Consider the following 55,990-nt stretch of genomic DNA (forward strand, 5'->3'; position numbering starts at 1 on the left):
CAAGGATACCTCTGGCCAGCTGGACATCATCCAGACGGCCGGCAGCGACATCATTCAGGATGCAGCCTCCACGACCCGCGAAGTGACCTACAAAACCACAAACGGTGTCGTCACCGTCGGGCAACTGACAGTCTATTACGACGATATCGGTCTTCTGACCTCTCTCAGCCGCACCGAACTAGCGTTCATCACAATTTTCATTCTCGCCATTCTCACCACCGTTCTTGCGGCCATCGCCGGCAACCGCTTCATGGTCATCCGCCCGCTGATGCGGCTGGCGGCAGCGATAGAAGCGACACGCCGCGTCGGCTCCCGCCACCATGTCGACTGGCGCTCGAAGGACGAGATCGGCAGGCTGGCAAAAAGCTTCAACGAAATGCAGACCCAGCTTGAAAAGGAAGAGCTGGAAATCAAGCATGCCCATGAGCGGAAGACGGAAATCTACAATCGCACACCCGCCATGCTGTTCTCGCTTGACAGATACGACAGGATTGCCGCGGTCAGCGACTATTGGGTGCAGGCGACCGGTTATGATCGGGCCAGAATACTCGGCCTGAATTTCGCCGACCTCATCCACCCGGATGACCGGTCCCTTTTCCTGCAGCGCAAGGCGGCGCAACATTCGCCCGACGCCGCACATGCGGGTATCACGGTGCGTTTTCATTGCATGGATGGCAGCGTTATGGACGCCCTCATCCTTGAAAAAGCCCTTGATTCCGGCAACGCACATCAGGGCACATATCTCTGCGTCATGACTGACGTGACGGAGTTGCGCCAGTCGGAAAAGCGCAACCGCCAGCAGGCTATTTCCGACCATTTGACCGGCCTCTTCAATCGCCAGGGTTTCGAGGCCATTCTCGACGTGCAGATCCGTGACGCCGACAGGAACGGCAGCGAACTGGCATGCCTTTTCATAGACCTCGACCGGTTCAAGGCCATCAACGACAATCTCGGCCATGCGGCGGGCGATGCGGTTCTGCGGGAATTCACGCTGAAAATCGAACCACTGCTGACACCGCTGGACAGCGCATCGCGTCTGGGCGGCGACGAATTCGCCATTCTGCTTGCCGGCGACAAGGTGGAGGAGCGCGCCCAGCTGTTCTGCGAGCGGATCTGCACCATGCTGGACACGCCCTTCGAGATCGAAGGCAACAGCATCCGTCTCAGCGCCAGCATCGGCATGGCGATCTACCCGTTGCATGCCGCAAGCGCATCCGAACTTTTGCAGAATGCCGACATGGCCATGTATACCCGCAAGAGAACGGGCAAGAATGGCTCGCAGATCTTCGACAGCTCGATCATGGACCGGGCGCGCGAACATGCGGAACTGGAACGGGATATCGCGCAAGCGCTTTCGGACAATTGGTTCGAGGCTTATTTCCAGCCGATTCAAGATCTTGCAACGGGCCAGACGGCGGGTTTCGAGGCACTGTTGCGTCTCAACCATCCGGAAAAGGGATTGCTTTCTCCCGCCACGATCATCAGCCTTGCCGAAGAAAACGGCACCATCCATCGCATCGGCAATGTCATCCTCGACCAGTCAATCGCCAATCTGGCCAGACTGTCGCACCTGCCCGGCATGGAGCAATCCTATGTGGCGGTGAATTTTTCGCCGCTGCAGTTCGAACCGGGATTGCCGACCCGTATCGCCGGCGTCCTTCACCGCTACGGCATTCTTCCCAAGCGGCTGATTATCGAGATAACCGAGGCGGTCATCATGAAGGACGATCCGCAAATCCGGGCGATCCTCAATGCCATTCACCAGCTGGGTTGCCGCATCGCGCTGGACGATTTCGGCACGGGTTATTCGTCGCTAAGCTATCTCAGCCGCTTTCCGGTCGACATCGTCAAGATCGATCAGTCCTTCACGCGCTCGATCTGCGACGACACGGTGGAGATAAGGCAGCGCAGCCGCATGCTGGTCGAGGGTATCGCCGCAATCTCACACAAGATGAATTGCTCCGTCATCGCCGAAGGCGTCGAGACGGAAGAGCAGAAGGAGCTTCTGACAGTGATAGGCGCGGATTACGGACAGGGCTATTATTTTGCGCGACCGCAGCCCATCGAACGGCTGATCGCTGCATTGAATGCGGATAACGGCGCAGACCGCGCCGCGGCGCGACAGGCGTAAACGGGTGGGAGCAGCCATGGGATTGATCCGCTTTTGTCTGATCTTTCTTGCTCTTGCCGGCCCGGCCAGCGCAGCCAAGCTTTTCCTGACCACCGAGGTTTACCCGCCTTATAATCTGCAAAACGACGACGGCAGCGTGGCGGGCGTTTATATCGACCAGCTCAGGATCGTACTTGAGGATACCGGCACCGATTACGAGGTTGCCGTCATGCCCTGGGCGCGGGCAATCGCATTGGCCACAACGAAGGCCATGCATTGCGTCTTTGCCACGGCGAGAACGCCCGAACGGGAAAAGCTTTTCAAATGGGTCTCACCGATCCATAGCGACCGCAACATCCTCGTGGCGCGCCAGAATGCGGATATCAACGTCTCCAGTCTGGAAGACGCGAGGAAATACCGGGTCGGCACCCAGCGTGGCGACTACACCGAGGTCCTTCTTGGCAACCTCGGTTTCGAGCATGTGGATGTCGGCGCTGATTTCCAAATCACGCTTCACAAGCTGAACGCAGGCCGCATCGACCTGATGCCCATGTCGGAAAGCACTTTCAAAAGCCAACCCCCAGGCAAATTCAGGGAAGTGATAACGCTGGCGCGGCAACAGCTGGGTCTTGCATGCAACAAAAGCGTTCCAGACGAGGTCATTGCAAAATTGCAGGCGCGCCTGGACAGACTGATCGCCGATGGAACGCAACAGAGCATATTCGACCGCTACAAACTCGTCAGCCCTTGAGCGCCCGCTCGCCACATCCAAAAAATCCATAAAAAGATTGACAGCCGGAACATTTCGGGGTGGTGACAACAGCATCGTCAGGCAAAAAAGCGGACATGCCCCATGAAGATCATCGCAGGCCTTGGTAACCCCGGCGCCCAATATGCGGGAAACCGTCACAACATCGGCTTTATGGCCGTGGATGCGCTGCAGCGCCTGCCTTCCTTCTCGCCCTGGGCGCGGAAATTCAAGGCGGAGATTTCCGAAGGCGAAATCGGCGGTGAGAAGGTTCTGCTGATGAAGCCCCTTACCTACATGAACCTGTCGGGTGAATCCGTCGGCGAGGCCATGCGTTTCTTCAAGCTTGCACCGGCAGACATTATCGTCATCCATGATGAACTCGATTTGCTTGCAGGCCGCGCGCGCATCAAGACCGGCGGCGGCCATGGCGGCCATAATGGCCTGAAATCGATCGACGCCCATTGCGGCAAGGAATACCGCCGCCTGCGCCTCGGCATCGGCCATCCCGGCGACAAGGAGCGGGTGCATGGCCACGTTCTCGGTGATTTCGCCAAGACCGACCGGGTCTGGCTCGATCCGCTGCTGGACGCCATTGCCGACAATGCCGCGATGCTGGTGAAATCAGAGGATTCGCAGCTGATGAACAAGCTGGCGCTTGCCACTGGCAGCAAGCCGGAAACGGAAAAACCGGCCAAGGCGGCCAAGCCCGCCGCGCAATCCCACATCCATCAGGCGCGCAACAACGCCCAACCGAAAAAACTGCCGGAAACCGGGCCGATGGCGGAGATGCTGAAGCGGATGTTCGGCAAGAAGGATTGAGCGCAGATGTCTTCAGAGACCATGAGCCTTCGCAAAGCTGGCCCGGACGATCTGCCGAAACTGCTCGAACTTTACCAGGCGCTGAACCCTTCGGACCCGCAACTGACGACGCAAGAGGCAAGCACGGTTTTCGCCGCCATGCTCGGCCAACCCGGCCTCACCGTGTTCTTTGCCATGGAAGACCAGGAACCCGTTGCAACCGCCACGCTTCTCGTCATCCCGAACCTGACGCGCGCTGCCCGTCCCTATGCCTTCATCGAAAATGTGGTGACGCTTGAAACCCGTCGCGGCCGGGGATATGGCCGCGCAGTCGTGCGCCACGCCATCGAGACCGCCTTTGCCGCAAATTGCTACAAGGTGATGCTGCTGACCGGCCGGCAGCGTCCTGAGGTGCATGCCTTCTACGAAAGCTGCGGTTTCATTCAGAACAAGACGGGTTTTCAGATCCGGCGGGATTGAGCATAAAGCCGTCACTCCTCCGGCTCGGTGGTGAACATCAGCGGAAACCCGGCCTCCTTGCCAAGATCGTTCGCCTCCTTGGCCTTGGTCTCGGCAATGTCGCGCTCGCAGACAACGACGACCGCGCTTCCGAAGCGATGCGCCGTCATCATCACCCGGTGGCCGGTGTCCTCGCCCATGTGGAAGACGACCTTCAACACCAGGGTGACGAAGTCGCGCGGCGTATAGTCGTCATTCAGCAGAATGACCTTGTAGAGCTTAGGCCGCTCCAGCTTCGGTTTGACTTTCGGTTTCGGTTTGAGATCAACAGGACTGTCACTCATCATTGTCGCCCGTGATTGTCACTCAATTGTAGCCCATGGGGAAAATCCCCGTTGATGACGAAAGATCGGTTGCTCGACCGGCGCATATTGCGCCGCAACCGCAGCATCGACAACCCCGGCCCCGCACTCGCGCAAAATTCCGCGCCATTCGCGGGGCTTTGCCCGCCCAAATCGGCCCCCGGGCTTGACCTTGCCCTGCCCTTTCCGCAAAAGGCTCCTCAACGAATTCTTTCAAACGGACAGGTTTCAAGCCATGGGCTTCAAATGCGGTATCGTCGGGCTGCCGAATGTCGGCAAGTCCACCCTCTTCAACGCGCTGACGAAAACGGCGGCCGCGCAGGCCGCCAACTATCCCTTCTGCACCATCGAGCCCAACACCGGCGAAGTTGCCGTGCCGGACCCCCGCATGCAGCAGCTCGCGGCCATTGCCGGATCGAAGGAAATCATTCCGACCCGCATTTCCTTCGTGGACATTGCCGGCCTGGTGCGCGGCGCATCGAAGGGTGAAGGTCTCGGCAACAAGTTCCTCGCCAATATCCGCGAAGTCGATGCCGTCGTGCATGTGCTGCGCTGCTTCGAGGACGACGACATCACCCATGTGGAAGGCCGCATCAATCCGGTTGGCGATGCCGACACGATCGAGACGGAACTGATGCTCGCCGACCTCGAAAGCCTGGAACGCCGTGTCGAGCAGACGCGCAAGCGCGCCACCAGCAAGGACAAGGAATCCTTGGCCCAACTGCCGGTGATGGAAGCCGTAATTGCCCTGCTCAACGACGGAAAACCGGCACGTCTGCTTTTGAAGACACTGGCGGACGAGGAAATCGAAATCCTCAAGGGCCTCAATCTCCTGACGTCGCACCCGGTGCTTTATGTCTGCAACGTGTCGGAAGCCGACGCATCCACCGGCAACGAGCACACCGCGGCTGTCGCGGAGATGGCAAAGCAACAGGGCGCCGAATGCGTGATCATCTCGGCGGCGATCGAGGCCGAAGTCGCGCAGCTTCCGGCCGATGAAGCCGAAGAATTCCTCTCGGCCCTCGGGCTCACCGAAGCCGGTCTCGACCGGTTGATCCGCGCCGGCTACCACCTGCTCGACCTCATCACCTATTTCACCGTCGGCCCGAAGGAAACGCGCGCCTGGACGATCGTGCGCGGCACCAAAGCGCCCGCTGCCGCCGGCGTCATCCATACCGATTTCGAACGCGGCTTCATCCGCGCCTTTACCATCGCCTATGACGACTACATCGCCTACAAGGGCGAAGTTGGTGCCAAGGAAGCCGGCAAGGGACGCGACGAAGGCAAGGAATATGTCGTCCAGGACGGCGACGTCATCCACTTCCGCTTTAATACCTGATCTGGTCTTGAGCGCGGCGGCGGTCACATCGCGTCTTTTGACTCGCTGACCGAAGTGACACAGACCTGTGGCTTGTTTCTTCTCCCCGGCGGGGGAAGATAGCCCGGAGGATCGGATGAGGAGGCAAGGCTGGCGAATTACACGACCCTTGCCTCATTCCGCTATCGCGACCTTCTCCCCCTCTGGGAGAAGGCAGCATGCCGCACTCGCTCTCTCAACAGCATCTCCCTATGCCGCAAACGCACTCTCGATTTGACCTTTACGTAAAGGGAAAAATCATTTTAGATGCCGGTGACATCGACTAGGCAAGGGAGGAAGCCATGGCGCCGGTCGCGACATATGCCTATGAGGATTTTTCCGTCGGACGGGAATTTCCCCTGGGACCGCAATCGATTTCTGCAGCACAAATCATCGAATTCGCCAGCGAGTTCGACCCTCAGCCCATGCATCTATCCGAAGAGGCTGGCCGCCAGAGCATTCTCGGCGGGCTGGCGGCATCCGGCTGGCACACCTGCGCCCTGCTGATGCGAATGATGGCGGAGAGCTATATCAGCGATTCGACATCGCAAGGCAGCCCCGGCATCGATTATGTCGACTGGAAAAAGCCGGTTCTGGCTGGCGATACGCTTTCGGGAAAATCCATTGTTCTGGAACAGCGCACCTCCAGCTCACGCCCCGGCATCGGCCTCGTGAAGTTTCGCCACGAGCTTTATAACCAGCGCGGCATTCTGGTATCGCACGGCGAAAACACCGTGATGTTCCTGATGCGTGCGGACGGAGGCCTTGCGGCATGAGACTGTCAGAACTTTCCCCGATCGGCGAACGGGTCACCCTCGACACATTGCATTTTTCCGCCGAAGATATTGTCCGTTTCGCCCGCGATTTCGATCCGCAGCCCTTTCATCTCGATGCCGAAGCGGCGAAAAACAGCGTCTTCGGAGCGCTCTGCGCTTCCGGTTGGCACACCGGCGCTGGCTGGATGAAATGTTTCCTTTCCCATTGGGGCAAGGAAGTGAAGAGGCTGAAACAACTTGGCCTTGAGCCGCCGAAACTCGGCCCCTCACCCGGCTTTCGTGAACTCAAATGGAAAAAGCCGGTTTTCGCCGGAGACGACGTGACCTATTTCGTCACCTTGCTCGATGCCCGACCGCTGGAATCAAGAGCCGGGGTTTGGCTGAACACCACCTTCAACGAGGGCGTGAACCAGTCCGGAGAAACCGTAATGACCTTCCAGAGCGGGGTTCTGGAGTTCGAATAGCGGCTGGCCGAGATAGCCCGCGCGCGATACCCTCGGAATCGGCGTCGCGGCGGGAAGGCAAGAATGAACGATATCCTACAGGGTTATGCTGAAGCGGCAACGCCGGACCTGATTGCCAGGTTCGATGGACTGGATTGCCGGGAAATCTACGCACCGGTCATCGATCTGTTGCCGGTCACACCGGCCCGCGTCGCGGATATTGGCAGCGGCACCGGTCGCGATGCCGCCTGGTTTGCCGAATGCGGCCATGATGTTCTGGCGATAGAGCCGGTCAAGGAACTGCGTGAACCCGGAAAGAGATTGCACCTCTCGCACAAGATAACCTGGCTTGACGACTGTTTGCCCGATCTGATGAAAGCGCGCCGCCACGGCCCGTTCGATCTGGTTACGCTGTGCGGCGTCTGGCACCATATCGATGACGAGGCACGGCAGACCGCCATGGAAAGCCTCTCGGAGATGACGGCAGAGGGCGGATTGCTGATCATGTCCCTGCGTCACGGCCCTGCACCCGAAGGCCGCCGTGCTTTTTCCATTTCACCAGCGGAAACGACGGGCAATGCAGCCCGTCTGGGGTTCGCGTTGATACGACAGGTAGAAGTTGCTTCCATTCAGGCGGGTAATCGCGCCATGGGCGTCCACTGGACATGGATCGCACTACGAAAGACCGGAAAAAACACCGGCCTGTCGCAACATTCCTAGCCGGAAACCGGCCTCAATGCCCCGAAAACTCCACCAGTGTCCGCACTTCCACACCGAGGTCTTCCAGCTTCCTGCGGCCGCCGAGATCGGGCAGATCGATGACGAAGCAGGCCGAAACGATTTCCGCGCCCATCTGCCGCAAGAGTTTCACCGCACCTTCGGCGGTGCCGCCAGTCGCGATCAGGTCGTCGACCAGAATGACCTTTTCGCCCGGCTGCACGGCATCCACATGCATTTCCATTTCGTCGACACCATATTCAAGGCTGTAGGCCACGCGCACGGTGGTGTGCGGCAACTTGCCTTTCTTGCGGATAGGCACGAAACCGGCGGAAAGCTGGTGCGCCACCGCTCCACCCAGAATGAAGCCACGCGCTTCCATGCCGGCGATCTTGTCGATCTTCGTCCCCGCATAGGGCTGCACAAGCTCGTCCACGGCACGGCGGAAAGCGCGCGGATTGCCAAGCAGAGTCGTGATGTCCCTGAAGATGATGCCCGGCTTCGGATAGTCGGGAATGGAGCGGATGGCAGCGGAAAGCTCCGAAGCGATAACGGTCATGGTATTTCCAGTTAGATTGGGAAATGGATCAGAATGTTCGGGCCACCCTATCAACTTGGTGGCTGCGGACCAACTAAAAAGGACCGCCGCTCATTCCTGCCCCGACATTCCCTCGATCCGCGCCCAGACCGGGCAGACATCCGCGAAGGAATGCGACAGAGGCCGTAGCGCCTCGTCATTTCTGTCGTCAAAAGAGCCGGAAACGAGGGCGACAGTCGGTACATCGTCGATGGCGCCAAGCGTGCTGCCGCAGACTGCGCAAAACGCACGGCTGGAATAATCGGAAGACCGGAAAACCATGGGCGCACCGCGCTCTCCCGTCCAGACCACTGCATCGCTCGCAAACTCCACCCAGGCAAGGCTGGAAGCGCCGGAGTGCCGCTGGCAGATATCGCAGGAGCAGCTGTGCGGATTGCCGGGTTCACCCGTGGCCTCGAAACGGACGGAACCGCACAGGCAGCCACCGCTCCGGACTTTCGCCATTTCTCATCCTCCTTCGACACATGAAAAGGCCCCCAGGGCAAGACCATGGGGGCCAATGATTGCAGGCATTTGAAGCCGCTCAATGTTCCTTGTTGGCGTAGACCGATTTCTTGGTGAGATAGATCAGCGCCGTGAAGATGAACAGGAACACCATGACCATGAAGCCGGTGCGCTTGCGTGCTTCCAGATGCGGTTCTGCGGCCCACATCAGGAAAGCGGACACGTCCTTGGAATATTGATCCACCGTCTGCGGCGCACCGTCGTCGTAAGTCACCTGATCGGCGCTGATCGGCGGCGCCATCTTCAGCGCCACGGCACTGGCGAAATACGGGTTGAAATGCGTGCCTTCCGACACTTCAACGCCGGCAGGCGCGTCCTGGTATCCGGTCAGCAGCGCATGGATGTAGTCCGGGCCGCCTTCCTGATAACCGCCGATGATCGGAATCATGTCGATGACGAACTGCGGAAAGCCACGCTCCACGCCGCGCGCCTTGGCAAGCAGCGACATGTCCGGTGGTGCAGCTCCGCCATTGGCAGCAGCAGCCGCTTCGTGGTTCGGGAATGGCGAGGGGAAATGGTCGGAAGGCACAGCCTTGCGATTATACATTTCGCCGTCGGCGTTCGGCCCGTCCTGCACTTCATATTCCGCAGCAAAGGCCTTCACCTGCTCTTCCGAATAACCGAGATCGCCCAGCGTGCGGAAGGAAACGAGGCTCATCGAATGGCAGGCAGAGCAGACTTCCTTGTAGACCTTCAGGCCGCGCTGCAGCTGGCCCTTGTCGTATTTGCCGAAGGGTCCAGCAAAAGACCAGCTCTGCTCCTCGGGCTTGATGACCGGGAAGTGACCGCCGGCGATCGCATGCTCGGTCTTGGTGGCGAGATCGTGGCTCTCCTCCGCCGCAAAAGCGGCGGCGGAACAGCCGATGGCAGCGATAAGCGCGATGCTCGTTACAAGCTTCTTCATTGTCGTCATCCTTCCTTCGCGCTCAGACTTGGGCGGCCGCTGGCGCGGCAGTCTTCTTGGCGGCGTTCTTTTCCAGAACGGCCTCGGTAATCGAATTCGGAATACGCCGCGGCGTTTCGACCAGACCGAGGATCGGCATGATGACGAGGAAGAAACCGAAGTAGTAAAGCGTGCCGATCTGCGACATGATGACATAAAGGCCTTCCGCCGGACGCGAACCCAGCCAGCCGAGCAGGATGGCGTTGACCACGAACAGCCAGAAGAACAGCTTGTACCAGGGACGATAGACGGCGGAGCGAACCTTCGAGGTATCGAGCCAGGGCAGGAAGAACAGCACGATGATTGCGCCGAACATGACGAGAACGCCACCGAGCTTGGAATCGATCGGCCCGATATTGAAAGTGATGGCGCGCAGCATCGCGTAGAACGGCAGATAATACCATTCGGGCACGATATGCGCCGGTGTCTTCAACGGATCCGCCATGATGTAGTTATCAGGGTGGCCGAGGAAGTTCGGCATGTAGAAGACGAACCACGCGTAAGCGATGAGGAACACCGAAACGCCGAGTGCATCCTTCAACGTCGCATAGGGCGTGAAGGGTACCGTATCGGTCTTGCTCTTCACTTCCACACCGGTCGGATTGGTCTGGCCGGTCACATGCAGCGCCCAGATATGCAGGATGACGACACCCGCAATCATGAACGGCAGCAGGTAGTGGAGCGCGAAGAAGCGGTTGAGCGTCGGATTGTCCACCGCAAAGCCGCCGAGCAGGAACTGCTGAATCCACTCACCTATGCCCGGGAACGCCGAGAAGAAGCCGGTGATGACCGTGGCGCCCCAGAAGGACATCTGGCCCCAGGGAAGCACGTAGCCCATGAAACCTGTCGCCATCATCAGGAGGTAGATCACGCAGCCGAGAATCCAGAGGATTTCGCGTGGCGCCTTATAGGAGCCGTAATAAAGTCCACGGGCGATGTGCAGGTAAACCGCGATGAAGAAGAACGACGCACCGTTGGCGTGCATGTAGCGCAACAGCCAGCCGTGGTTGACGTCGCGCATGATCTTTTCGACGGAATTGAAGGCAACCGTCGTTTCAGCGGCGTAATGCATGGCAAGCACGACGCCGGTGAGGATCTGCACGATCAGCATGACAGCCAGCATCGCGCCGAATGTGTAGGCGTAGTTCAGATTACGCGGGACAGGATAGGCAACGAAGCTGTCATAGATCATGCGCGGCAAGGGAAGCCGCGAATCGATCCACCTCTCGATGCCGGTGGACGGCTGATAACTGGAATGACCACTCATAAATATCTGTCCCCTTATCCGATCTTGATCACGGTATCGGATGTGAATGCAAATGTCGGGATGGCGAGGTTCTGCGGCGCCGGACCCTTACGTATGCGACCCGCCGTATCGTAATGCGAGCCATGGCAGGGACAGAACCAACCGCCGAAATCGCCGGCCTGGCCGAGCGGAACGCAACCGAGATGGGTGCAGGAACCGATCATGACGATCCAGTTTTCCTTGCCCTGACCGGCGGAACGGTCAATGTCCGTCGCCTGCGCGTCGGGGGCAATGTTGGCGTTGCGCGCCACCGGATCCTTGAGATCGGCAAGAGCGACCGCATTGGCTTCGCCGATTTCCTTTTCCGTGCGGTTACGGATGAAAATCGGCTTGCCGCGCCACTTCACGGTCAGCGACATGCCCGGCTCGACCGCCGCGACATTCACCTCGATGGAGGCAAGCGCCAGCGTCGATGCGTCTGGACGCATCTGGTCGATAAAGGGCCATGCCACTGCGGCGGCACCAACGGCGCCCGTCATTCCGGTTACTAGATAAAGAAAATCGCGACGGGTCGGTTCACCCGAGGCGTCGTGATTGGTTACGTGCTCGCTCACCGCTACACCATCCTCTGCGCTGTTTTTGCCGTAAATCGCATGAGTCCTCCCGCTATGATTTGATCCAAGACAATCTCCGTCCCACCGTCTCGGTCATCCTCGCGGCGTTTGAGAAACCGCGTCATTCTGTTTGATCGCAAAATATTGACTGACTTGGCAAGAGCAAAGCACACAAAGCTGCCGTAATTCTGCCAGAAGGGGCGGATTTGTTTCTCATTTTTTCCTAAGCCCCGGCAAGCGGGCAACATTGTGCCCACCCTTGCGGCATGTTACGAGACATCAAGGGAGAGCTTGGAAAGCAGGGATTCGGATGACGGCGAAGCTCTCGTGCATGGTCTCCACGGTCGTGGCTGCCGTACTTTTCATCGCCAGCCTGCGTTATGTGACGGATTTCTGGCTTTTAGCCTTCGTCACAAGTTTCCAGCTTCACATCGCCTTCGTCTGTATCCTGCTGTCATGCTTGGTATTTTGGCTGACGCGTGACGCGATTTCCGCTTTCCTCATCATCTGGTCGCTTGCACTCGCCATCCACGCCGTCGCCATGCTCATGGAATTCTCGACAAGCGCCAATGCGGCACCTGGCGCCAGACCCTTCCGGCTATTGTCCTTCAACGTATTGATGGATAACGCCGCCAATGCGGATGCGATTGCCGAAAGGATTCTCGAATCAGACGCGGATGCTGTCTATCTGTTCGAGGCGGCTGCGCTGGAATCGGTTCTGCCGCGTCTGCAGCAAACCTACCCCCACAGGCTCGGTTGTTATGCCGGAACACCGACCTGTGATCTTTTGATCCTGTCGAAGCGGCCGCTGCTGGAGGGCCGTTTCCATAGCCTCAGCGATCTACGCCGCGACCGTTTCGCCATCGCCAGCATCGAGTTCGACGGCACGAAGCTGACGCTCGCCGCAGGTCACATCACCAAACCCTATTTCGACGACTATCACCGGGACGAGCTGGACGAAGTCAGCGAAATTCTCTTTCGTGTCACCGGCCCGCTCATTCTGGCCGGAGATTTCAATTCGGCCAGCATCGCTCCCGACATGCGCGACTTCCTCGCCGCCAACGACCTGAAGAAAGCGCCATGGGAACCCGCCACATGGCCGACGAAGGCAGGTCGCTTCGGTATCGCCATCGACCATATCTTCGCCCGCGAACCGGCCACGCTCTTGAAAACCACCCGTCTGCCCGACAGCCTCGGTTCCAATCATTTCGGCCTGATGGCGGATTTCATGATCGGGAAATAGCTGCCGAAAGACCCTATTGGGCCGCCTCTTCCACAGCAAGGAAGCCGCCCGACTGTCGCGCCCAGAGTTCCGAATAAAGTTTGCCCTGCGAGACGAGATCTGAATGGCTGCCCTGCTCGACGATACGGCCCTGATCCATGACGATCAGCCGGTCAAGAGCAGCAATCGTTGAAAGACGGTGGGCGATGGCCAGCACTGTCTTGCCCTGCATCAACTCATCCAGATTGCTCTGGATCGCCGCTTCTACTTCCGAATCAAGCGCAGACGTCGCCTCGTCGAGGACGAGGATCGGCGCATCCTTCAGCATCACGCGGGCAATGGCGATGCGCTGGCGCTGGCCGCCCGACAATTTCACGCCGCGTTCGCCGACATGCGCTTCGAAACCCGTGCGGCCGCGCTGGTCTTCCAGCCGTGCAATGAACTCATCCGCCTTGGCCCGGCGCGTCGCCTCCAGCAATTGCGCTTCGGTGGCATCCGTGCGCCCGAACATGATGTTGTCTCTGATAGAACGGTGCAGCAGCGACGTATCCTGCGTGACCATGCCGATATGGGTGCGCAGTGATTCCTGGGTGACCTTGGCGATATCCTGCCCATCAATGAGGATGCGGCCTTTCTCGACATCGTAAAACCGCAACAGCAGATTGACGAGCGTGGATTTGCCCGCGCCGGAGCGTCCGACGATGCCGACCTTCTCCCCCGCCTTGATATCGAGATTAAGATTGTCGATGACCCCGTTCGCCCGCCCATAATGGAAGCTGACGTTTTCGAAGCGGATACTTGGACTTTTCACGTCCAGCACTGTCGCATCCGGCGCGTCCACGAGGCCGATCGGCTGCGAAATCAGCTCCGCCGCATTCTGCACCGTGCCGAAATTGCGCATGATGCCGTTGAACTGCGTCATCAATCGCCCGAGCAGGAAGTTGAGGCGCAGAACCAGTGCCAGCGTGAAGGCGACAGCGCCGGAACTGATCTTGCCGGACAGCCAAAGGTCGATACACAGCGCTGCCATCGACGTGATCATCACACCCGACAGCAGCGCCATTGAGGCGCGCACACCGGTGATGAACCGCGTGAACGTCATCGTGGCGTTCTGGAAGATATCGAAGCCCTGCCGCATGTAGCGGTCATTGGCATCGTCGCGCCCGAACAGCCTGAGCGTCTGGATATTGCTGTATGCATCCACCATCCGGCCGGAAAGCATGGAGGCTGCCTCCGCCGTTTCTTTCGAATGGGAGCGGATGCGCGGCACGAAATAACGCGCCAGCAGCGAGAAAATCAGCACCCAGACGAGGACGACGACGGCAAGCCGCCAGTCCAGCCCGCCGATCAGCAGCAGCATCGAGACGGAGTAGATGCCGACGAACCAGACGCTTTCCATCAGCGACGTGACAAGATCGCCTGCCGCCTGCCCGCCCGACCAGACCTTGGTGACGATGCGGCCGGAAAAATCATTCTGGAAAAAGGTCAGCGATTGCCGCGCCACATGCATATAGGATTGCCAGCGCACCAGATTGTAAAAGCCGGGCGTGATGATCTGTTGGTCCACCAGCGCGGTCACCATGGTGACGATAAAACGCACGATGCCGATCAACACCAGCATGCCGACGAGTTCGCCGCCATGGGCTGCCAGCAGTCCAGCCCAGCCCTCTTCCGGCTTGACGGTCGAGAGAATGTCGACCAGCCGCCCGACGAACCAGAAAAGCGCAGCCTCAATGGCAGCCGTCAACCCGCCCAGCACCAGCATGGCAAGAAACGGCGCCTTGGCCTGCGAGATATAGAACCAGATGAAACCGGACGTCTTTTCCGGCGGCCGCAAATCGTCCTTGCGGGCGAAGGGCTTTATCCAGTTCTCGAAAAACTCGAAGATGCGGGTAATGACCATGATCCGGATATAGGCGGATTCCCGGAGCGGGAACAGCCGCAGAGCGTTAGGGAAGAGATTATATTTCGGTAACGTTCGGGAAATGAAAAAGGGCGAAGAATGTTCCACCGGGCTCTGGATAGATCCACCTGGATTTTGCGCACTCGCAGCATCCTCACTCCGTCACCAAGGACTAGATCCGGGGTCAAGCGCGATTCCAGTCTTTGATCGCGGGAGACTCCATTCACGGCGCAGACGCGCCGTGAATGGAAACCGGCTCAAGGCCGGCATGACGGAGGAGAGGTTTAACTCGCCTACATAGATAAACGCGAACCGCAAACGAAAGGGCGGGAAACCATGCTTCCCGCCCTTCGAGCTCTCCTTACTCGGCAGCCACTTCCGCCTCGTGGTCGGCGATGAAGCCGCCGGACTGGCGCCGCCATAGATCGGCATAGATACCGCCCATCGCCGCCAGTTCCGCATGGCTGCCCGATTCCACGATCTGGCCCTTGTCGAGGATGATGAGCCGGTCCATTTCGGTCAGCGTCGACAGACGGTGGGCGATCGCGATAACCGTCTTGCCTTCCATCAGCGAGAACAGGTTTTCCTGAATCGCCGCCTCGACTTCCGAGTCGAGCGCCGAGGTCGCTTCATCAAGCACCAGGATCGGCGCGTTCTTGAGGAACACGCGAGCAATGGCGATACGCTGACGCTGGCCACCGGACAGCTTTACACCGCGTTCGCCCACCTGGGCATCAAGGCCCTGGCGGCCATGCATATCGACAAGCGTTTCCACAAAGTCCCAGGCATTCGCCCGCTTTGCCGCCGCGATCACCTGCTCGTCGGTGGCCTCGGGATGGCCATAGGCGATGTTGTCGCGGATCGAACGGTGCAGCAGCGAAGTATCCTGCGTCACCACACCAATCAACTCGCGCAGGCTGTCCTGCGACACCTTGGAGATGTCCTGCCCGTCGATGGTGATCTTGCCCGCTTCCAGATCGTAGAAACGCAGAAGCAGGTTCATCAGCGTCGTCTTGCCCGCACCGGAACGCCCGACCAAACCGACCTTCTCGCCCGACTTGATATCCAGCGTCAGCCCGTCGATCACGCCCTTGTTCTTGCCGTAGTGGAAGCGGACGTTATCATAACGGATCGCGCCCTGCGGTGCCGCAAGCTGCGGCGCCTTCGGAGCATCGACGATATCGTGCGGCTTCGTCATCATCGACATGCCGTCATAGACGGTGCCGATGTTTTCAAACAGCGAGGTGACTTCCCACATGATCCATTGCGACATGCCGTTGACGCGCATGGCAAGGCTTATGGCAATGGCAACCGAGCCGGCCGTGACCGAACCCTGCATCCAGAAATAAAGACCGAGCGAGGCCGTGGAAAACAGCACGACCGCATTGTTGAGGTCGATCAGGATGTTGAAGCCGGAAATCTTGCGCATCTGGCGGTGAACGGTTCCGAGAAACACGTTCATGCCCTCACGCGCATATCTTTCCTCGCGGCCCGCATGCGAAAACAGCTTGATCGTCGAGATGTTTGTATAGCTGTCGACAATACGCCCCGTCATCATCGAGCGCGCATCTGCCTGCTCCTGCGCGAGCCGGCCGAGTTTCGGCACAAAATAGGTGAGGATACCCATATAGATGCCGAGCCACACCAGCAGCGGAATGACCAGCCGCCAGTCTGCGGCCGCAACCATGAACAGCATCGAGACGACGAAGCTGATAGCGTAGACGAACACGTCGATCACCTTCAGCGCCACTTCGCGGATCGCCAGTGCCGTCTGCATCACCTTGGTCGAAACCCGGCCTGCAAATTCGTTGGCGAAAAAGTTCATGGAGTGGCGCAGCAGGAAACGATGCATCTTCCAGCGCGCGATCATGCCGAAATTGCCGGCAAGCGTCTGGTGCATCGTCATGGTGTGGATCGCGCCCATCAGTGGCAGCAGGAAGAGCACCAGCCCAGCCATGACCATCAGATGCCAGCCCTCATCGGCAAAAAACGTCTCGCGATTGGCCGTGGAAAGCCAGTCAACGATGCTGCCGAGGAATTTGTAGAGCATGGCCTCCGCAACGGCGATGCCCATGGACATCAGGCCGAGCAGCAGGAGCCACGGCCATGCGGGCTGCACATAATGCCACACGAACGGCAAAAGCTTCTTCGGCGGCACAGACGGCGCCGAAGAGGGAAAAGGATCAAGGCGTTTTTCAAACCAGCCAAACATAGGCCAAGCTCCGGCAAGCAATCGCCCCATCGTGAAACGTGAGCAAACGCAAATATGGCTCACGACGGAACAGAAAAGTATTGGATATGGCCGCAACAGCCACATGACGAATCAGACTATGGGAAACGCGGTCGAACCGCGGGGGTAACACCTAGGCCAGCAGCAGCACTACTGGGGCCGGGAGGCGAATACGAATGTCATTTTGCATCAGAACCTCCCTAGCTGGTGTTGAAGATGTCGCCTTGTAGCGCAAAAATTAATCGTTGACCAGCCGCAAAGATGCCGAACGCGTCAGAAAAGCTCTCGATTGCGACCAATTCTGCCGAACGGGCGGAGATGACCCGCGAAGGTCTCCGCCCGTCGTGATGCCTGGATGCACAGCTTACTCGGTGGCGTCCTGCGCCTGCCCGAGCGCCTTGATCTGCGCCAGAGTATCGGCCAGCGTGGCCGAGGTGTCGGAATAAAGATCATCGTCCTGCACCTGCGGATTGCCCACATGCAGATCGGTCAAATGGACGAAATTCGCCCGTTCGGACATGATATCTTCCTGTTTTTGCTGCGCGGAATCCGGATCGAAACAACGGCGATCCGACGCAACCGGATGTGCCGGATCGGCCTGACGACACGTTGGTTAATGGTTAGCCCGACTGTGTGTCACGCGAATGAATACGGCACGCTTCGAAACGGTCTTCTCGGGCTGCATCTGTCACAAGCCCGCCGCCCGTGATAAGCGGTCCGGCATTCCAAACGCGGTGAGAAGACCATGAGCGATATCAGACCCGAAATCAGGATTGCCCTCTACCAGCCGGATATTCCTGGCAATACCGGCACGATCCTGCGGCTGGCGGCCTGTCTCGGCCTCGGCGTCGATATCATCGAGCCGGCCGGTTTCGATATTTCCGACCGCAACCTTAAAAGGGCAGGCATGGATTATATCGCAGCGGCGGCGCTGACGCGCCACGTCAGCTGGGACCGGTTTGAGGAGTGGCGCGCAACCACCGGACGCCGCCTCGTTCTCGCCTCCACCAAGGCCGCCCTACCCTATACGAAAATCGCCTATCACCAAGACGATATCCTGCTTTTCGGCCGTGAAAGTGCTGGTGTGCCGGACCACGTTCATGAAAAGGCGCAGGAGCGAATCATCATCCCGATGGTCGAGGGGCAGCGCTCCATCAACGTCGCAATGTCCGCCGCGATGATCACCGGCGAGGCTTTGCGCCAGACCGCATGGTCGTAAGCGCCTTTTTTAGCGCCATTTTTTCGTGCAAATACAAAAATTGACCGTTTTTGCTTCAAAACTGTCGCAACCCGGCCTGTACCGAAGGCGTTCAGGCTCCTATACTTATTAGCCGGACAACAAAAATCGCCCTCGCCGCAGCCATCCGCCGGCGGGTGTGAGGAGACGTCGCATGCAATCCACCATTGTCATCGTCAACCTTCTCGGCGCAGTCGCGCTGCTGCTCTTTGGTCTTGCCCAGGTCAAGGATGGGGTTACCCGAGCCTTCGGCATGAAATTGCGAAGTGTATTGGCGACGGGCACCCAGAGCGGCCCGCGTTCCTTCTTTTCCGGCTTTTTCGCCACTGTCGCGCTGCAAAGCTCGACGGCAACCGCGCTTACCGTCGCCTCCTTCGCAGAACGCGATCTCATCAAGCCGCGCATGGCGCAGGTCGTGCTGCTCGGCGCCAATGTCGGCACCGCCGTCACCGCCTGGATTGTCGCGGCCGGTGTGGAGTGGCTGTCGCCACTGCTGATCCTCTCCGGTATCGTGCTCAAAAAGGGTAGCTCAAACGCCCGACAAGGTGGCGGAACCGCGGTCATCGGCATCGGCCTGATGCTTCTGTCATTGCATCTGTTGAGCGGCGCGACCGAACCGATGCGTGCCTCGCCAGCCCTTGGCGTCTTCATCGGTCTGCTTGATGGCGCGTGGCCCGTCGCGTTGATCTTCTCCGCCGTGCTGGCCTTCGTCTCCTCCTCCAGCCTCGCTGTCGTGGTGCTTATCCTGTCGCTTGCTGCTACCGGCACGCTGTCCGCCGGTCTCATCATCGTTCTCATTCTCGGCGCTAATCTCGGCGGCGCCATTCCGCCGGTCATCGCCACGCTCTCCGGCCCGGCCTCGGCGCGGCGCATCACCATCGGCAACCTTGTGGTGCGCACCATCGGCTGCCTCATCGCCATGCCACTCGCATCCTATGGCGCAACGCTTTTGCAGCAATTGCCGCTTTCGCCCGCCAAATTGCCTGTTGATGCGCATCTCATCTTCAATGTCATTCTGGCAGCGGTTGCCTGGCCGTTCTCAGCCCTCATATCCGACCTGATGGCAAAGCTGGTGCCGGGCGATTCGAAAGCCGAAGATGGCCCGAATTTCCTCGATCAGCAGGCGCTGGATACGCCTGTTGTGGCGCTCGCCAATGCCACACGTGAGGTCTTGAGCGTCGGCGATGCTATCGAGCGCATGCTGATCCGCGCCGAAAACGCCTTCAAGCATAATGATCTGGCACCCCTTCAGGAAGTGTCCCTGCTCGAAAAGAAGGTCGATCGCCGTCAGCAGGAGGTGAAGGTCTATCTTTCCCAACTGGGGCGCAAAGGGCTTGCAGACGACGAAGCGCGCCGTTCGATCGCCATCATCGATTACGCGATCAATCTCGAACATATCGGCGACATCATCGAAAAAGGCATTTGCGAGCAGATCCGCAAGAAGGTGCTGAACAGCTTCAAATTTTCCGACGACGGTTATGAGGAGCTGAAGACGCTGTTCGACATGACAATCGAAAATCTGCGGGCTGCCCAGAGCATCCTGGTGACCGGCGATTTCGAACTCGCCCGCCGGCTGATGGAAAGCAAGGTGGATATACGCCGCCTCGAAAAACAGTCGTCCAACCGCCATCTGGAGCGGCTGCGCGATGGGCTGACGGAAAGCATGCAGACGAGTTCACTGCATCTCGACATGCTGCGCGACCTGAAGCGCATAAACGCCCATATCGTGTCTGTGGCGCATCCCATTCTGGATGAAAGCGGCGTTTTGATCGAAAGCCGCCTGCGTTACGCCGAACCGCGTGCTTAAAGCTTAGTCTGCCGAAGGAAGCCGCCGCATCGTGAATTCGATGCGGTCGCCTTCCAGCTGTCGCCAGCTTTCCACTTCGGTCCAATAGGCGGCCTTCGGAAAACTGTCGAACCACTCGCGCGCCTTGGCACGGGCTTCTTCACGGTCGAGACAAAAGGTCTGCCGCACGAACATACCGTTGCGCATCGGATCGCCGCCGTCACTTTCACGCGCCTTGCGGTGATTGGCGATCCTGCGCTTCAGCCCGTCCAGGGGCGGCGGTCCGGCAAATTTCGTCATGATATTCACCTCTGGCACCTACATCGCTAAAGATAGTGCCCGCATGTGAACTTGGCGAGTCGAATTTGTGCGCAAGGCCAGCACCTGCTAGATGCGACAGGGAATCGACTTCACCAAAGGAGAACATGCATGGAACGGCCATCTTTGCCGAAGGGCTTGCCCGAGGACATAGAAGACAAGAAGGCCGCCGCCCAGGCCTGGTTCCAGCATCTGCGCGACACCATCGTTACCTCCTTCGAAACCCTTGAAGACGAGCTGAGCGGCCCGCTCGCCGATCAGGAACCGGGACGCTTCGTGCAGAAGGACTGGCTGCGCGACAATGGCGCGGGCGGCGGCGGCAAGATGTCGATGATGGAGGGCCGCGTCTTCGAAAAGGTCGGCGTCCACACCTCCACCGTCTATGGTGAGTTCTCGCCGGAATTCCGCCAGCAGATACCGGGCGCGGAAGAAGACCCCAGCTTCTGGGCCTCGGGCATTTCGCTGATCGCCCATCCGGTCAATCCCAATGTGCCGGCTGTTCATATGAATACCCGCATGGTCGTCACCACCAGCCACTGGTTCGGCGGCGGCGCGGACCTGACGCCCGTGCTTGGACGCCGGCGGACGGAACAGGACCCGGACACCCAGCTTTTCCACCGCGGCTTCGAGATCACCTGTAACCGCCATCCCGTGGCCGACTATCCGCGCTACAAGTCGTGGTGCGACGAGTACTTCTTCCTCAAGCACCGCAACGAGCCGCGCGGCACCGGCGGCATCTTTTTCGACTGGCTGCACCCGGAAGAGGAAAAGGGCGGCTGGGGCGCCAATTTCGCCTTCGTGCAGGATGTTGGCCGCGCCTTCAACCTGGTCTACCCAAAAATCGTGCGATCCAATTTCAACCAGCCCTGGACGGAAGAGGACCGCGACGAGCAGCTCATTCGCCGTGGCCGCTATGTGGAATTCAACCTGCTTTACGACCGCGGCACGATCTTCGGCCTCAAGACCGGCGGCAATGTCGAATCGATTCTGTCTTCCCTGCCGCCCGTGGTCCGCTGGCCCTGAAATACTCACGTAAATTTGACGCCCGTCAGGAATTTGGGCGCAAATCGCGCAAATTAGGACTTATGGAAAAATAAAGGCAATGATAATCTCCTGCGTGCAGACGTACTGGAGGAGCTATCGTCATGATTACTTCGAACAGCATGCCTATATCTGCTTCCGCTGAGGGAGCCTCGCATTCCATCGATACCCCTGATTTGATCGACCGCATGGCAGCGGAAATGCGTGCCACCGGCGATCGCGAACTGCCGCATTCCTTTTATGTCGAACAGGTAAAACGCACGCTTGCCGGAAAAGCGGTGACGCGGGCCGACAATGACGAAATGCCTCGTACAAAAATCCCGGCAGCCGGCACATCCTCTGTTTTCCAGTGCTGGGCGATGCCCGAATAGGGCCTGAACAGGGTCAGCGGACGCCGCTCTGGAACATTAGCGGCGACCGTTCGTTTCTTGTCAGAGGGACAGCAGGCATTTGCAGGCTGTCCCTCTGTCTAAAACAGGGAGGCAAGACCATGAGACTGTTTGAATGTGGAACGCTCGTGCCCGGCTGTGCCTGGCACACCCGCGCGGACGACGACGCGGAAGTCGTGCGCCGCACCGTGGAACATATGCGATCGGCCCACGGCGAAACCATCATCCGCGAAAACATGATCGAAAACATCAAATCCCGCATCCGCGACGAGGCAAATGCGGCCTGAGCCGCAACGCCTTCGGCACTGCGATCTCAATTCTCCAGCATATCCTTCAGCCGGGCGGTCAGCGCTGCCCGGTCTAGCGAGAAATTGACTTCGATCCACTTTTCTTCGAGGCTTTTCAGCACCTCGCCTACCTTCGGACCGGACTCCACGCCCGCGGCCATCACATCAGCGCCGCTCAGCGGAAAGCCGGGTTTGTGGAACTTGTTCGCTCTCGTCAGCAGCATCGAAAGTCGCGCGACTTTCTGCATCGCCGCCTCACCGCCCGAAAGGTCGGCGCGGGCCGAGGCAAGCGCCAGTTTCAGCCGCGTCTTCACTCCGTCAACGCCCTGCCGGTAAAGCAGTCGGTCGAGCGCCGTCTCCTTCATCTCCGGATCGATCACCGGCGCGGAAGCCCAGTGGGCGAGATATGCAGCTTCAGCCTTCGACAGCCGCAGCCGCGCAGCAAGCGCCGTTAGCCTCTCCCTGTCGGACGGCACTATCGCAGCAAGCCGCAGCATCGGGTCAACTGTCCAGCCAAGCGCCTGTTCGGTTGCCACCAGCCCGTGAATGGCGTCGATACCCCATTTTTCCGTTTCGGGAAGAATTTCCGCCAACACGCCGGATTGCCGCATCCACAGCAAGGCGCGGGAGGGATCGCGCGCGGAAAGCAGCTTTTTCAGCTCGCTCCACACCCGCTCGGCCGAGAGCGTCCCAAGCTTGTCCTTGGCCCGCGCACTGGCGCGCAAGCCATCGGCATCAGGACGACCGGAACCATAATGGGCAAAAAAGCGGAAGAACCGAAGAATCCGCAGATAATCTTCCGAAATCCGCATTGCCGCATCGCCGATGAAACGCACCGTGCCGGTTTCAATGTCGGGAAGGCCATCGATGAGGTCGATGATCTCGCCCTTCTCGTCGGCGTAAAGTGCGTTGATGGTGAGATCGCGCCGCTCGGCATCGATCTGCCAGTCTGTGCCAAAAGCGACCTGCGCATGGCGGCCATTGGTCTCGACATCGCGGCGCAGCGTCGTCACCTCGAAACCTTCGCCGTCGATCACCAGCGTCACCGTACCGTGTTCTATGCCGGTCGGTACCGCCTTGATGCCCGCCGCCTTGGCGCGCTCAACCACCACATCGGGGGTAAGCGTCGTCGCCATATCGACATCGACGACCGGTTGTTCCATCAGCGCATTGCGCACGGCGCCGCCGACGATCCGCACCTCGCCGCCATCGGCGTTCAACAGCGCGAAGATGCGCTTCAGCGCCGGCTTTTCAAACCAATCCCGCCCGGCAAGGCTGCTCATGAATAAAACCTCTCGTAAATCGTTCGCACGATGCCCGCCGTAATGCCCCAAATGTAGCGCTCGCCATAGGGCATTTCGTAGAAAAACCGCTCCTTCCCCTGAAAGATGCGGCTGCCGCGCCCGTGATTGGCTGGGTCCATCAGGAAAGACAGCGGCACCTCGAAAACCTCATCCACTTCCGTGGGATTGAGCGTCAGGTCAAAGCCGGGACGAACGACCGACAGCACCGGCTTGATGCGAAAACCGGTACCGGAAATATAATCCGGCAGACGCCCGACTGTTTCCACGAAAGATCGCGAGAGGCCGATCTCCTCTTCCGTCTCGCGCAGGGCCGCCTCTTCCGGTGTGCGGTCCCCGGCATCGATGCCACCGCCCGGAAAGGAAATCTGGCCGGAATGTTTGCGCAGGGTTGCGGTGCGCTGGGTGAAGATCACCCGCGCTTCGTTGCCGTCGTCGATGACAGGCACCAGCACGGCGGCGTCCTTTAGCCTTATGCCGTTTCCCGAAAGCACCACGCCCGGATTGAGCAGATGATCGCCATTCTCGCGTTCCGCCACGCCCTCGCCTTCCTCCAGCACCCGGCGGCGGAAATCGGCGGCGGTAAAAGTTTCAAGGCGGGTTGTCGTCATCGTCATTGTGAAAGCCGTTCCAGTTCATTGGCGGGCATCACGGGAAAGACAACCCCGCCCGAGCGCACGGCAAACATCTCGACGCCGTCCACGTCGATCACCTCGCCGAGCGCCACGAGATCATACATCACCGCCCGCGAGACGAGCGCCTCCAGCCTGCCGCGCACCAGAATGTAGGGTTTCAATTCGCGGTTTTCTCCGAAAATCGTAAAGCGTAGCGGATGCTCCGGCCCGGCCTCCACCACATCGCCGACATTGGTGCGGAAGGTCAGCAGCGGCCCGCCATCCTTCTCGCCCGCCGTCACCTTCATCTCGACGGCCACGAAAGGTGCATCCACTACGCGGATGCCGACTTTTTCCACAGGAGTTACAAGATAGGTCTTGCCGTCGTCATCCTTGCGCAGGACCGTGGAAAACAGCCGCACTAGCGGTGCCCGGCCAATGGGCGTACCCATATAGAACCAGGTGCCGTCTGCGCGGATTTCCATGTCGAGATCGCCGCAAAAGGGGGGATTCCAGCGCTCCACCGGGGCAGGTCCACGTTTGGCGTCGCCGGTCTGCTCGGCGGCGCGGGAAATCATCGCCGCCAGCCCTGCTGCATCGCTTGCCGAATTTATCGTCTCCGCTGCCATATTCGAGTCTCGCTTTGCCGATAAGGAAATACTAAGTCACGACATAGTCATTCGAATGGCGCTTGTCAGCGGCCAAGAGAGCAATAAGCTAGTTGCAGCGCGAAATCCGCTCCGGCCAATGGCCATCAAGATCGGGGCAGGAATGGGTCGGCGGCAAAGGTATGAGGAGAGCGACATGGGCGTGATGAATACCGGCGAAACCCTCGACGAAAAAGCCATCGTCGCCTCGGCCGAAAAGGCGCTTTCGGATATTGCCGCGATCCGCGCGGAGGTATCCAAGGTCATCTTCGGCCAGGAAAAAGTGGTGCAGAACACGCTTCTCGCAATACTCTCGGGCGGCCACGCGTTGCTCGTCGGCGTTCCCGGGCTTGCCAAGACCAAGCTCGTCACCACGCTCGGAACGGTTCTCGGGCTTGATGCCAACCGCATCCAGTTCACACCGGACCTCATGCCGTCGGATATTCTCGGCTCCGAAGTCATGGATCAGGATGAAAACGGGCGGCGCTCCTTCCGCTTCATAAAAGGTCCGGTGTTTGCGCAATTGCTGATGGCGGATGAAATCAACCGCGCCAGCCCGCGCACGCAGTCCGCGCTGCTGCAGGCCATGCAGGAATATCACATCACCATGGCCGGCCAGCGTTACGATCTGCCGAAACCCTTCCACGTTCTCGCAACCCAGAACCCGCTGGAACAGGAAGGCACCTATCCACTGCCTGAAGCGCAGCTCGACCGCTTCCTGCTGCAGGTGGATGTCGGCTATCCCGAGCTTGCCGCCGAACGCCAGATATTGCTCGACACGACAGGCACCGCATCGGGCGAGGCACGCAAGGTTATCGACGCTGAACGCATGATGGAAATCCAGGCGCTCATCCGCCAGATGCCGGTCAGCGACAAGGTGGTGGACGCGATCCTTTCGCTTGTCCGCTCTGCCCGCCCCGGCCACGGCAACAAATTGACCGACAAACACGTTGTCTGGGGCCCAGGTCCCCGCGCCGGCCAGTCCCTGATGCTGACGGCACGCGCCCGTGCGCTTTACGAAGGCAGGCTCGCGCCGTCGCTGGACGATGTCTATGCGCTGGCCGAACCGGTGCTGGAGCACCGCATGGCGCTGACATTCGCTGCCCGCGCCGAAGGCATGTCGGTGCGCGATGTCATCGCAGCCCTTGTGGAGCAGGCGAAGAACTAAGGCATCGGACCGAAAAGTGTGACGCTGTTTTCGGAAAATCCGATGCTCGACAAAAAACTCGGAGCGGCCCGCCGCTCTGACATCTGCCTAAGCTTTCTCGAAAGGAGTGCCTGTGGCATCCATCGGCCAGATCGTAGATAAGACACCGGGTAGCGAAGTCCTGGCGCGCGCGCGCCAGCGTGCCGCACTGGTGCCGGACTGCATGGTCGAAGCCAAGCGCATCGCCAACACCGTCACCGCCGGCTGGCACGGCCGCCGCAAGCGCGGCATCGGCGAGAATTTCTGGCAGTTCCGCCCCTATTCCGAAGGCGAGAGCCTGTCGCGTATCGACTGGCGACGCTCGGCCCGCGACGACCACACCTATGTGCGCGATCGGGAATGGGAAGCTGCCCACACCATCTGGCTGTGGGCCGACATGTCGCCGTCGATGATGTTCAAATCCACACTCGGCTCTGTTTCCAAGGAAAGCCGCGCTTTGGTGCTGATGCTGGCGCTGGCGGAAATCCTTGCGCGCTCGGGCGAGCGCATAGGTTGTCCCGGTATCATGGAGCCCATCTCGGCCAGAAACGCCGCCGAACGTCTGGCTGCCGCCATCATGCACGCGCCGCTCACCACAGGCATGCCGGAAACGGGCATGATCCGCGGTGCAAGCGACATCGTCCTCATAGGCGATTTTCTCGACGATGCGAAAAACGTCATGGAGCGGATTTCGCCACTCGCGCGGCGCGGCTTGCGCGGCCATGTGGTGGAAATCGCCGATCCGGCCGAAGAAACCTTCCCCTATTCGGGCCGCACCGAATTTACCGACCCGGAAACCGGTGAAAAACTCGTCTCCGGCCGCGCGGAAACGATTCGCGAGGATTATACCCGCGCCTATCTCGCCCGCCGCGAAGCGCTGTCTTCTTCGCTGCGCCGTCTAGGCTGGAATTTCGTGTTTCACCGCACCGATCATCTAGCCTCCGAGGCGCTTGTGGCTGTTCACATGTATTTGTCCGGTGCGCCCGCGCAAGGCGGTGGCAACCGATGAGCGCATTGCCCTTCGTCTTCACCAGCCCCTATATTCTCTTCGGCCTTCTGGCGCTTCCAGCCATCTGGTGGCTGCTGCGGCTCACCCCGCCGCGCCCCAAGGCAGAGGTTTTTCCGCCGCTGAAAATTCTGGCCACCGTGCTGAAGCGCGAGGAAACGCCCTCGAAAAGCCCGTGGTGGCTGACATTGCTGCGCATCGCGCTCGCCGCCGCCGTGATTTTCGCGCTGGCCGATCCGGTGGTGAACCCCCGCAACAACAGCATTGCCGGCACTGGTCCCCTGGTGCTTGTGGTCGATAATAGCTGGGCCTCTGCAACTGATTGGCAGAGACGCGTCGAAACCTCTCAGGCCCTGATCGGCGATGCGGAAAGGGCCGATCGCCCCGTTTCCATCAGCTTCACCGCAGATGCCGAACATGACGCCGTGCCAGCCACCACGGCGGTGGCGCTGGACAAGCTCGCCGCCGCCAAGCCGAAGCCGCTTGCGCCCGACCGCGTGCGCACGGCGGAAGCCATTACCGAGGCGCTGAACGGCACCTCCCCCGGCACGCTCGCCTATATTGCCGACGGCGTTGCCACCGCGCAGGATGAAAGCGCACTCAAAACGCTGGCCAGCCTCTCAGCTGCCGAGTTCCGCATCGTCACGGGTGATGGGAAATCCATCGCCGCCATTACCGGCGCCGCCAACAATGCCGATGCGATGAGCGTCACGCTATCGCGGCTCGACACGGCCTCCCCCAGCCGGTTGACCGTCAATGCGCAGGACAGCCAGGGCCGCATCCTTGCCACTGGCATCGCCAGTTTCGCTCCCGGCGAAGCGGAAACGACGGCGACGGTGGAAGCGCCTTTCGAATTGCGCAACGACTTCGCCCGCCTCTCCATCGAGGCAGTTTCGACGGCGGGCGCGGTGCATCTTCTGGATGACGGTTTCCGCCGCCGCCGCGTGGCGCTGCTGGCCGGTGAAACCGGCAATGATTTCCAGCCGCTGCTGCAGCCGCTTTATTACATCAGCCGCGCCCTTCAGCCCTTTGTCGATCTCATCCCGCAACGACAGGCAGATCTTGCGCAGGCGATCCCGGAAATCCTGCAATCCAATCCTTCCGTCATCGTCATGGCCGATATCGGACGTCTGCCGCAGGAGACCTATGAGCCGATGCAGCGCTGGCTTGCCGCCGGCGGCACGCTGATCCGTTTTGCCGGACCGCGCCTTGCCGCAGCCCCCGCCGACGATCCGCTGGTACCGGTGACGTTGCGGCAGGGTGAACGCGCGCTTGGCGGCGCGCTCTCATGGGCCGAGCCACAGCCGCTTGCCGATTTCCCGAATTTCGGCGCCTTTGCCGGAATGCCGAAGGCCGATGGCGTGCTCGTAAAACGGCAGGTTCTTGCCGAACCGACACCGGATCTCGCCGAGCGCACCTGGGCGAGCCTTGCCGACGGCACGCCACTCGTCACCACACGCAATGTCGAAGCGGGCCGCATCGTGCTGTTCCATGTCAGCGCCGAGGCAAGCTGGTCCGACCTGCCGATATCAGGCCACTTCGTCGATATGTTGCGCCGTATCGTGCAATTGTCCAAGGCAGGCGGTGCTTCCACCTCCGCGAATGCCCCGGCCGCAGCATTACCGCCCTTCCGGCTACTGACGGCCGAAGGTGCCTTGTCAGCCGATGTCGGCTCCGCCCGGCCGTTGGAAATGCGCCCCGGTCAGGCTCCCCGCACCGGTTTCGACAATCCCCCCGGCCTTTATGGCACAGAGGATGGTTTCGTGGCTCTCAATCTTCTACCGGCTGGCGCCACGCTTCGCCCGCTCGATACCTCGCTCGCCGGTGTCAACACCACCAGCGAGGCACTGATCGGCGAAACGGCGAAATCGCTGCGCCCGGCCTTGTTCATCGCCGCCTTCCTGATGTTGATTGCCGACAGTCTCATCGTGCTCTTCATGAACGGCGCCTTCGCACGCCTGCCGAAAGCCCGCAGCGCCACAGCTGCCACCGTGCTGCTGGCCATTGGCGCCTTCGCCGCGATGTCCCCGAGCGATGTGCGCGCCGACGACCCCAAACCCGGTGACGAGCAGATTTTCGAGCGGCTGGACACGACGCATCTCGCCTATGTCCGCACCGGCGAGGACGATGTCGACCGCATTTCCGAACAGGGTTTGCAGGGATTGAGCGAATTCCTGACCTGGCGCACGACGCTGGAGCCCGGCCAGCCGGTCGGCCTCGATATATCCAAGGACGAATTATCCTTTTACCCGATCATCTACTGGCCGGTGTCGGCCTCCGCGCCCATGCCGTCGAGCGCTGCCATATCGCGCATCGATGCCTATATGCGCGCCGGTGGCACCGTTCTGTTCGACACGCGCGATCAGTTTTCGTCGCTCGACACTGGCGCGACCAGCCCCAATGGCGAACGTTTGCAGGCGATCCTCGCCAATATCGATATTCCGCCGCTTGAGCCCGTGCCGGAAGACCACGTCCTGACGCGGTCTTTCTACCTGCTCACCAATTTCCCCGGCCGCTACAACGGCTCGCCGCTCTGGGTGGAATCGCGCCAGGGAGCGGCGAAGACGACATCCGGCCTCTCTTCCTCCGGCGATGGCGTGACGCCGATCATGATAACAGGCAATGATTTTGCCGGCGCATGGGCCGTCGATGCGCAGGGCGCACCGGTGCTGCCCACTGTGCCGCCGGACGAGTTGCAGCGCGAACATGCGTTTCGCTCTGGCGTCAACATCATGATGTATATGCTGACCGGCAACTACAAGGCCGATCAGGTACACGTTCCCGCACTTCTCGAACGGTTGGGGCAGTGACATGACATTGACATTCGCCCCCTTCCTGCCGTGGATCGTGATTGCCGTTCTGGCCGTCGCCGCCCTTATTCTCTCCTTCATCGGCCTGTGGCGCGGCGTGCGCGGCGCATGGCTGCGCGGGCTGGCGCTTGTCGCCCTGCTTGCCGCCATCGCCAATCCGCTTTTGACGCAGGAGGAACGCGAGCCTCTCTCCACAATCGTCCCCGTTGTCGTCGATCGATCGCAGAGCCAGGACGTGCAGGACCGACCGCAGATGACGGATACAGCGCTTGCCGCGCTGAAAGACCGGCTGTCGCGCTTCCCGCGCATCGAACCGCGCATCGTGGAAGTGCGTGATGATGGTGAGAGCGATTCACCTTCGACGCAGCTTTTCTCGGCCCTCTCCTCCGCCGTCTCCGATGTTTCGCCCTCCCGCGTCGGCGGTGCGATTTTCCTCAGCGATGGCCAGATCCATGATATTCCGAATGCTCTGCCCAATGCCGAACAGGCGCTTGGTTTCCGCGCTCCCGTCCACGGGCTGATCACCGGCAAGGCCGATGAATTCGACCGCCGTATCGAGATCGTCCGCGCGCCGCGCTTTGGCATCGTCAACGAGGAACAGCAACTGACGCTGCGCGTCTTCGATGATGGCCGTGCAGCCGCAGGCGGTGGCTCGGCGGAAGTAACCGTGAAGATGAACGGCGAAGAAATCGCCACCTTGCAGGCCACACCCGGCCAGCCGACCCCCTTCACTTTCAAGGTTCCGCGCGGCGGCAACAATGTCATGGAATTCTCCGTCGCCGAGCTTCCCGGCGAAGTGACGGCCGCGAACAACCGTGCGGTTCACCTGATAGAAGGTATCCGGCAGAACCTGCGCGTGCTGCTGGTCTCCGGCGAGCCGCATGCCGGCGAGCGCGCCTGGCGCAACCTCCTGAAATCCGACGCCTCGGTTGATCTGGTGCATTTCACCATTCTGCGCCCGCCGGAAAAACAGGACGGTACGCCGATCAACGAACTGTCGCTGATCGCCTTCCCCACACGCGAATTGTTCGTGGAAAAGATCGAGGATTTCGACCTCATTATCTTTGACCGCTACCAGCATCGCGGCGTGCTGCCGATCCTCTATTACGACTACATCGCGCAATATGTCGAAAAGGGCGGCGCGCTCTTGATCGCCGCAGGCCCGGAACATGCCGGTCAGGATTCGATCGCCATGACGCCGCTTGCATCCGTGCTGCCGGCCCAGCCGACAGGCCAGGTGCATCAGTCCGCCTTTTATCCTCGCCTCTCGGAAGCGGGCAAGAAACACCCCGTTACCCGCGGGCTGGAAGGGTCGGGCGATGAGCCGCCGCATTGGGGCCGCTGGTTCCGCACCGTCAGCGTTGAGCCGCCGCAGGGCCAGACCGTGATGCTGGGTGACGGGCAGGACCCGCTGCTGGTGCTGAACCGCCAGGGTGAAGGCCGTGTCGCCATGCTGCTTTCCGATCAGGGCTGGCTTTGGGCGCGTGGCTACGAAGGCGGCGGCCCGCATGTGGCACTTTACCGGCGCATCGCACACTGGCTGATGAAGGAACCGGAGCTTGAGGAAGAGGCGCTGACGGCGCGCGCCAACGGCCGCACATTGCAAATTACCCGCCAGACCATCGGCGACGACCCCGGTCAGGCAAGCGTGCATTTCCCCTCGGGCAAAACCGAAAACATGGCCTTCAACAATACCGAGCCCGGTCTTTACAAGATCGAGCGTCGCATGGACGAGACCGGCCTGTTCGAAATCAAGAACGGCGATTTCACTACGCTTGTCCATGTCGGCGCGGTGGATGCGCCGGAATTCAAGGCAATGATTTCGACAACCGAAACGCTGAAGCCGCTTGCCGACGCCACCAAGGGCAGCGTGCACCGTGTCGCCGACAATTCGGGCCGCGTGGCACTGCCCGATATCCTGCCTGTCAGGGGCGATATCAGGGTTGCCGATGAGGATCGCATGCTGATACGCATGACCGACGAGACTGTGCTGAAAGGTGTCAATACCCTACCGCTGTTTGCCGGTTTTGCCGGGCTTGCCGCCCTGCTCCTTGCTTTCTCCGCGCTCTGGTGGCGTGAGGGCCGGTAGGAACTTTCCGGTGGAAGCTCAGGCGCTTTCACGTCTCGCAGTGGAAACGAGAAACGGCCGCCGCTCGGCGACCTGGGAAAGATAATCATGAATTTCGTTTTGAGCGACATCGCGGATGCAGAAGCTGAAAAGGCCATCCGCGATCCCCTGGTGGCCTATAATCTCGCCCGTTTTGGCGAAAGCGACAAACGCGAACTCATCATCACAATCCGCGACGATGAGAACACCGTCACCGGCGGTCTTGTCGGCTATACCGGCCGCGGCTGGCTTTATGTGCAGCTTCTCTTCATCCCCGAGACCTTACGCGGTCAAGGCACAGGCGCGAAGCTTCTCGGCATGGCGGAAGAGGAAGCGAAAAAGCGCGGCTGCATGGGCGCTTATATCGACACGATGAACCCGGATGCGCTGAGGCTTTATGAGCGCTGCGGTTTCACCAAGATCGGCTCGCTTGCCCCGCTCTCCAGCGGCCAGGCGATCACATGGCTTGAAAAGCGTTTCTAATCTGTTCGAGAGAAAGCGGTTGGCGCAGCAGTGTCAGGAGAGCGCCACCCGCCGCGTTTCCGCGTTGATCATCGTTGCGGCAATCGCAGCCAGCACCAGCAGCCCGGCGAAAATGCCGATGGCGAAACCGAAGCCCTGCGCGATGGCATAACCCAGCAACGACGGCGCCAGAAGGCCGCCCAGCCTTGCCATGGCGCCCGCAGCCCCCATGCCGGTCGCACGCGATTCCGTCGGGTACAATTCGGGCGTGAAGGCATAAAGCGCACCCCAGGTGCCGAGCAGCGCAAAGCTCATGATCAGAAGCGATGTGGCGATCATTGCGCCGCCTGTAGCGAGCGTGAAGAGCAGGCAACCGAGGGCGGACAGCAGGCAGAAACCGATCAGCGTCGGCTTGCGGCCCCATTTTTCAACGCCATAGGCGGCAAGCGCATAACCGGGGATCTGCGCCAGTGCCACCAGCACGAGGAAACCATAACCGCGCACGAAGCCGAAACCGTCTCCCGCCAGTTTTGCCGGCATCCAGGTGAAGATCCCATAATAGGAAACGGAGACAAGGAACCAGATGGCAAGGATCATGATGCTGCGCTGTCTGAGCGCCGGCGAAAATATCCCCTGCCCTTTTGAAACCTCGGGCTGAAAAAGCCCTGTCCCGGCATCAAGTGGCGCGCGGCCGTTTACCACCAGCATACGGTTGACGATGACCTTGGCTTCGTCCGATCGACCTCTCCGCACGAGGTAAAGCGGCGATTCGGGCACCATGAACCGTAAACCCAGACCCACAACGGCTGGGAAAGCCGTAACCGCGAAAATATAACGCCAGGCATCGACAACACCGGCAAGGCTGGCGCCCCACGCTGCAAGCGCCACGATCAGGGTTCCGATGGCCCAGAAGCCTTCCAGCATGACCAGCCAGCGGCCCCGGTTCTTTGCGGGCAGGAATTCCGCCATCATCGCATAATCCACCGGCAGGGTGCCGCCGACAGCCGCACCCGTTAGAAAACGCAGGACAAGAAGAATGGCAAAGTTCGGCGCAAAGACGGAAAGCACACCAAACACGGCATCACAGGCCACGGTGACGATCAACACTCGGCGGCGACCGTAACGGTCCGCCAAACGCCCGAAACCGGCAGCACCTAAAAGCATGCCAAAAAAGAAGGCCGTTCCGGTTTGAAGGGCCTGCGGAACAGTCAGGCCAAACGTTAGGGCAATCGAGGCGGCAGTGAAGCCGACCGCCAGCACCTGCATGGCATCCGCTGCCCAGACGAGGCCGAAAATACCCATCAACCGCCGTTGATAGGCGCCCGCACCTGCGCGTTCCAGCGCATCGTTCATGGTGATTGCCGTCATATGCTCGCCCCCGTGCCGAAATCGACTATCGAGTGCTATCGCATAGGGGAAAGAAACGGAATTGAATTTTGCGAAGTACGATGCATGGTTTCAAGGCAGAACACCATCCCGTCATCTTTAGCGAAATAACCGGCCAGTGTATGGGCGACTCAACGCTCCGTCCCTCATTTCTGTACCTGTCACAGGAATGAGGGAAAAGGACGCACTGGTGAGGGGCGGGAAATCCGACGTAACGAAATCCGTCAGCCGTAAACCCGAAGAGGCTCTTCGAAGCCGTCGTCTTCCGCCTGGGCTGCAGGCATGGCGGCCTCGCATTTGCGCCAGCCGATCTTGCCCTTCAGCCGCTGGTGCACGTCGTCACCAACAGGCACGACCAGCACCCGGTTCGGATCCACCGGGCCTGGAAAATCAAGCGCGGCGTAGGCGACCTTTTCGAAACCAAGCGGCATGTAATAGGGCGGATCGCCGATCAGAATGACGGCCTCCGAACCCTTCCGCCGGGCGGCAGCGATGGCAATCCGGACGAGTTCACGGCCGATGCCCATGTTCTTGTGCGAAGGCCGCACGGCAAGCGGGCCGAGCATATGGCCTTTCACCCCACCGGCCAAAACCGGCGTCATGCGCACCGAAGCGATCGTCTCGCCATCATCGGCGCAGACGAAGGACAGCGACCGGTCATGCGGACCCTGCTCGCGAATGCGCGCGGCGGCACGGGTGTGCCGACCGGGGCCGAATGCTTCTTCGTTGATGATTTCGATGATGGCGTCGTGCGACGCGTCCTCGGTGAGGTAGACAAGATCGTGCTTGGACATGAAGAGACCGAAACTTCCAAAATGCGGATGCGACAATAGATGACGGCTGCGCCGGTAAAGGCGTTCAGGAGCGTCAGCGTCGTCGGAGCATCCGTGTTTCGATCATAATCTACGATTTCCTCAGATTTGTGAAAATCGCAATTATCAGGAAAATTCCCACCCGTCCAGAACAAATCTCGGCACTATCCCATTCAGCCCATGCGAGACCGGAAACGCATTGTTCAATGCGCCACGGGTTCGCGGCACCGCGCTAAACGGTTAGGATTGCGGTCAAGGAAACAATCAAGGAGATCATCATGGGCATGCTGGTGGAAGGCGTATGGAAAGACGTCTGGTACGACACCAAGGAAACCAAGGGGCACTTCAAGCGCAGCGCCTCGCAATTTCGCAACTGGGTAACGGTGGATGGCGCGCCCGGGCCTTCCGGCGAAGGTGGCTTCAAGGCCGAGAAGGATCGCTACCACCTCTATGTGTCGCTCGCCTGCCCCTGGGCGCATCGCACCCTGATTTTCCGTAAACTGAAAAATCTGGAAGACCTGATTTCCGTTTCCGTCGTCGATCCGCTGATGCTGGAAAACGGCTGGGAGTTCAGACCGCTAGGCGAACGCACTCCGGGTGCAACCGAGGACCACCTCTTCGGCTTCTCCACACTGTGGCAGGTCTATACCAAAGCGGATGCCAACTATTCAGGACGGGTGACCGTGCCGGTACTGTGGGACAAAGAACGCGGCACCATCGTCTCCAATGAATCGGCCGAAATCATCCGCATGTTCAACGTGGCCTTCAACGACCTCACCGGATCGGCGGCGGATTATTATCCCGAAGCACTGCGCGCCGACATCGATGCGCTGAACGACGTTATCTACGACACCGTCAACAACGGCGTCTACAAGGCCGGTTTCGCCACCACCCAGGATGCTTATCAGCAAAATGCCGTGAAGGTGTTTGAAACGCTTGATATGCTGGAAGACCGGCTGAGGGACCGCCGTTTCCTGTTCGGTGCAGAACAGACGGAAGCAGACTGGCGTCTCTTCACCACGCTGGTGCGATTCGACCCTGTTTATGTCGGCCACTTCAAGTGCAACATCCGCCGCATTCACGATTACCCGCATCTCACGGGTTACCTCCGCGACCTCTACCAGACGCCAGGCGTGCCGGACACAGTCGATATCCGCCACATCAAGGAACATTATTACCGCAGCCACCTCACCATCAACCCGACAGGTATCGTGCCCGTTGGCCCGGAACTGGACCTTACCATGGCCCATGGCCGTGAGACGCTTGCCTGACGGCAGAGACGCCGCCGCTACCAGTAGTCGGCAATCGCCGCCTTGCCGGAAAGTTCGGCAAGGCGGCGGCGGGTGGCGGGCGTCACATTTTCCGGCAGGTCCGAGAGATCGAAAAAACCGCTTTCGGTGATTTCATGATCCGGTGTTTTCGGCGTGGTCTGGGTGACCTGAAGCCGGTAGAGCGCCACATGATCGCGGTTGCTGCCTTCCAGATTGAGGTAGACATGGACAAGCTCGGGGGTCGACGCAGCCTCGAGATTGCCTTCCTCGCGGATTTCCTTGTTGAGCGCCATCAGCAGCGTTTCACCGCGTTCCACCCCGCCGCCGGGCAGATACCAGCCGGGCAGATAGGTATGCCGCACCAGAAAAATCCGTCCCGCATCATCGAAGCAGAGCGCACGTACACCGAGGGTGGCACCGCGTGTGAACAGAAAAACGAAATGAAGCAGGCGGATAAGGATACGCGTGTGGAACGGACGGGCCTGCCGCTCGGTTCTCTCGTCATTCACCCTGGTTTCTCCTTGCCGGCAGGCTTTTATTGGACGTGCCGCATATCATAGGTTATCTCTGCCGCCATGTTCAAACTTGCGCATATTTCAGACGTCCATCTCGGGCCATTGCCAAAACTTACTTTCCGGGAACTTGCATCCAAGCGTATCACCGGTTTCGTCAACTGGCACCGCAACCGCCGCAAGCACCTTTTCACCGACACGCTGGAAAAGCTGCTCGATGATCTCGAAGCCAAATCGCCGGATCATCTGGCTATTACCGGCGATCTCGTCAATCTTGCGACAGGCATTGAAATTCGTGCCGCCGCCGACTGGCTGGAAGAAGTCGGCGACCCTGAAAAGATCTCGGTCGTTCCCGGTAATCATGACGCCTATGTTTCCGGCGCGCACGACAAGGCAATGCGCGCCTGGTATCCTTATGTGCGTGGCGATGGCGACCCGGCGGAATGGGACGATGACCGCAAGATTTTCCCCTACATGCGCGTGCGCGGTCCCGTCGCACTGATCGGCTGCTCCACCTCGATTGCAACGCCACCCTTCTCGGCCACCGGCTATTTCGGCAACCGTCAAGCACGCGCAACCGCGGAACTCTTAAAAAAAGCCGGTGAACAGGGGCTGTTCCGCGTGGTGATGATCCATCACCCACCGATCCGCGGTGCGGCGGCTGCGCACAAGCGCATGTTCGGCATTCGCCGTTTCGCGGCAGCGCTTGGCGTTGGCGGCGCCGAGCTCGTGCTGCATGGCCACACCCATTTGAACACCGTATACTGGCTGAACACTCACCACGGGCAAGAGCACATCCCGGTCGTCGGCATCGCCTCCGCCAGCCAGGGACCGGGCGGCGAAAAACCGCGCGCGGCCTATAATCTCTTCCAAATTTCCGGTGGCCCCGGCACCTGGAACGTCGCCTGCGAACGCCACAGCCTCAACGACACCGGAACGGGTATCGGGCTTGAAGATATCAGGGTATTTTATGAGAATGGTAGGCCGTTGGGGTTTTCGCGGCTGGGGGGATAAACTCCGGAGTGTTGAGGTTAGAGTCTGTGGCTCACCCCCTCCGCCCTGCCGGGCATCTCCCCCACAAGGGGGGAGATCGGCAAGACGCTCTTTCGTCAATTCATTCTGAACGTTGAGATGGGCGAGACCGTGCCTAGGTCGATCTCCCCCCTTTTGGGGGAGATGCCCGGCAGGGCAGAGGGGGTAGCCCCACCCCCAAACGCCAACTTTACTTAACCCGCTCTTCCAGCACCCGATTGGCCGCCGAAACAATCGCCTCAAGCGAAGCGCCAACAATATTCGTATTCACCCCGGCGCCGAACAATTTTCCGCCCGGATGCTCCATCTCAACATAGGCAATGGCGGAAGCATTGGACCCATGTTGCAGCGAATGCTCGGAATAGTCATTCACCGACAGATCGATGCCGAGATAGACCGACAGCGCATTGATGAACCCGTCGATAGGACCGGTGCCCTTGCCCTCGATACGCTTCACCTCACCGTTATCGGTGATTTCGGCGGCGACAATGCGTACGCCCTTGAAATCGCCCGCCGGATAGGTGTGGTGATCGACGAACTTGATGCGCGCATTCGGCTGCGTCACGTAACGCTCCATGAAGCGCTCGTAGATGCGCTTGGCCGGCAGTTCCACGCCTTCTTCATCGGTGATGCGCTGGATGTCTTCGCGGAACTCCACCTGCAGGTTGCGCGGCAGGTTGATGCCGTAATCCTGCTGGAGAATATAGGCGATTCCGCCCTTGCCGGACTGCGAATTGATGCGGATGATCGCTTCGTAGGAGCGGCCGACATCCTTCGGATCGATCGGCAGATAGGGCACTTCCCATACCGGGTGATTGGCAACCTTGATCGCCTTCATACCCTTGTTGATCGCATCCTGATGCGAGCCGGAAAACGCCGTATAGACCAGTTCGCCGACATAAGGGTGGCGCTCGGGGATCGTCATCTCGTTCGAATATTCGTAGACCGCCTTGATGCGCTCAATATCGCGGCAATCCAGCTCAGGATCGACGCCCTGCGTATACATGTTCAGCGCCAGCGTCACGACGTCGACATTGCCGGTGCGCTCGCCATTGCCGAACAGCGTGCCCTCGACGCGGTCCGCACCGGCCATCAGAGCCAGCTCCGTCGCAGCGATGCCAGTGCCGCGGTCGTTGTGCGGATGCAGCGAAATGATGACGTTTTCGCGATTGTCGATATTGCGGCACATCCATTCGATCTGGTCGGCATAGATGTTCGGTGTCGCCATTTCGACTGTGGAAGGCAGGTTCAGGATCAGCTTGTTATCCGCCGTCGGCTTCACCACCTCGACCACGGCATTGCAGATTTCCAGCGCCACTTCCAGCTCGGTGCCGGTAAAGCTTTCCGGAGAATATTCGAAGCGGAAACCGCCGCCGGCCTTGGCCGCCATGTCGGTGATCATCTTGGCGGCATCGACGGCAATCTGCTTGATGCCGTGCACGTCCTTGCCGAATACCACGCGGCGCTGCAATTCCGAGGTGGAGTTGTAGAAGTGGATGATCGGCTTGTTGGCGCCTTCCAGCGCTTCGAAGGTGCGGGTGATCAGTTCAGGACGGCACTGCACCAGCACCTGCAGGGAAACATCCTCAGGCACATTGCCCTGCTCCACGCACCAGCGGGCAAAATCGAAGTCCGTCTGCGAAGCGGAAGGGAAACCGATCTCGATTTCCTTGAAGCCCATTTCGAGCAGCAGCTTGAACATGCGGGCCTTGCGGTCATGGCCCATGGGGTTGACCAGCGACTGGTTGCCGTCACGCAGGTCCACCGAACACCAGATCGGCGCCTTGGTGATGGTCTTGCCCGGCCACGTGCGGTCAGGAATATTGATGGTCGGGTAAGGGCGATACTTGACGTTCGCGTCCGACATGCCTTTGGAAATATTGGTGATCTTGCCGTCCATTTCGCTTCCTCCTTGCGCATTCCGCGGGCTTCTCGAGCCATCGGCGGATGCGCGGCCCTCAAGGGCCTAAATCCAGTATAAAATGAGATTTCGAGATGAGGAGCGTTTGCGCCAGCGGGCTTTCGGCCGCCGGGCGCTCCTCACTGGACCCGGCAACCGCGTGTAAGGTCGAGGCTAAGAAGCGAGAGTGCACCGCACGGAGAGGCAATCGCAGAAATCTGCGCGCTCATGCCGGAAATGGTTGCGATGCTGTTGCTCATGGGCAAGCTTATAATCGGCGAAATATTTGGATGCAAGGGCTATTGTCTCTTCAATCCTTTTACGAAACCAGTCAACGCCATCATCAACCCGCCACCGATCAGCCCCCAGAAGGCACCGGAGACACCGGCGAAGGAAAGGCCGGAGGCGGTGATGAGGAAGGTGATCGCCGCTGCCTCGCGTGTTTCCGGATCCTTGAAAGCCGCAACGGCAGAGCCGGAAAAGGCGCCCACCAGTGCGAGCCCCGCCACCGCCTGAATGAGGACAGGCGGCGCCAGTGCCACAAAAGCCGTGACCGCGCCCGCCAGCAGGCCGAAGACGATGTAGCCGACACCGCCTATCATCGCCGCCCAATAGCGCCGTTTCGGATCAGGATGGGCGTCCTCGCCAGCGCACATCGCCGCCGTAATCGCGGCAAGATTGACCGCATGGCCGCCGAAGGGTGCGGAAAGCAGTGAGAAGAAGCCGGTCGCCGCGAAAAGCGGTCCGGGCTGCGGATCGTAGTGATTGACCTTCAGCACTGCGATACCGGGAATATTCTGCGACGCCATGGTGACTATGAAGAGCGGCAGCGCGATGGAAATGACGGCGTGCAGGCTGAAGACGGGCGTCACCCACTCCATCGGAGGCGTCAGCGATTGCGCCACACGGTCAAGCGCCCCCGCCGGAATATCGACACCGAAGATCATCACCAGCACGAAAGCGGCAAGTGCCGCAGGCACGGCGAAAAGTCGTTTAAAGGCTCCCACCACGATCCAGGCAAGAATGATCGGCAATCCGAGCGCCGGGTTAAAGCCGATCGCCTTGATCGGCGCAAAACACAGGCCGATGATGACCCCGGAAAGCATGGCGTTGGCAAGTGGCGCTGGAATGGAGGCCACCGCCTTTCCGAGCGGCCGGAACAGGCCGGCAATGATGATCAATATGGCGCAGATGATGAACCCACCCACGGCGGCCGGAAAACCGCCCTCGATCACGCCCGTGGTCGCCAGCAAGGCTGCACCAGGTGTCGACCATGCGATGCTGACAGGCATCCGCGTCGCGACTGAAAGCGCTATCGCGCAAACCCCCATCGCCACCGAAAGTGCCATCAACCCAGACGCCGCCTCGAAATCCGTCGCACCGACAGCCTTCAGGCCCTGCAACACCACGGCGAAAGAACTGGCAAAGCCGACAAAGGCGGTCAGGCACCCCATGAACAGGCTCTGTACGGAAAGGTCTTTCATCAACATGGCGGTTCCCGGATCTTCTGTTTCCCTTGAAGATCAAAAAACCCAACCGCTGGCAAGATGCCCGCAGGCTGAACAGGTACGCCTTTTACCAGCGCAGAAAACGCGAACCGGCAAAAGCGCCGATCAGGCCGGTGATGAAAATGCCAAGTGAATACCAGATCAGCACGAAAGCCATGCCGTTTTCGGTGCAGAACCAGGAATAAACCCAGGCTCCGGCTGCACCCGCCGCAATGCCCGCCACAAAACCTGCCAGGGCTGGATCAGCCGGGGCTGAGCGTTTGAGAACTGAAAAATTCGCCACGAATACCGGAAGCGCGAAAGCGACGATCAAAAACGGGCAATGCAGCGCGGACGACCCCAGAACAAGCGTCCTGTAATTGTCCGGAAAGGCAAACCCCAGCTGTACGAGCGCTATCGCCGCCATCACAACGAAAATCACCGCAAGCCAAACGAAAAGGCAGCCGCTGTTCCCCTCGGGGCGGGTAAGGCGGCCGACCGCGAAAAACGCAGTCAGGGCCAGCAGGGCGTTATAGGCGGACTTGATCCAGAAACCCAGCTCGGTCAAAGCGTCGTGCATGTCGACCCGCGGCCCGAGAATGGCAAGCATCAGCAACAGCGAAACGCCAAGGCCGGGCAGGACGGCCAGCGCCAGCCGACGCTCCAGTGACAAGGCAGGCACGGGCTTGAGGCCGCTTGCCAGTTGTTCAATGATGTCTTCCGTCTTCCTCACGTTTCGCCTCGCAACTTTGCCGCCAGCATTTTAAGCGTCCTGTGAATGCCGACCCTCGCCGCAAGCTCGGTCTGGCCGGATTTTTGGGCCGCTTCGGCGATTGACTGACCCTCGAGTTTCACCCTGCGAATGAGGTCGCGTTGCCGCTGCGGCAACTCGTCGAGCAACCGTTCCACATCCATACGTGCCGTGACCTGATCGACGGACGATCCCGCTTCCAGCGTCTCATCAAGTTCCACTTCCGAAAGCTGGCGCGCACCCCTGCCCCTGTAGTGATCGATGAGTTTGTAGCGCGCTATCGAAAAGAACCAGGCGGTAAACGGCCTTGCTCGATCATAGGTCTCGCGTTTGGCGTGAAGCGACAACAGGGTTTCCTGAACGAGATCTTCCACATCCCCCCGTGAAGCGGCCCTCATGCGCCGGTCGAAATAGGCTGTCAGCAGCCTGCGTAGGGCATGGAGCAAATGCCTGTAAGCGCCCTCGTCCCCATCGAGGGAACGCAGCATCAGCATTTTTAATGTCTCTTCCGAAAGGCTGCCTGTCATCGTCACTATCGGGTTATTCGCAATCGGCGGGATATTGTTACATAATGGCGTGAAAAGAATCTCGCCCGAATATGATGTCACAAACGCGTGAGCGTGTAACGACACACGGGCCCCCACCGAATGGACAATCGTGAGCCCCGGTGCAACGCCGGCGGACATTTAATGACGTCCAGAGGAGATCTTTCATGACCCGCATTTTTACCGCCATCGCCACCGCTTCCATGCTGTCTGTTCTTTCTTTCGCAGGCATCGCCCATGCCGACGGCATGAAAACCGATATGACGAAAATGCACAACGACACCATGAAGACGCAGACGATGAAAAAAAGCGACATGTCCATGGCATCCAAAAAGGACTGCATGCACAAGGCTGACATGGAAATGAACAAGATGAAAAAAGCCGACATGATGAAGGCCTGCAACACGATGAAGTGATGCCGGCCGAACATTCAATGCACATAACCGGGAGCGGCACGTATCATCCGGCCTGAATGAAAAAAGCCCGTGCCGGTTTCCACCGGCACGGGCTCTCTCAACTAAAAATCAAAACCTTAAACTTCCGACTGGCTCTCGACGATCTTGCCGACGAGGCCGTAGCCCTTGGCTTCTTCAGCGCCGAGCCAGTAATCGCGATCGATGTCCTTGGCGATCTTTTCTTCGCTCTGGCCGGTGGCCTTGGCGAAGATCTTGATCAGGCGCTGGTTCATCTTGATGATTTCGCGGGCCTGGATTTCGATGTCGGATGCCATGCCGCGCGTGCCGCCGGAGGGCTGGTGCAGCAGGAAGCGGGTGTTCGGCAGGCAAAGGCGACGTTCCTTCGGCACCGAAACATAGATCAGCGCGCCAGCGGAAGCGACCCAGCCCGTACCGATGATATAAACCTTCGGCTTGATGAACTTGATCATGTCATGGATCGAATCACCCGATTCGACATGGCCGCCCGGCGAATTGACGTAAACGCGAATGTCGTCGTCGCTGGCGGCGGCAAGTGCGACGAGCTGCGTGCAGACCTTCTGCGCCAGTTCCTGCGTGATGCCACCATAGATGAAGATCGAACGCGACTTGAAAAGATTCGCTTCCGTTTCCTTGCCGATAGGCAGTTCCTTGCTCTTGTCGTCTTCGTCTTCGTTCATCAGCGGCTCTCCAGCGTAATTCATGCATGCCCTTCGGACATAGTGCGACTTGTTACGTAAGGCAATGAGCAAAAAAGGCAAGGTTTGCGCCCCAACAATAAACAGCGCCCCCGGCAGATGACGCATGGACAGCCTCTCCGGGTTCGCGGTATCGTCAGGTCCTCATTGCAGTGCCGCCGATTGCGGGAACCCCAAGATCCCCTTGCTGGCGGCGATAATCAAAAGAGGGAATCATGCTGAAAAGACTAAGCCTTGCTGCCGCAGCGCTCGGCGCCACCGCCCTGCCCGCTTTCGCCCATTTGAACCCGGAAGAACACGGCTCCTTCATGGCTGGCGTCTCCCACCCCTTCTTCGGTGCGGATCATATTCTGGCAATGGTTGCCGTCGGTCTCTGGGCATCGCAGATCGCCATGGCGCAGAATGACCGCAAGGCGCTGTGGATCGTGCCTGCCGCCTTCGTCGGCACCATGGCCATTGGTTTCCTGATGGCCGTTTATGGCATCGGCCTTCCGTTTGTCGAACCGGCCATCCTGGCCTCCGTCATCGGCCTCGGCCTGCTGGTCACGATTGCGGCAAAGCTGCCGACGGCAGCCGCTGCGGCCGTGGTCGGCGCTTTTGCCCTTTTCCACGGCCATGCCCATGGCGGTGAACTCGGGAGCGCCGGCGCCCTGCAATTCGGCATCGGTTTCATGATAGCAACCGCGATCCTGCATCTCGCAGGCATCGTGCTTGGCCTGCGCATTGCCCGTTTCGGCTCGGCCGCAAGCCGTACCGCCGGCGCACTGACGGCGATAGCGGGCATTTCGCTTGCCTTCGGCGGGTGACGATCATTACCGAAATTTAAAGTTTCGGCCGCTTTGAAAAGCCTGAATTTGGACCTACCTCCTTATCGTTGATTTCCGCTTCACGGTAAGGAGGCATCATATGTCACCGGAAGAAAGCCAACTTCTCAAGGCCCTGTTCGACAGGACAAAAGCCGCATCCGCCACCCCGCGCGACCGCGAGGCGGAAATATTGATCGCAGATGCCGTGCGCGATCAGCCCGCAGCCCCCTATTATCTCGCCCAGGCGGTGATCGTTCAGGAAAAGGGTCTGGAAGCGGCAGCAGCACACATCCAACAGCTCGAAGACCGCATCCATGCGCTGGAAAGCGGTAATGCGGCCCCGCAAGCAGCCGCACAGGGTGGTTTTCTGAGTTCGATCTTCGGCACCGGCCAACAGCAATCAACTGCTCCGGCGCCCGTCTCGCCACCGCCCCAGACATCATGGCGCAACGATACCGCAGGCCAGACAGCCGGTCCCTGGGGCTCACCAGCCGGCCGCGCACCTGATCAGCAGCCCGGTGGCCTCTGGAGCCAGCAACCCGCAGCAGCAGGACGGTCCGGCGGCGGTTTCCTGCAAGGTGCGCTCGGCGCTGCTGCAGGTGTTGCCGGCGGCATGCTGCTCGCCAATTCGCTGAGCGGTATTTTCGGCAACCACGCATCGTCGCTCGGCATTGGCTCGCCATTCGGCGGCGGCAATCCGCTGGGCAACAACGCACCGGTCGAAGAAACCGTCATCAACAACTACTACGGCGACAGTTCCTCCCAGCCGGACAATAGTAACGATGTCCAGCAGGCCGACTACGACGACAGCGCCGATGACGATTTCGATCAAGGCGACGACGGGTCGTTCGCCTGAACGTTTTCAACCGTGAAAAGCCGGATCAGCCGCGGCCGCGATAGGTCGGCACACCCTGATCCGGCAACCACACGCCCTCAGGCACCGGTCCGGTCTGCCAGAAAACGTCAATCGGAATACCGCCGCGCGGATACCAGTAAGCGCCGATGCGCAGCCATTTCGGCTGCAACAGCTCCACCAGCCGCCTGGCGATATAGACCGAGCAATCCTCGTGAAATGCGCCGTGGTTGCGGAAGGATTGCAGGAACAGCTTCAGCGACTTCGATTCCACCAGAAAATCACCGGCAATATAGTCGATGACGATATGGGCGAAATCCGGCTGTCCGGTCATCGGGCAAAGCGAGGTGAATTCGGGTGCTGTGAACCGCACCACGTAATCGGTACCGGCATTGCCGTTCGGCACCTTTTCGAGAATTGCCTTTTCCGGGCTCTCGGGCGTATCGACCTTCGCGCCCAGCTGCGACAGGCTGGAAACATCCGTCACGGACATGGAAAACTCCTGCTTATTCAAACGATCACTTTGACGCCATGCGCCTTTTCGCCTTCCGGCTCGACATGAATGGCAAGGCTGGCACCCGGTATGACTTCCCTTATGGCATCTTCAAGGCGGTCGCAAATATCATGCGCCTCCCGCACCGTCATCGGGGCGGGAACAACGACGTGGAAATCGATGAAGGCGGCCGAACCGGCGCGGCGGGTTCTAAGATCATGCACGCCGATGATGCCGACGGAATTTTCGGCGATCGCCTTCTTGATCGCCTCGTCTTCTTCCGGTTCCACCGCCCGGTCCATCAACCCGCCGAGCGAATGCAAAATGACCTTCGATCCCTGGAACAGGATGTTGATGGCCACCAGAATGGCGAGCAGCGGATCGAGAATGGCGTAACCCGTCAGAAGCGCCAGAACCAGACCGACCAGAACCCCTGCGGACGTTACGACATCCGACATGATATGATGACCATCAGCCTTGAGGGCTGGTGAAGCGTATTTCCGGCCGACGCGGATGAGGATTGTTGCCCAGACGGCGTTGATGACGCCCGCTGACGCGTTGATGGCAAGACCGAGAACCGGCGCTTCTGGCAGCTTCGGGTTGAAGAGACCACCCCAGGCTTCCTGCACGATGAGAAGTGCGGCGACGACGATCAGCACGCCCTCGACGACAGCCGAGATATATTCCGCCTTGTGATGGCCGAACTGGTGATCATCATCTGCGGGCTTCTGCGCATAACGGATGACGAAATAGGCAATGAAGGCCGCAACAACGTTGACGGTCGATTCCAGACCGTCCGACAGCAGCGCTACCGACCCTGTGACCCACCAGGCCACGAGCTTGAGGCCAAGCACGCCGAAAGAAAGTGGAATGCCCCAGAATGCGAGCTTCCTTACCAGTGCATTGCCTTCAGTGTTCATTTTTTGCCCCCGTGCGGATGCGAACGAATTGCAGAACTGACCGCCAAAACGCACGAACCGCGCGCACGGGGTCTCCGTGCACGCGGCTCGCTATTTGCGTTTCCTATCGTTCAAACCGCAGCCGAGGTCAAGACCCATGAGGTCACGTCGAAGACGTCACCCCTCGCTTTTCTGCTCACAGAAACGGATACGGTTGCCGAATGGATCGATGACTTCCATGACATCGCCCCAGGGCAATTCTTCGACACCAGGCTTCAGGAAGCGGTAGTCTTTGCCCGCCAGCTCTTTTTGGAAGGCATGCACGCCGTGCATGGTGGCGAAGATATTGGAGCCCGGCGTCGCGTCGCCATGATGGCCGCTGAGGTGAAGCCCCATTCCGGCCCGCGAAACCTGCATGTAGAGCGGGAAGTTTTCGCCGAAGCGGTGTTCCCAGTCGACCTTGAAACCGAGAAAATCAACATAGAATTCCCGCGCCTTGGCCTCATCGAAAATTCTGAGAATCGGGAATATCCGCGCAAAGCCAATGTGAGGAAGGTTTTCCCCACCCGCCGCGCTTGCATCCCGGGCGTCCCGGTCATTGCCCATTCTGCTTGCCCCTTGTCAGGCGACGGAGATGGTACCGGCCGCAACAGATGCGGCCGGTACGCCTGATCCTTATTCGGCTGCGACGATCTTGCCGTCCTGCCACTTGTAGAGCGAGAAAGCCTGCGATGACAGGTCGCCACTCTCGCCATAGGTGACCTTGCCGATCGCCGTGGCAAAAGCGTCACCGCTCTTCAGAGCCGTGATGACCGCTTCGGAATCCTTTGCGCTTCCAGCCTTTTCGATGCCGGCCTTCAGCACTTCGACGGCAGCGTAAGCGTTAAGGGTGAAGGCTTCCGCAGGAATGTTGGCGGCCTTTAGAGCTTCGGCAGCAGCCTTGGAATCCGCGTTCTTCAGGGCGTCGGAGGCGTTGGTGAAGATCGTGCCTTCACCAGCCTTGGCACCGATGTTCCAGAACTCGCTGTTCGACAGGCCGTCGCCGCCGATAACGGCAGCCTTGGCGCCGATATCGTTCAACTGACGCACCAGAAGACCGGCTTCCGGATGGTAACCGCCGAAATAGACGATATCGACATTTTCAGACTTGAGGCGGGCCGTCAGCGCGCCGAGATCCTTTTCGCCTGGTGTCAGCGCGTCATAGAGAACTTCGGTAACGCCACCGGCATTCAGCGTGGTCTTGAAGGCATCCGCCAGACCCTTACCGTAAGCGCCCTTGTCGTGAATGATGGCGACCTTCTTGTCCTTAAGCTTGGCAAGAACGTATTTCGCCGCAACTTCTGCCTGCTGGTCGTCCCGACCGCAAGTGCGGAAAACATTGGCAAGGCCACGGTTCGTCAGGCCCGGCGAGGTCGCCGTGGGGGTGATCATCAGGACACCGTTTTCAGCAAACACGTCCGATGCCGGAATGGCAACGCCGGAGGTCACTGGACCGACGACGAAATGGATGCCTTCGGCAACCAGCTGGTTTGCGGCCGACACACCCTGCTTCGGCTCGCCGCCATCGTCTGCAAGCTTCAGAACGACCTGCTCTCCGAGAATGCCGCCCTTCTTGTTGATTTCATTGACTGCCGTCTGGGCGCCGTTCTTGACCTGGTCGCCATAGGCGGCGACGGGACCGGTAAGCGGCGCAATCAGGCCGATGACGATTTCGGCATGGGCAAGCGGTGCGAATGCGAAGGACGCTGCAAGCGTCACGCTGGTCAATGTCTTCAGTTTCATCCTGGTGTCTCCTTGGAAATGGGGTCTCAGCCCCGATGAGCGCCTTGGGCGCCGACCGAATGAAACTTCGCGGACGCCTCCCGGCGAAAACCCGTTCCATTTTTGAATTCCGAGCCTTCATTTCAACTCATACGGAAGGTTTGATGGCTTATGCAAGTCACCTTTGCTGGATAAGGTCTATTCGCGGTAAATCTATCGTCAGGCCAGCCTCGATCGTGTCATCGAAACGGGCGAGCGCAACGGCGTAAACGCTTGGCGTTTGGTCGCCGCAGGAGGATAATGGCGGCATGATAACAGCAGATGACGAATTTCTGACGGGTCTGCCCGTCTTCCGACATTTCGAAGACGTGGCCGACCCGGCGCTTTATCGCGCCCTGCCGCCGGGATGGGCGCTGGCCATTGCCGATATCATCGATTCGACAGGGGCGATCGGCACCGGCAGATATAAGTCCGTCAACATGGCGGGCGCTGCGGTCATCTCAGGCATATCGAACAGCCTCGGGCGTCACGACCTGCCCTTCGTGTTCGGTGGCGATGGAGCCGCCGTTGCGGTGCCACCGAACGGGATACCCCTTGCGCGCACCGCCCTTTCGAACGTGCAGCGCTGGGTGAAGGACGATCTCGACCTTTCGATGCGTGTGGCGCTTGTTCCGGTGGAGGACATACGCAACAACGGCTTCGATGTGCGCGTCGCGCGCTTTCAGGCAAGCGAGGATGTTTCCTACGCCATGTTTTCGGGCGGCGGCAACAGCTGGGCCGAGGCGCGGATGAAGGAGGGGCAATATGCCCTGCCTACGGTTGCGACAGGCGGTCGGCCGGACCTGACCGGCCTTTCGTGCCGCTGGAACCCCATTCCGGCAACCCATGGCAAGGTGGTGTCGATCATCGCCATGCCGGGACCCTCACTGGATATGCCGGCATTCCGCCAGTTGGTCATCGATCTCGTCGATCTGGCCACGCAGGACGCAAGACAAGGCCACCCCGTGCCGGAGGATGGGCCGAAACTGGGCTTCGTTCGGGAAGGCCTCGGTCTGGAAGCCAGGGCAGGTGCGGCCTATCACGATAGCTGGGGCAAGGTGCGCCGTTCGCTGCGCATTCTCGGCGAGAGCTTCCTCGTGAATTTCCTAGGCATGACGGGATTGTCGCTCGGACGATTTAATGCGGATCGCTATCGGCGCTCGGTTGCCAGCAACACCGATTTCCGGAAATTCGACGATGGCCTGAAAATGACGGTTGATATCGACGCCGAGAGGCTCGAAAAGATCCGCGCGCGGCTGGAGCAGGGGCGCCTCTCCGGCACCTGCTATTTCGGCCTGCACGAGCAGGACGCCGCATTGATGACCTGTATCGTGCCCTCCCCGCTTTCGAAGGACCATATGCATTTCGTCGATGGTGCCGACGGTGGATATGCGGCTGCGGCAAGCCACCTAAAGCAACAGATACAGGCTGCGTCTTCGCCCTGAGTGGCGCGGGCGACTTTTTACCGCATTACATGCGAGCCACACGCCAAAAAAAAGAAAAAACCGGCGTCATGCGCCGGTTTCAACGGAATGGCACCGCCGGGCCGTGGGATGGCCGTTAGATCAAGCGGCAGCAGTCTTGCTGCTCTTCTGCACCTGGCAATAAATCTCCTCGAGGGAAGCGAGGATTTTTTTGACGGATTCGGAATTGCTGGAATAATAGATGGTCTGAGCATCCCGTCTTGTTTTCACCAGCCGCTGGGCACGCAATTTCGAAAGATGTTGCGAGAGCGCGGACTGGCTGAGACCAACTTGGGAGGCGAGAACACCGACCGGCACTTCCGTATCCACCAGCGTGCACAAGATCATCAGGCGCTTGGGATTTGCCATCGCTGAGAGCAAGTCTGCAGCGGCGATGCTATGTTCCGACAGAGATTGGTTATCCATACGCTCAAGTCTCCTGATGACAGTCGGAAAGACCGTCATGGTGGCTATTATAGGTGGTCCAAAAGGTGTTTTTTATAATTCAGTCGATACGTTGTATATACCTAAATCTTGCTTATATCGTGTCCCCCTCCAAGACTATTCTTCATTGATCATTTACCTGGACATCTTGATCAAATTTTCAGACTTTCGCCTGTTTTTCGTCATTTTAGCAACAAACTGCTACATTCTCAGTAGTATTTGGAGGAAAAAACAATCAAAAATTGAGCACACAAATCTTGTCTTCCAATGTCTGGCTTCGTGACCACTACCTTACACCACCTTAAATTTAGCAAGGAGGTACAGAATCTAGTTTTACTTTGCGCAATTTTCTCAAAGTTTGCAATATGCTTTTTATTCGTAATTATTTTAATGCATAACTTATAATGTCTTGGGTATTCTTTTTCTTTATACCAGCATTAGGTAATACAAAAAGGCCTTCCGGTGAGGAAGGCCTTTCGTTTTCTCGACCAATGCGAGTGTTTCTCATTTCTTGCGGTGGCGAGTGAGGCCTGTCACAATTTCGTCTGCGGAAATCGTGCCTATAATCGCGCCATTATCGACAACACCGATCGCGCCGGAATGTTTCGAGAGCGCATCGAGGATATCGATCAGCGGCGATGTCGGACGGGCGGTAGCGGCCACGTTCAACCGGCCGGTTTGTTCATCCACGCCTGGCTTCATCACGTCCGCGGCGGTCAGCATGGAGATCGGGTTCATGTTCTGCACGAAATCCGCGACATATTGCGTAGCCGGTTGCTTGACGATCTGCTGCGGCGTGCCGCACTGGATGATACGCCCGCCCTCCATCATGGCGATGCGGTTGCCGATGCGGAATGCCTCGTCCAGATCGTGACTGACGAAGAGGATGGTTTTCTTCAACCGGCTCTGGAACTCCAGAAGTTCGTCCTGAAGGCGGCTTCTGATGAGCGGGTCGAGCGCCGAGAACGGCTCGTCCATCAAGAGAATGGGCGCTCCGGTCGCGAAGGCGCGCGCCAGTCCCACGCGCTGCTGCATGCCGCCGGAAAGCTCCCCCACCTTGCGGTCAGCCCAGGCGGACAGGTTCACCAGCTCAAGCTGCTCGGCCACCATGCGCTTGCGCTCGGCTTCCGGCGTCCCGGAAAGCTCCAGCCCGAAACCGACATTGTCGGCAACGTTTCGCCAGGGCAGCAGGCCGAATTGCTGGAAGACCATCGAAACCGTATGCATGCGCAGATCGCGCAGCGCCTTCGCCGTCGCCCGATAGGGATCGACAAAACCGGACGCCGTCTTCACGCTGACATTGCCGCGCACCACAGGCGCAAGGCCGTTAACGGCCCTGAGCAGCGTCGATTTACCGGAGCCCGAAAGCCCCATGAGCACGAGTATTTCGCCCTCATTTACCGAAAGCGAGGCATTCGCAACGCCGAGGACCAGTCCGGTCTGCTCGTTGATCTCGTCACGCGTGCTGCCCTTGTCGATCAGCGCAAGCGCCGCCTCGGGCCGGTCGCCGAAGACGATATCGACATTTCCGAAGATGATTGCGTCACTCATAGATCATGCTCCGTACCGGGAAGGCGGAAAAGTCGGTCGAGAACGATCGCCAATATGACGATGCACAACCCAGCTTCGAAACCCATGGCGATGTTGACGGTGTTCAATGCGCGTACCACCGGCACCCCCAGGCCGTTGGCTCCGACGAGGGCGGAGATGACCACCATCGAAAGCGAAAGCATGATCGTCTGGGTAAGACCCGCCATGATCTGCGGCGCAGCGAAGGGAAGCTCTACCTTGCGCAGAACCTGCGATGGCGTGGCACCGAAGGCGATGGCCGCTTCCACCAGCGCCGGCGGCGTCGAAACGATGCCGAGACGGGTCAGGCGCACGGGCGCGGGAATGGCGAAGATGACCGTGGCGATAAGCCCGGGAACCATGCCGAGGCCGAACAGCACTAGCGCCGGAATGAGATAGACGAAGGTCGGAATGGTCTGCATCAAATCCAGCACCGGGCGCATGCCGGCATAGATCCACTTGCGCCGCGCCGCCAGTATTCCAAGCGGTATGCCGATGATCATGCAGACCGCGCTGGAGGCGAGAACGAGCGCCAGCGTTTCCGTCGTCGCCTTCCAGTACCCCAGATTGATGATGAACAGCAGACCAAGCGCCGTAAAGACCGGCATGCCGACCGACCGCCTCGTCCAGGCTGAAAGAGCCGTCACAATCGCGACGATGACCAGCGGATGCGGCGCCTGCAAAACGTAAAGCAGGGCGTTAATGACGCTTTGGAAAATGAAAGAAAGCCAATCGAAGAAAAAAGCGAGATTGCCGGTCAGCCAGTCAATGGCCTCCTTGGCATATCGGCCGACGGGCAGGCGGTTTTCAGGAGCGCTGAGCCATTCCACGGTAAGACAAGACCTTTCGTGAACCAGAGCAATTCCAGTAAAAATGCGTAACGGTTTTGGGCCCGGAATTGCAAAAAAATAAGAAGAACAGGCATTGAAGGTGATCCCGTTTCACCGGAAATGCCGCTAATGCAGAAACGACGGCCGGCAACAGCATTGCCGGACACCGGGATCGCGCGTGACCCCGGATGCGAGAAAAATTCGCGGACCGAGATCATGCAAAGGACATCGTAATTTCCTGCAGTATCCGGCCTGTTTACAAGGTTAGGCCGGATACATGCGTTGTCTGCAACCTAGAGGCCCAAGGCCTTCTTGACGGCGGGCAAGGCGTCAGCGCTGCCATCCTTGGTCTTGACGTTGGCAAGCCAGGGTTCGATCGCGGCCGGGTTGGCCTTCAGCCAGGCAGTCGCCGCCGCTTCGCCCTCGAGGCCATCATTCAGGATCTTGCCCATGATCTCGTTTTCCATGGGCAGGGAGAATTCCAGGTTCTTGAGAAAGACGCCAACATTCGGGCATTCCTCGGTGTAACCCTTGCGGACATTGGTGTAGATCGTCGCGCCGCCGAGATTGGGGCCGAAAACCTCGTCACCGCCGGTCAGATAGGTCAGCTTGAAATTCGTATTCATGGGATGCGGTTCCCAGCCGAGGAACACGATCGGTTCGCCGGATTTCCCCGCGCGGGCAACCTGCGACAGCATGCCCTGTTCGGAGGATTCGACCACCTCGAAACTCTTCAGCCCGAAGGTGTCCTTGGCGACCATGTCGAGGATCAGGCGGTTGCCGTCATTGCCGGGCTCGATGCCGTAGATCTTGCCGCCGAGATCGCCGCTATGGGCCGCTATATCCTTGAAATCCTTGATGCCGAGTTCAGCACCCTTGGCATTGGTCGCGAGCGTGTATTTGGCGCCGGTCAGGTTTTCACGCAGCGTTTCAACCGACTTGTCGTCGCGGTAAGGCGCGATATCGCCTTCCATGGTCGGCATCCAGTTGCCGAGGAAGACGTCGATGTCCTTGTTTTTCAGGGATGTATAGGTAACGGGCACCGAGAGAAGCTTGACGTCGGTTTCATAACCGAGGCTCTTCAGCAGCACCGTGGCAGTCGCTGTGGTGGCAGTGATGTCGGTCCAGCCCACATCGGAAAAACGAACCTTGCCACAACTTGCCGGCTCCGCAGCGCCGGCCGCATTGAACGTCATGACGGAGATTGCTGCGGCCAAAGCCAGACAGCGACTTCTATTTGCAAACATCGCTTGCTCCCTTTTTTCGTTCCCTTGCCATTATCAATATCTGCCGGACACAATCAACTCGCGTGCATTTGCGTGCTTTGGCCCGCCGTTTGCGACACGACGATGAAAATCTCCGGCTTTTTAGTCCGCGATACGGACAGCTGCGGCATGCGGAAATCTGTGTTTTTCCCGTTGCGGCACTTTTCAACCCGACCCTTCGCCGTCAAAAGACGCGAAGGTGTACAGGGAGTGGACGATGGCAAAACTCTATTTCAATTATGCGGCGATGAACGCCGGCAAGTCGACCATGTTGTTACAGGCATCCTATAATTATCACGAGCGCGGCATGCGCACGTTGATTTTCACGGCCGCCTTTGACGACCGGGCCGGCTTCGGCCGGGTCGCGTCGCGCATCGGCCTGTCGTCCGACGCACGGACCTTCGACGCAAACACCGATATCTTCTCCGAAGTGGAGGCCCTGCATGCCGAAGCGCCCGTTGCCTGCGTTTTCATCGATGAAGCCAACTTCCTGTCCGAACACCATGTCTGGCAGCTTGCCGGTATTGCCGACCGGTTGAACATTCCGGTGATGGCCTACGGCCTGCGCACGGATTTTCAGGGCAAGCTTTTCCCGGCCTCCAGGGAACTGCTCGCCATTGCCGACGAGCTTCGCGAAATCCGCACCATCTGCCATTGCGGCCGCAAGGCGACGATGGTCGCCCGTTTCGACAATGAAGGAAATGTGGTCAAGGAAGGCGCGCAGATCGATGTCGGCGGCAACGAAAAATACGTCTCCTTCTGCCGCCGCCACTGGGTCGAAACGGTCAAGGGCGACTGACCGTCTGCGGCCGGTTGCCGCATTTGATTTTTCGCAAGGATGGCTCCCCTGCTCCTGCGCTAAGACCATGCGGACACATTCGCGTGGATGTGCTTTCTCTCAGGAGTAAAAGATATGCACAACAAAACTGCCACCGTCGCCAGCCTTGCCATCGCTGCTGCCCTCCTTGCCTTTCCCGCCCTGTCGGCCGAAATCGAGGTGAAGATGCTCAACAAGGGCAGCGATGGCCAGGCGATGGTCTTTGAACCGGCAACCGTCAAGGCAGCTGTCGGCGACGTCATTTCCTTCGTGCCAGTCGACAAGGGTCATGATGCGGCTGCCGTCAAGGAAATGCTTCCCGAGGGCGTTGCGGACTTCAAGGGCAAGATGAACGAGACGGTGAAACTGACTGTCGAGAAGGACGGCGCATACGTCGTCAAATGCACGCCGCATCTCGGCATGGGCATGGTCGCCCTCGTTGTGGTCGGCGATGCCGCACCGGCCAATCTCGATGCCATAAAGACCGGCAAGCTGCCGAAAAAGGCGCGGGAGCGGCTGGACGCCGAAATTGCCAAGCTCGGTCTGTAACCGCCTGTCACCTTGTCCAGGCGATACATGCTCCGCGCGTAGTCCAGGAACTCGGGAACGAGCCGCGCGGACCGCAGGTTGAGAAAAGTTTCGCAATCATGTTGTATCCCGGTGGGTAGGGACATATCTGGAAGACAGTAAACGACCGCGGTTGTTGCGAAGCGCCAAAAGGCGCATGGCCGAACCGCGGTTGTTCCTTCCGGCGTTCAGCCCCACGGGCAGAGGAGACTATGACGACATGATCGACCGGATAACCGCTTTGATTCAGGCAGCCTTCAACGCCATCGGCAAGGCCGCCGGTCTCGTCGTCGCCTGGCTTTTGTGGCCTTTCATGGCCGCCCACGGCTGGTATCGCGACCGCAACTGGATCATCAAGGGTCCGATCGCTTTGGTGCTCATCCTTCTGGCCGGCTTTTACGGATACTTCTTCTGGCAAACGCAGGTCTGGACGAATTTCGACCCGGATTATATTTCCCGTTACAAGCTTGCAGAACGCACGGTGCCGCCCGGGCAGGAATTGCCGGCTGCAACACCCACGGCCGCCGCCGGCGCCACCGGTGCTGCCGCAAACACCTCCGCACCGGTATGCCAGCGCTCAGCCATCGTCGATGCCGCCGCCGATCTTACCGATTTCAACGTCAATCAGAATGCATGGATTTCCTCCATGCTGCTCTATCGTCTCGGCCTTTTCGGCATGGACTGGGACAGCACGCCATTCCTGGACAACAAGGCGTCCTTCCAGCGCGGCGTGAACCAGGCGGTGCGCCGCACCGCGGTGGAACTGGTGGATACGCTCGGTCGCGTTCGTGGAACATCCGGTATTAACAACAATCTCCAGGAAGCGCGCGGGAACATGCAGTTCAGCGAATATTCCTGGTATTTCGGCCTCGATCCGTTTGGCCCCAAAACACCGACACCGAGCTACTATCGCGCCGCCATCCGCAGCTTCCAGGCATTTAACGGTGAACTCACCGCCTGCAAGGCCGTCTTCGATACACGCGCCGATAACCTCATCCAGTTCATCGACCGCATTGCCGGCGATATCGGCTCGACATCGGCCATTCTGCGCGAGCGTTCGGAAAACTATAATGGCGGCTGGTTCGACACTCGCGCCGACGACCGTTTCTGGTTCGCCTATGGCCAGCTCTAT

General features: G+C 59.4%; 57 protein-coding genes (1 of these 57 running past the window's edge). 28 read left to right on the forward strand and 29 right to left on the reverse strand.

Annotated features, from left to right (window positions below):
* From T18_RS17100 to T18_RS17115, 4 genes are all read left to right on the forward strand, one after another.
* A partial coding sequence (locus T18_RS17100) for a putative bifunctional diguanylate cyclase/phosphodiesterase (RefSeq protein WP_323455238.1) occupies positions 1 to 2,131 on the forward strand: 2,131 nt, incomplete at its 5' end.
* A gap of 16 nt (positions 2,132 to 2,147) precedes the next feature.
* Entirely contained in the window at positions 2,148 to 2,861 is a 714-nt protein-coding gene (locus T18_RS17105) for a substrate-binding periplasmic protein (RefSeq protein WP_013636596.1), read from the forward strand.
* A 102-nt stretch (positions 2,862 to 2,963) separates the two neighbouring features.
* Positions 2,964 to 3,680 carry an aminoacyl-tRNA hydrolase gene (pth, locus tag T18_RS17110; protein ID WP_003513491.1) on the forward strand — a complete coding sequence of 239 codons (717 nt, stop codon included), beginning with the start codon at positions 2,964 to 2,966 and terminating at the stop codon, positions 3,678 to 3,680.
* Between the two features lie 6 nt (positions 3,681 to 3,686).
* Positions 3,687 to 4,139 (forward strand): GNAT family N-acetyltransferase, encoded by a 453-nt coding sequence (locus tag T18_RS17115; protein WP_038491777.1) that lies wholly within the window; start codon positions 3,687 to 3,689, stop codon positions 4,137 to 4,139.
* A gap of 11 nt (positions 4,140 to 4,150) precedes the next feature.
* On the opposite strand, the gene clpS is transcribed toward T18_RS17115, so the two are convergent.
* Positions 4,151 to 4,462 (reverse strand): ATP-dependent Clp protease adapter ClpS, encoded by a 312-nt coding sequence (gene clpS, locus T18_RS17120; RefSeq protein ID WP_003513495.1) that lies wholly within the window; start codon positions 4,460 to 4,462, stop codon positions 4,151 to 4,153.
* A 253-nt stretch (positions 4,463 to 4,715) separates the two neighbouring features.
* Here clpS and ychF point away from each other — a divergent pair, with 253 nt between their 5' ends.
* The 4 genes from ychF (at position 4,716) to T18_RS17140 (ending at position 7,776) form a co-directional block, all read left to right on the forward strand.
* Entirely contained in the window at positions 4,716 to 5,819 is a 1,104-nt protein-coding gene (gene ychF / locus T18_RS17125; RefSeq protein WP_003513497.1) for a redox-regulated ATPase YchF, read from the forward strand.
* A 320-nt stretch (positions 5,820 to 6,139) separates the two neighbouring features.
* A complete protein-coding gene (locus T18_RS17130; protein WP_038491782.1) occupies positions 6,140 to 6,613 on the forward strand; it encodes a MaoC family dehydratase in 474 nt (157 codons plus the stop codon).
* Positions 6,610 to 7,077, forward strand: a complete 468-nt coding sequence (locus tag T18_RS17135) for a MaoC family dehydratase (protein WP_038491785.1) — start codon at positions 6,610 to 6,612, stop codon at positions 7,075 to 7,077. The genes T18_RS17130 and T18_RS17135 overlap by 4 nt, the downstream gene beginning before the upstream one ends.
* Before the next feature lie 63 nt (positions 7,078 to 7,140).
* Positions 7,141 to 7,776, forward strand: coding sequence for a class I SAM-dependent methyltransferase (locus T18_RS17140; RefSeq protein WP_038491788.1), 636 nt, complete (start codon positions 7,141 to 7,143; stop codon positions 7,774 to 7,776).
* A 13-nt stretch (positions 7,777 to 7,789) separates the two neighbouring features.
* Here the strand turns inward: T18_RS17140 and T18_RS17145 are convergent, their stop codons facing one another.
* From T18_RS17145 to petA, 5 genes are all read right to left on the reverse strand, one after another.
* Positions 7,790 to 8,332 (reverse strand): adenine phosphoribosyltransferase, encoded by a 543-nt coding sequence (locus T18_RS17145; RefSeq protein ID WP_019565208.1) that lies wholly within the window; start codon positions 8,330 to 8,332, stop codon positions 7,790 to 7,792.
* Positions 8,333 to 8,422: 90 nt separating this feature from the next.
* Positions 8,423 to 8,815, reverse strand: coding sequence for a GFA family protein (locus T18_RS17150; RefSeq protein WP_038491791.1), 393 nt, complete (start codon positions 8,813 to 8,815; stop codon positions 8,423 to 8,425).
* Between the two features lie 79 nt (positions 8,816 to 8,894).
* Complete coding sequence (locus T18_RS17155) at positions 8,895 to 9,779, reverse strand: cytochrome c1 (RefSeq protein ID WP_003513510.1); 885 nt, start codon at positions 9,777 to 9,779, stop codon at positions 8,895 to 8,897.
* 22 nt (positions 9,780 to 9,801) lie between these two features.
* Positions 9,802 to 11,085 carry a cytochrome b gene (locus T18_RS17160; protein WP_019565206.1) on the reverse strand — a complete coding sequence of 428 codons (1,284 nt, stop codon included), beginning with the start codon at positions 11,083 to 11,085 and terminating at the stop codon, positions 9,802 to 9,804.
* 14 nt (positions 11,086 to 11,099) lie between these two features.
* Complete coding sequence (gene petA, locus T18_RS17165; RefSeq protein WP_003513514.1) at positions 11,100 to 11,678, reverse strand: ubiquinol-cytochrome c reductase iron-sulfur subunit; 579 nt, start codon at positions 11,676 to 11,678, stop codon at positions 11,100 to 11,102.
* Between the two features lie 310 nt (positions 11,679 to 11,988).
* Here petA and T18_RS17175 point away from each other — a divergent pair, with 310 nt between their 5' ends.
* Entirely contained in the window at positions 11,989 to 12,921 is a 933-nt protein-coding gene (locus tag T18_RS17175) for an endonuclease/exonuclease/phosphatase family protein (protein ID WP_038491795.1), read from the forward strand.
* Positions 12,922 to 12,934: 13 nt separating this feature from the next.
* On the opposite strand, the gene T18_RS17180 is transcribed toward T18_RS17175, so the two are convergent.
* From T18_RS17180 to T18_RS27185, 3 genes are all read right to left on the reverse strand, one after another.
* A complete protein-coding gene (locus T18_RS17180) occupies positions 12,935 to 14,911 on the reverse strand; it encodes an ABC transporter ATP-binding protein (RefSeq protein ID WP_162163075.1) in 1,977 nt (658 codons plus the stop codon).
* Between the two features lie 253 nt (positions 14,912 to 15,164).
* The gene (locus T18_RS17185) at positions 15,165 to 17,015 is read right to left on the reverse strand and encodes an ABC transporter ATP-binding protein (protein ID WP_003513520.1); all 1,851 of its coding nucleotides are present in this window, start codon (positions 17,013 to 17,015) and stop codon (positions 15,165 to 15,167) included.
* 382 nt (positions 17,016 to 17,397) lie between these two features.
* Positions 17,398 to 17,553 (reverse strand): hypothetical protein, encoded by a 156-nt coding sequence (locus tag T18_RS27185; RefSeq protein ID WP_162993579.1) that lies wholly within the window; start codon positions 17,551 to 17,553, stop codon positions 17,398 to 17,400.
* Positions 17,554 to 17,778: 225 nt separating this feature from the next.
* On the opposite strand from T18_RS27185, the gene T18_RS17190 reads away from it, so the two are divergent.
* Positions 17,779 to 18,252, forward strand: coding sequence for a tRNA (cytidine(34)-2'-O)-methyltransferase (locus T18_RS17190; protein ID WP_038491799.1), 474 nt, complete (start codon positions 17,779 to 17,781; stop codon positions 18,250 to 18,252).
* Between the two features lie 172 nt (positions 18,253 to 18,424).
* A complete protein-coding gene (locus T18_RS17195) occupies positions 18,425 to 20,077 on the forward strand; it encodes a Na/Pi cotransporter family protein (RefSeq protein WP_038491802.1) in 1,653 nt (550 codons plus the stop codon).
* Between the two features lie 3 nt (positions 20,078 to 20,080).
* On the opposite strand, the gene T18_RS17200 is transcribed toward T18_RS17195, so the two are convergent.
* Positions 20,081 to 20,356, reverse strand: coding sequence for a hypothetical protein (locus T18_RS17200; protein ID WP_013636608.1), 276 nt, complete (start codon positions 20,354 to 20,356; stop codon positions 20,081 to 20,083).
* Positions 20,357 to 20,485: 129 nt separating this feature from the next.
* On the opposite strand from T18_RS17200, the gene hemF reads away from it, so the two are divergent.
* From hemF to T18_RS17215, 3 genes are all read left to right on the forward strand, one after another.
* On the forward strand, positions 20,486 to 21,397 hold the full coding sequence (gene hemF / locus T18_RS17205) for an oxygen-dependent coproporphyrinogen oxidase (protein WP_038491805.1): 912 nt from the start codon (positions 20,486 to 20,488) through the stop codon (positions 21,395 to 21,397).
* Between the two features lie 122 nt (positions 21,398 to 21,519).
* Positions 21,520 to 21,786, forward strand: coding sequence for a hypothetical protein (locus tag T18_RS17210; protein WP_003513532.1), 267 nt, complete (start codon positions 21,520 to 21,522; stop codon positions 21,784 to 21,786).
* Between the two features lie 119 nt (positions 21,787 to 21,905).
* Positions 21,906 to 22,091 (forward strand): DUF1059 domain-containing protein, encoded by a 186-nt coding sequence (locus T18_RS17215; protein WP_003513537.1) that lies wholly within the window; start codon positions 21,906 to 21,908, stop codon positions 22,089 to 22,091.
* Positions 22,092 to 22,117: 26 nt separating this feature from the next.
* Here T18_RS17215 and T18_RS17220 read toward each other — a convergent pair whose 3' ends face one another.
* Genes T18_RS17220 through T18_RS17230 form a run of 3 tightly spaced genes read right to left on the reverse strand, consistent with a single transcriptional unit; the run spans position 22,118 to position 24,635 of the window.
* Entirely contained in the window at positions 22,118 to 23,374 is a 1,257-nt protein-coding gene (locus tag T18_RS17220; RefSeq protein ID WP_038491810.1) for a CCA tRNA nucleotidyltransferase, read from the reverse strand.
* The gene (locus tag T18_RS17225) at positions 23,371 to 24,009 is read right to left on the reverse strand and encodes an NUDIX hydrolase (RefSeq protein ID WP_003513539.1); all 639 of its coding nucleotides are present in this window, start codon (positions 24,007 to 24,009) and stop codon (positions 23,371 to 23,373) included. The genes T18_RS17220 and T18_RS17225 overlap by 4 nt, the downstream gene beginning before the upstream one ends.
* On the reverse strand, positions 24,006 to 24,635 hold the full coding sequence (locus tag T18_RS17230) for a DUF1285 domain-containing protein (RefSeq protein ID WP_013636611.1): 630 nt from the start codon (positions 24,633 to 24,635) through the stop codon (positions 24,006 to 24,008). The genes T18_RS17225 and T18_RS17230 overlap by 4 nt, the downstream gene beginning before the upstream one ends.
* Positions 24,636 to 24,810: 175 nt before the next feature.
* Between T18_RS17230 and T18_RS17235 the strand changes: the two genes are divergently transcribed.
* The 5 genes from T18_RS17235 to T18_RS17255 all read left to right on the forward strand — a co-directional run bounded on the left by T18_RS17235 (position 24,811) and on the right by T18_RS17255 (position 32,245).
* Positions 24,811 to 25,821, forward strand: a complete 1,011-nt coding sequence (locus tag T18_RS17235; RefSeq protein WP_003513541.1) for an AAA family ATPase — start codon at positions 24,811 to 24,813, stop codon at positions 25,819 to 25,821.
* A gap of 112 nt (positions 25,822 to 25,933) precedes the next feature.
* Positions 25,934 to 26,848 (forward strand): DUF58 domain-containing protein, encoded by a 915-nt coding sequence (locus T18_RS17240; protein WP_038491814.1) that lies wholly within the window; start codon positions 25,934 to 25,936, stop codon positions 26,846 to 26,848.
* On the forward strand, positions 26,845 to 29,655 hold the full coding sequence (locus T18_RS17245; RefSeq protein ID WP_038491817.1) for a DUF4159 domain-containing protein: 2,811 nt from the start codon (positions 26,845 to 26,847) through the stop codon (positions 29,653 to 29,655). Before T18_RS17240 ends, T18_RS17245 begins: the two co-directional genes overlap by 4 nt.
* Position 29,656: 1 nt before the next feature.
* Positions 29,657 to 31,744 carry a membrane protein gene (locus T18_RS17250; protein ID WP_038491819.1) on the forward strand — a complete coding sequence of 696 codons (2,088 nt, stop codon included), beginning with the start codon at positions 29,657 to 29,659 and terminating at the stop codon, positions 31,742 to 31,744.
* 87 nt (positions 31,745 to 31,831) lie between these two features.
* Positions 31,832 to 32,245: a GNAT family N-acetyltransferase gene (locus T18_RS17255; RefSeq protein WP_013636615.1), complete on the forward strand. Its 414-nt coding sequence runs from the start codon at positions 31,832 to 31,834 to the stop codon at positions 32,243 to 32,245.
* A gap of 33 nt (positions 32,246 to 32,278) precedes the next feature.
* On the opposite strand, the gene T18_RS17260 is transcribed toward T18_RS17255, so the two are convergent.
* Both T18_RS17260 and T18_RS17265 read right to left on the reverse strand, forming a co-directional pair.
* Positions 32,279 to 33,592, reverse strand: a complete 1,314-nt coding sequence (locus T18_RS17260; protein ID WP_025594177.1) for an MFS transporter — start codon at positions 33,590 to 33,592, stop codon at positions 32,279 to 32,281.
* 242 nt (positions 33,593 to 33,834) lie between these two features.
* Positions 33,835 to 34,404, reverse strand: a complete 570-nt coding sequence (locus tag T18_RS17265) for a GNAT family N-acetyltransferase (RefSeq protein WP_013636617.1) — start codon at positions 34,402 to 34,404, stop codon at positions 33,835 to 33,837.
* Between the two features lie 296 nt (positions 34,405 to 34,700).
* Between T18_RS17265 and T18_RS17270 the strand changes: the two genes are divergently transcribed.
* Positions 34,701 to 35,693: a glutathione S-transferase family protein gene (locus tag T18_RS17270; RefSeq protein WP_038491822.1), complete on the forward strand. Its 993-nt coding sequence runs from the start codon at positions 34,701 to 34,703 to the stop codon at positions 35,691 to 35,693.
* Between the two features lie 17 nt (positions 35,694 to 35,710).
* On the opposite strand, the gene T18_RS17275 is transcribed toward T18_RS17270, so the two are convergent.
* Complete coding sequence (locus tag T18_RS17275; protein ID WP_038491825.1) at positions 35,711 to 36,202, reverse strand: NUDIX domain-containing protein; 492 nt, start codon at positions 36,200 to 36,202, stop codon at positions 35,711 to 35,713.
* Positions 36,203 to 36,268: 66 nt separating this feature from the next.
* Here T18_RS17275 and T18_RS17280 point away from each other — a divergent pair, with 66 nt between their 5' ends.
* The gene (locus T18_RS17280; RefSeq protein ID WP_038491828.1) at positions 36,269 to 37,219 is read left to right on the forward strand and encodes a metallophosphoesterase family protein; all 951 of its coding nucleotides are present in this window, start codon (positions 36,269 to 36,271) and stop codon (positions 37,217 to 37,219) included.
* Positions 37,220 to 37,427: 208 nt separating this feature from the next.
* Here T18_RS17280 and leuA read toward each other — a convergent pair whose 3' ends face one another.
* The 4 genes from leuA to T18_RS17305 form a co-directional block, all read right to left on the reverse strand.
* Entirely contained in the window at positions 37,428 to 39,137 is a 1,710-nt protein-coding gene (leuA, locus tag T18_RS17290) for a 2-isopropylmalate synthase (protein WP_013636621.1), read from the reverse strand.
* A gap of 299 nt (positions 39,138 to 39,436) precedes the next feature.
* Positions 39,437 to 40,624, reverse strand: coding sequence for a benzoate/H(+) symporter BenE family transporter (locus tag T18_RS17295; protein ID WP_038492908.1), 1,188 nt, complete (start codon positions 40,622 to 40,624; stop codon positions 39,437 to 39,439).
* Positions 40,625 to 40,712: 88 nt separating this feature from the next.
* Positions 40,713 to 41,357, reverse strand: a complete 645-nt coding sequence (locus tag T18_RS17300; protein ID WP_038491831.1) for an NrsF family protein — start codon at positions 41,355 to 41,357, stop codon at positions 40,713 to 40,715.
* A complete protein-coding gene (locus T18_RS17305; protein ID WP_003513560.1) occupies positions 41,354 to 41,869 on the reverse strand; it encodes a sigma-70 family RNA polymerase sigma factor in 516 nt (171 codons plus the stop codon). The genes T18_RS17300 and T18_RS17305 overlap by 4 nt, the downstream gene beginning before the upstream one ends.
* 218 nt (positions 41,870 to 42,087) lie before the next feature.
* Here T18_RS17305 and T18_RS17310 point away from each other — a divergent pair, with 218 nt between their 5' ends.
* Entirely contained in the window at positions 42,088 to 42,336 is a 249-nt protein-coding gene (locus tag T18_RS17310) for a pentapeptide MXKDX repeat protein (protein WP_025594191.1), read from the forward strand.
* A gap of 116 nt (positions 42,337 to 42,452) precedes the next feature.
* Here T18_RS17310 and T18_RS17315 read toward each other — a convergent pair whose 3' ends face one another.
* The gene (locus T18_RS17315; RefSeq protein ID WP_003513567.1) at positions 42,453 to 43,034 is read right to left on the reverse strand and encodes an ATP-dependent Clp protease proteolytic subunit; all 582 of its coding nucleotides are present in this window, start codon (positions 43,032 to 43,034) and stop codon (positions 42,453 to 42,455) included.
* Positions 43,035 to 43,267: 233 nt separating this feature from the next.
* Here T18_RS17315 and T18_RS17320 point away from each other — a divergent pair, with 233 nt between their 5' ends.
* Both T18_RS17320 and T18_RS17325 read left to right on the forward strand, forming a co-directional pair.
* Positions 43,268 to 43,858 (forward strand): HupE/UreJ family protein, encoded by a 591-nt coding sequence (locus T18_RS17320; RefSeq protein ID WP_038491834.1) that lies wholly within the window; start codon positions 43,268 to 43,270, stop codon positions 43,856 to 43,858.
* A gap of 100 nt (positions 43,859 to 43,958) precedes the next feature.
* Positions 43,959 to 44,714, forward strand: a complete 756-nt coding sequence (locus T18_RS17325; protein WP_038491837.1) for a DUF2076 domain-containing protein — start codon at positions 43,959 to 43,961, stop codon at positions 44,712 to 44,714.
* A 25-nt stretch (positions 44,715 to 44,739) separates the two neighbouring features.
* Here the strand turns inward: T18_RS17325 and queF are convergent, their stop codons facing one another.
* The 4 genes from queF to T18_RS17345 form a co-directional block, all read right to left on the reverse strand.
* On the reverse strand, positions 44,740 to 45,204 hold the full coding sequence (gene queF, locus T18_RS17330; RefSeq protein ID WP_013636627.1) for a preQ(1) synthase: 465 nt from the start codon (positions 45,202 to 45,204) through the stop codon (positions 44,740 to 44,742).
* 17 nt (positions 45,205 to 45,221) lie between these two features.
* A complete protein-coding gene (locus tag T18_RS17335; RefSeq protein ID WP_003513576.1) occupies positions 45,222 to 46,124 on the reverse strand; it encodes a cation diffusion facilitator family transporter in 903 nt (300 codons plus the stop codon).
* 156 nt (positions 46,125 to 46,280) lie between these two features.
* Positions 46,281 to 46,709 (reverse strand): glyoxalase superfamily protein, encoded by a 429-nt coding sequence (locus tag T18_RS17340; RefSeq protein ID WP_038491840.1) that lies wholly within the window; start codon positions 46,707 to 46,709, stop codon positions 46,281 to 46,283.
* 69 nt (positions 46,710 to 46,778) lie between these two features.
* Complete coding sequence (locus T18_RS17345) at positions 46,779 to 47,885, reverse strand: branched-chain amino acid ABC transporter substrate-binding protein (protein ID WP_038491843.1); 1,107 nt, start codon at positions 47,883 to 47,885, stop codon at positions 46,779 to 46,781.
* Positions 47,886 to 48,172: 287 nt separating this feature from the next.
* On the opposite strand from T18_RS17345, the gene T18_RS17350 reads away from it, so the two are divergent.
* The gene (locus tag T18_RS17350; protein ID WP_038491846.1) at positions 48,173 to 49,348 is read left to right on the forward strand and encodes a DUF3095 domain-containing protein; all 1,176 of its coding nucleotides are present in this window, start codon (positions 48,173 to 48,175) and stop codon (positions 49,346 to 49,348) included.
* A gap of 120 nt (positions 49,349 to 49,468) precedes the next feature.
* Here T18_RS17350 and T18_RS17355 read toward each other — a convergent pair whose 3' ends face one another.
* The 4 genes from T18_RS17355 to T18_RS17375 all read right to left on the reverse strand — a co-directional run bounded on the left by T18_RS17355 (position 49,469) and on the right by T18_RS17375 (position 53,405).
* Positions 49,469 to 49,792: an ArsR/SmtB family transcription factor gene (locus T18_RS17355; protein ID WP_003513586.1), complete on the reverse strand. Its 324-nt coding sequence runs from the start codon at positions 49,790 to 49,792 to the stop codon at positions 49,469 to 49,471.
* 522 nt (positions 49,793 to 50,314) lie between these two features.
* Entirely contained in the window at positions 50,315 to 51,361 is a 1,047-nt protein-coding gene (gene choV, locus T18_RS17365) for a choline ABC transporter ATP-binding protein (RefSeq protein ID WP_038491849.1), read from the reverse strand.
* Positions 51,358 to 52,209 carry a choline ABC transporter permease subunit gene (gene choW, locus T18_RS17370; protein WP_003513593.1) on the reverse strand — a complete coding sequence of 284 codons (852 nt, stop codon included), beginning with the start codon at positions 52,207 to 52,209 and terminating at the stop codon, positions 51,358 to 51,360. Before choW ends, choV begins: the two co-directional genes overlap by 4 nt.
* Before the next feature lie 293 nt (positions 52,210 to 52,502).
* Positions 52,503 to 53,405 carry a choline ABC transporter substrate-binding protein gene (locus T18_RS17375; protein ID WP_233283658.1) on the reverse strand — a complete coding sequence of 301 codons (903 nt, stop codon included), beginning with the start codon at positions 53,403 to 53,405 and terminating at the stop codon, positions 52,503 to 52,505.
* Positions 53,406 to 53,691: 286 nt separating this feature from the next.
* On the opposite strand from T18_RS17375, the gene T18_RS17380 reads away from it, so the two are divergent.
* The 3 genes from T18_RS17380 to T18_RS17390 all read left to right on the forward strand — a co-directional run.
* Positions 53,692 to 54,273 (forward strand): thymidine kinase, encoded by a 582-nt coding sequence (locus T18_RS17380; protein ID WP_003513599.1) that lies wholly within the window; start codon positions 53,692 to 53,694, stop codon positions 54,271 to 54,273.
* Positions 54,274 to 54,387: 114 nt separating this feature from the next.
* Positions 54,388 to 54,840 carry a pseudoazurin gene (locus T18_RS17385; RefSeq protein WP_003513601.1) on the forward strand — a complete coding sequence of 151 codons (453 nt, stop codon included), beginning with the start codon at positions 54,388 to 54,390 and terminating at the stop codon, positions 54,838 to 54,840.
* A 238-nt stretch (positions 54,841 to 55,078) separates the two neighbouring features.
* A protein-coding gene (locus tag T18_RS17390; RefSeq protein WP_013636632.1) for a DUF2333 family protein crosses the window boundary here: on the forward strand, positions 55,079 to 55,990 show its 5' portion. Its footprint extends 246 nt past the window's final position; the window shows 912 of its 1,158 coding nt (coding positions 1–912); the start codon lies at positions 55,079 to 55,081; its stop codon lies off the right edge, out of view.

The sequence above is a fragment of the Rhizobium sp. TBD182 genome (genome assembly GCF_001950375.1).
GTDB lineage: Bacteria > Pseudomonadota > Alphaproteobacteria > Rhizobiales > Rhizobiaceae > Agrobacterium > Agrobacterium tumefaciens.

Excerpts from the sequence above, each read along its gene's own strand:
- T18_RS17105 (WP_013636596.1), top strand. The coding sequence starts at position 2,148 with ATGGGATTGATCCGCTTTTGTCTGATCTTTCTTGCTCTTGCCGGCCCG.
- pth (WP_003513491.1), top strand. The coding sequence starts at position 2,964 with ATGAAGATCATCGCAGGCCTTGGTAACCCCGGCGCCCAATATGCGGGA.
- T18_RS17115 (WP_038491777.1), top strand. The coding sequence starts at position 3,687 with ATGTCTTCAGAGACCATGAGCCTTCGCAAAGCTGGCCCGGACGATCTG.
- clpS (WP_003513495.1), bottom strand. The coding sequence starts at position 4,462 with ATGAGTGACAGTCCTGTTGATCTCAAACCGAAACCGAAAGTCAAACCG.
- ychF (WP_003513497.1), top strand. The coding sequence starts at position 4,716 with ATGGGCTTCAAATGCGGTATCGTCGGGCTGCCGAATGTCGGCAAGTCC.
- T18_RS17130 (WP_038491782.1), top strand. The coding sequence starts at position 6,140 with ATGGCGCCGGTCGCGACATATGCCTATGAGGATTTTTCCGTCGGACGG.
- T18_RS17135 (WP_038491785.1), top strand. The coding sequence starts at position 6,610 with ATGAGACTGTCAGAACTTTCCCCGATCGGCGAACGGGTCACCCTCGAC.
- T18_RS17140 (WP_038491788.1), top strand. The coding sequence starts at position 7,141 with ATGAACGATATCCTACAGGGTTATGCTGAAGCGGCAACGCCGGACCTG.
- T18_RS17145 (WP_019565208.1), bottom strand. The coding sequence starts at position 8,332 with ATGACCGTTATCGCTTCGGAGCTTTCCGCTGCCATCCGCTCCATTCCC.
- T18_RS17150 (WP_038491791.1), bottom strand. The coding sequence starts at position 8,815 with ATGGCGAAAGTCCGGAGCGGTGGCTGCCTGTGCGGTTCCGTCCGTTTC.
- T18_RS17155 (WP_003513510.1), bottom strand. The coding sequence starts at position 9,779 with ATGAAGAAGCTTGTAACGAGCATCGCGCTTATCGCTGCCATCGGCTGT.
- T18_RS17160 (WP_019565206.1), bottom strand. The coding sequence starts at position 11,085 with ATGAGTGGTCATTCCAGTTATCAGCCGTCCACCGGCATCGAGAGGTGG.
- T18_RS17175 (WP_038491795.1), top strand. The coding sequence starts at position 11,989 with ATGACGGCGAAGCTCTCGTGCATGGTCTCCACGGTCGTGGCTGCCGTA.
- T18_RS17185 (WP_003513520.1), bottom strand. The coding sequence starts at position 17,015 with ATGTTTGGCTGGTTTGAAAAACGCCTTGATCCTTTTCCCTCTTCGGCG.
- T18_RS27185 (WP_162993579.1), bottom strand. The coding sequence starts at position 17,553 with ATGTCCGAACGGGCGAATTTCGTCCATTTGACCGATCTGCATGTGGGC.
- T18_RS17190 (WP_038491799.1), top strand. The coding sequence starts at position 17,779 with ATGAGCGATATCAGACCCGAAATCAGGATTGCCCTCTACCAGCCGGAT.
- T18_RS17195 (WP_038491802.1), top strand. The coding sequence starts at position 18,425 with ATGCAATCCACCATTGTCATCGTCAACCTTCTCGGCGCAGTCGCGCTG.
- T18_RS17200 (WP_013636608.1), bottom strand. The coding sequence starts at position 20,356 with ATGACGAAATTTGCCGGACCGCCGCCCCTGGACGGGCTGAAGCGCAGG.
- hemF (WP_038491805.1), top strand. The coding sequence starts at position 20,486 with ATGGAACGGCCATCTTTGCCGAAGGGCTTGCCCGAGGACATAGAAGAC.
- T18_RS17210 (WP_003513532.1), top strand. The coding sequence starts at position 21,520 with ATGATTACTTCGAACAGCATGCCTATATCTGCTTCCGCTGAGGGAGCC.
- T18_RS17215 (WP_003513537.1), top strand. The coding sequence starts at position 21,906 with ATGAGACTGTTTGAATGTGGAACGCTCGTGCCCGGCTGTGCCTGGCAC.
- T18_RS17220 (WP_038491810.1), bottom strand. The coding sequence starts at position 23,374 with ATGAGCAGCCTTGCCGGGCGGGATTGGTTTGAAAAGCCGGCGCTGAAG.
- T18_RS17225 (WP_003513539.1), bottom strand. The coding sequence starts at position 24,009 with ATGACGATGACGACAACCCGCCTTGAAACTTTTACCGCCGCCGATTTC.
- T18_RS17230 (WP_013636611.1), bottom strand. The coding sequence starts at position 24,635 with ATGGCAGCGGAGACGATAAATTCGGCAAGCGATGCAGCAGGGCTGGCG.
- T18_RS17235 (WP_003513541.1), top strand. The coding sequence starts at position 24,811 with ATGGGCGTGATGAATACCGGCGAAACCCTCGACGAAAAAGCCATCGTC.
- T18_RS17245 (WP_038491817.1), top strand. The coding sequence starts at position 26,845 with ATGAGCGCATTGCCCTTCGTCTTCACCAGCCCCTATATTCTCTTCGGC.
- T18_RS17250 (WP_038491819.1), top strand. The coding sequence starts at position 29,657 with ATGACATTGACATTCGCCCCCTTCCTGCCGTGGATCGTGATTGCCGTT.
- T18_RS17255 (WP_013636615.1), top strand. The coding sequence starts at position 31,832 with ATGAATTTCGTTTTGAGCGACATCGCGGATGCAGAAGCTGAAAAGGCC.
- T18_RS17260 (WP_025594177.1), bottom strand. The coding sequence starts at position 33,592 with ATGACGGCAATCACCATGAACGATGCGCTGGAACGCGCAGGTGCGGGC.
- T18_RS17265 (WP_013636617.1), bottom strand. The coding sequence starts at position 34,404 with ATGTCCAAGCACGATCTTGTCTACCTCACCGAGGACGCGTCGCACGAC.
- T18_RS17270 (WP_038491822.1), top strand. The coding sequence starts at position 34,701 with ATGGGCATGCTGGTGGAAGGCGTATGGAAAGACGTCTGGTACGACACC.
- T18_RS17280 (WP_038491828.1), top strand. The coding sequence starts at position 36,269 with ATGTTCAAACTTGCGCATATTTCAGACGTCCATCTCGGGCCATTGCCA.
- leuA (WP_013636621.1), bottom strand. The coding sequence starts at position 39,137 with ATGGACGGCAAGATCACCAATATTTCCAAAGGCATGTCGGACGCGAAC.
- T18_RS17305 (WP_003513560.1), bottom strand. The coding sequence starts at position 41,869 with ATGCTGATGCTGCGTTCCCTCGATGGGGACGAGGGCGCTTACAGGCAT.
- T18_RS17310 (WP_025594191.1), top strand. The coding sequence starts at position 42,088 with ATGACCCGCATTTTTACCGCCATCGCCACCGCTTCCATGCTGTCTGTT.
- T18_RS17315 (WP_003513567.1), bottom strand. The coding sequence starts at position 43,034 with ATGAACGAAGACGAAGACGACAAGAGCAAGGAACTGCCTATCGGCAAG.
- T18_RS17320 (WP_038491834.1), top strand. The coding sequence starts at position 43,268 with ATGCTGAAAAGACTAAGCCTTGCTGCCGCAGCGCTCGGCGCCACCGCC.
- T18_RS17325 (WP_038491837.1), top strand. The coding sequence starts at position 43,959 with ATGTCACCGGAAGAAAGCCAACTTCTCAAGGCCCTGTTCGACAGGACA.
- queF (WP_013636627.1), bottom strand. The coding sequence starts at position 45,204 with ATGTCCGTGACGGATGTTTCCAGCCTGTCGCAGCTGGGCGCGAAGGTC.
- T18_RS17335 (WP_003513576.1), bottom strand. The coding sequence starts at position 46,124 with ATGAACACTGAAGGCAATGCACTGGTAAGGAAGCTCGCATTCTGGGGC.
- T18_RS17340 (WP_038491840.1), bottom strand. The coding sequence starts at position 46,709 with ATGGGCAATGACCGGGACGCCCGGGATGCAAGCGCGGCGGGTGGGGAA.
- T18_RS17345 (WP_038491843.1), bottom strand. The coding sequence starts at position 47,885 with ATGAAACTGAAGACATTGACCAGCGTGACGCTTGCAGCGTCCTTCGCA.
- T18_RS17350 (WP_038491846.1), top strand. The coding sequence starts at position 48,173 with ATGATAACAGCAGATGACGAATTTCTGACGGGTCTGCCCGTCTTCCGA.
- T18_RS17355 (WP_003513586.1), bottom strand. The coding sequence starts at position 49,792 with ATGGATAACCAATCTCTGTCGGAACATAGCATCGCCGCTGCAGACTTG.
- choV (WP_038491849.1), bottom strand. The coding sequence starts at position 51,361 with ATGAGTGACGCAATCATCTTCGGAAATGTCGATATCGTCTTCGGCGAC.
- T18_RS17375 (WP_233283658.1), bottom strand. The coding sequence starts at position 53,405 with ATGACGTTCAATGCGGCCGGCGCTGCGGAGCCGGCAAGTTGTGGCAAG.
- T18_RS17380 (WP_003513599.1), top strand. The coding sequence starts at position 53,692 with ATGGCAAAACTCTATTTCAATTATGCGGCGATGAACGCCGGCAAGTCG.
- T18_RS17385 (WP_003513601.1), top strand. The coding sequence starts at position 54,388 with ATGCACAACAAAACTGCCACCGTCGCCAGCCTTGCCATCGCTGCTGCC.